We start from the raw sequence: 56,860 nt of genomic DNA, 5'->3' as shown, positions 1-56,860 counted from the left end.
GCCCACCCGTGCCTTTTTCCTGGGGGCCCCGGTGTTCAATTTCCCCTCTTTTAAAACCCCCCCCTCGGGGGGGCCCCTACCCCCTGTGTTGGGGCCCGCCGTTCTCGTGTCGGGAGGCCGCAGCCTCGGGCCGGGACCGCCTACCAGAAATTGCGGGAAAATGTTTTCAGGGAAACGGTAACGAACTGATCTCTATTGACCGATAACTGGGTAACGCATGGATCTGGCCGGGGCCCCCACGCCGCGGACACCTAGTGATCGGAGCTGCCGGTGCGCGGTCTGAGGATGAGGTCAATTGCAGCGGTGTGCTCCGCCGTGACGTCGGCGGTCGGCGCGCTTCTTCTGGCGACGCCGGCCGTACCGGCCGCCGCCGCACCGGTTCTGGTGCACCCGGGCATGGAGATTCGGCATGCCGCCAATGTCTGCACGCTCGGTTACGTCGACCCTGTCCTGCGGGTGGCCTTCACTGCCGGGCACTGCCGCGGCGAGGGACCTGTGACGGATGCGAGCGGCGTGGCGATCGGCAGTCTCGCGGCGTACCGCGACAACACGCCCAACGGCGCCACCGTGCGCACCGAGGATCTGATCGCCGACTACGGCGCCATCGTGTTGAACGACGATGTCGCCGTCAACAACATTCTTCCCGGGGGGCGCGCCCTGGAGTCCGAGCCGGGCCGGGTGCCTGCGCAGGGACAGCCGATCTGCCACTTCGGCATCATCACGGGTGAGAGCTGCGGGACCGTCGAGCGGGTCAACAACGGCTGGTTCACCATGGCCAACGGTGTCGTGAGTCAGAAGGGTGACTCCGGAGGCCCGGTCTATGTCCTCGACGGCGACCGCGCGGTGTTGGTCGGAATCTTCAACAGCACGTGGGGCGGCTTCCCGGCGGCCGTGTCGTGGGAGGCCACGTCCGGTCAGGTCAGCGAAGACGTCGGCGTCGTGAACACCGCGTCGTTCATCCGCCCGGTCGCCTGAGGGCTGCTGGTCCGGCGGGTCAGTCCGCGAGCGCGAAAACCGGGATGTCCGGGGCCGCGGCGCGCAACTGCCCATCGTCGGAATCCGGTGTCAGGCCCGCGATGTGGCCCTTGACCTCCCAGAACCACCGCTGCAGGTAGCGTCGCAGCACCTCGGACTTCGCGTCGTCGTCGAGCTCGACGATCGTTCGGGTGCGCCGACGCCAGCGGGGTCCGATCTCGACCGCTCCCGCGGCTCGCGCGTTGCGGACCCACTGGGTGTGGCCCCGCGGGGAGACGACGTAGTCGATGCCGTCGATCGACAGCAGATTCACCACGACGCTGCGCATCCTGCCCGTCTTGCGGCCGCGGATCCGCAGCGCGCAGGTGCCGGCGATGCTGACGCCGGACTCGGCGAGCCAGCGCAGGACGCTGTTGGCCGTTCGCGCCGCCAACCCGGGTGCTTCGTATCGAGTGGCCATCCAATCCTCCTTTGTGAACACTGCTCTCGTTTCAGGGTGTCACGGCGCGGTGCTGAATTCAAGAGCGGTGCTCTCTATTTGTGCCAGAATGGCGTCCGTGGGTAAGCGAGCCGAGACGCGGGAACGGATCGAGGCGCAGGTCATCGAGATCGGGCGGCGGCACCTGGCGACCGACGGGGCGGCCGGACTGTCACTGCGCGCGGTGGCGCGCGAGTTGGGGATGGTGTCCTCGGCGGTCTACCGGTACGTCGCGAGTCGCGACGAACTGTTGACCCTGTTGCTCGTCGACGCCTACACCGAGCTCGCCGATGCGGTGGACGAGGCCCGCACCCGGGTCGGTGCGGGTGCGTGGGACCGGCAGGTGATGGAGATCGCGCATGCCGTGCGCCGGTGGGCGGTGCAGCATCCGGCCCGCTGGGCGCTGCTGTACGGCAGTCCCGTGCCCGGCTACCACGCGCCGCGCGACGTCACCGTCGCGCCCGGCACCCGGGTCGTCCGCGCACTGTTCGAGGCGATCGGGTCCGGGGTGGCCAGCGGCGCCATTCCCGACGCCGACATCGTTGTCGCGCAGACCGTTTCGGCAGACTTCCGCCGACTCTGCGACGAGTTCGACTTCGCCGGCGGAGACGGTGCGGTGGCGCGGGGGTTCGTGCTGTGGGCCGCCCTGATCGGCGCCGTCAGCCTTGAGGTGTTCGGGCAGTACGGGGCCGACACGATCACCGACGCCGCCGAGGTCTTCGACCTTCAGCTGCGTCTGGTTCTGGCCTCGTTCGCCACCGAATAGAACGTGTTCTGATCGTGCAGGCGAGCCCCGATCGTCGCAGTTGTCAGGTTGTTTCCACGTGCCCCGAGGGCACTGGGCTATCCTTCGACATGATGAGCACTAGTGTCCGGACGCCTGTCCAGATCGCGTGGGTGACGCGTGACCTCGACGCGACCGAGACCGCGCTGACCGCGCTCCTGGGCGCCCGGAAATGGATCCGCATGCCCGAGGTGCATTTCGGCCCCGAGTCCTGCACGTACCGCGGCGTCCCAGCCGACTACGTCGCCGACATCTCGCTCAGCTACGCCGGCGACATGCAGGTCGAACTCATCCGGCCGGTGCGCGGCGACAACATCTACGATGACTTCCTGCGTGCCGGCGGCACCGGACTGCACCATGTCTGCGTCACGGCAGACGACACCGCGGCGTTCGCCGTGGCCGTGGCCGAGGCGCAGGCCGACGGCGCCGAGGTCGTCACCCGTGGCGTCATGCCCGGTGGCATGGAGTTCGCCTACGTCAGTGCGCCGGAGGCAGGCGTGCCGTACATCGAGATCGCCTACATCCCAGACGAGATCAAGACCTTCTTCGACTACATCAAGCAGGAGCAAGTGTGAGCACCGAGATCCCGGCAACCCGTAACGCCAGCACCGTCGAACAGTGGTCCGACGACGTCGATGTCGTGGTGATCGGCTTCGGAATCGCCGGGGGTTGCGCGGCGGTCAGTGCGGCGGCGGCCGGGGCCAACGTCCTGGTGCTCGAACGCGCCGCGGCGGCGGGCGGGACCACGTCGATGGCGGGTGGACACTTCTACCTCGGCGGCGGCACCGCCGTGCAGCAGGCCACCGGGCATGACGACACCGCCGAGGAGATGTACAAGTACCTGGTCGCCGTCGCCCATGAACCCGACCACGAGAAGATCCGCGCCTACTGCGAGGGCAGCGTCGAGCATTTCAACTGGTTGGAGGACTTGGGCTTTCAGTTCGAACGCAGCTTCTACCCCGGCAAGGTCGTCGTGCCGCCGGGAACCGAGGGGTTGTCCTACACGGGCAATGAGAAGGTGTGGCCCTTCGACGAGCAGGCCAAGCCGGCGCCACGCGGACACTCCGTGCCCGTCCCCGGTGAACTCGGCGGCGCGGCGATGGTGATCGAGCTTCTGCTCAAGCGGGCCGACTCGCTCGGTGTGCAACTGCGCTACGAAACCGGTGTCACGGGCCTCATCGTCGACGACGACGGTGCGGTCGTGGGGGTCAGCTGGAAGCACTTCGGCGAGACCGGTGCGGTCAAGGCCAAGTCGGTCGTCATCGCCGCGGGCGGGTTCGCGATGAATGCCGAGATGGTCGCCGAGCACACGCCGGCGTTGGGGCAGGAGCGAAAGACCAAGCACCACGGCACCGTTGCGCCCTACATCCTGGGCAACCCCAACGATGACGGCCTCGGCATCCGCATGGGTGTGTCGGCCGGCGGCGTGGCCAAGAACCTCGACCACCTGTTCATCACCGCCGCGGCATACCCCCCGGAGATCCTGCTCACGGGCGTGATCGTCAACAAGGACGGTCAGCGGTTCGTCGCTGAGGACTCCTACCACTCACGGACATCGGCCTTCGTCCTCGAACAACCCGATCAGATCGCCTACCTGATCGTCGACGAGGCACACATGCAGATGCCCGAGATGCCGTTGATCAAGTTCATCGACGGTTGGGAGACGGTTGCGGAAATGGAAGAGGCCCTTGGCATTCCGAAGGGCAACCTGGCGGCGACACTCGACCGCTACAACCAGTTCGCCGCCGAAGGGCACGATCCCGACTTCCACAAGAAGCCCGACTACGTCGCGGTCCAGGACCAGGGTCCGTGGGCGGCGTTCGACCTGTCGCTGGGGCGCGCCATGTACTCGGGTTTCACCATGGGCGGCCTGGCGGTGTCGCTCGACGGCGAAGTGCTGCGCGCGGACGGAACGCCCATCCCGGGCCTGTACGCCGCGGGGGCGTGCGCGTCGAACATCGCCGAGGACGGCAAGAACTACTCGAGCGGCACCCAGCTGGGTGAGGGCTCGTTCTTCGGTCGCCGCGCCGGAGCGCACGCGGCGACCCACGCCCGCTAGACCGGTGCCGTCGCCTCCTCGCACGGGATGAGCCGCCACTGGCCGTCTCCGAGCAGTTCGAGGCGCTGCTCGTGGTGCTGGCCCACGGTCGACCGGTGCGCGACGCTGACCAGGATCGTGTCGGGCAGTTCGGTGCGCACGAGGCTGTAGAGCATGTGCTCGAGTCCCTCGTCGAGCGCCGAGCTGGCCTCGTCGAGGAACACCGCCTTGGGCCGCGTGAGCAGGATGCGGGCGAACGCGATGCGCTGCTGCTCGCCGGGGGAGAGCCGTTTGGCCCAGTCGTCCACCTCGTCGAGGCGTTGTGCGCACTGCGGCAACGCGACCTTCTCCAGCACCGCGATGAGGTCGGCGTCGGGGATGTCGCCGGGCTGCTGCGGGTAGGACACCACGGCGCGCAGATCACCCAGCGGCACATAGGGCAGCTGTGACAGAAACATCGTCTCGTGCTCGCCGGCCGGACAGTGCAGGGTGCCGCTGGTGAACGGCCACAGCTGCGCGAGACTGCGGAGCAGTGTCGTCTTCCCGGTGCCGGACTGGCCCGAGATGATCAGCGTGTCACCGGAGTTCAGGCTCAGGTCGAGGTCGTCGATCAGCCGTTCGCCGGCCGGGGTGCGGACCTCGACGTCGGTGAGCTCCACGACGTCACCGCGGCTGGGTTCGACGTTGAGCGTCGGCAGCGCGCGGCCCTCCTCGTTGGCCACCACGAGTCCGTGCAGACGGATGATCGACGCCCGCCAGCCGGCGAAGTTGTCGTAGGCGTTGCGGAAGAACGACACGCCGGTGGTGACGGAACTGAACGCCGACGCGGTCTGGGTGACGTCACCGAGCTTGATCTCTCCGGCGAACATCCGGGGGGCCTGGATGAGCCAGGGCAGCGGCACGATGGACTGGCTGATCGACAGGTTCCATCCCAAAAAGCCCGCCATCCGGTTGATGTAGCGGCGGTAGTTCGCCACCACCGGGTCGAAGCGCTTGCGCAGTTGCAGGCGTTCGGCCAGTTCGCCGCGGTAGAACGCGACCGCCTCGGCCGCATCACGCAGGCGCACCAGCGCATAACGGAACGCCGCGTTGTACTTCTCGTTGTCGAATGCGCGCCGGATGATCGGGCGACCGATCCAGAAGGCGATGATCGTGGCGATCACCACGTACAGCAGGCCCACCCAGAACATCGCGCGGGGCATTGTGAAGCCGAACAGATTGAGCTCGCCCGACAGGTTCCACAGGATCGCGGTGAACGAGACCACCGACAGGATGGCCTCGATCGCACCGAACAGCAGCGTGCTGGTGGTGAGCTTGTTGGGCGTGTTCGGCAGCGAGTCGACACCCGTGGTGAAGATGTCGATGTCGGCCTGGATGCGCTGATCGGGGTTGTCGATCGTGTGATCGATGAAACGCGTCCGGTAGTAGGCGTGCCCGTCGAGCCAGTCTCCGGTCATCCGATCGGTCAGCCAGGCCCGCCAGGCGAGCATGAACCGCTGCATGAACCACAGGTCGACCATGGTGCGGACCACATGCAGGGTCGCCAGGGCCGCGAAGACGATCCACGACGTCCAGAAGCCGTGCACACCGGAATCGCGGACCTCCGGGTTCTCACCGGTGACGCCCATCTGTGCGGCCGAGTACATGTCGTTGTTCCAGTAGCTCAGCAGCACGTCGATCCGCACGCCCGCGACCACCAGCAGCAGGATCAGTGACAGCCACAGCCACACCTTCACCCGGGTTTCTCGCCCGGTGAAGTAGGCGCCCGTGATGCGCCAGTACTGGCGGCCCCAGCTGGTGAACCGGCCGATCAGGAACAGGACGACCAGGGTGGCGGCGGCGGTGTAGGCCCACCACCGCGCGATCCACCACAACGAGACGACCAGCTCGTTGCCCCAGTCGAGTGACGTCGTGAACAATTCCACCCCGGCAACCTACCCCGACATGCTGGGTGCAGCCGCGCAGACGAGCGCAGCGACTGCTCAGCCGACGATCAAAGCCAACTGTGCGGTGAGGCTTTCGTGGTCCAGGTGATCGGCGACATGACTGAGGTACCCGTCCGGGCGCACCAGATATACGGCTGTCCCGCGGGCGCCGTAGGCCGCCGCGAACCCCTGGCCCGTGTCACGCAACACCGGCAGCGTGGTGTCGCCGACGTCGGCATTCGGCGCGGCCACCAGATACGTGGCCAACCGGCCATGGGCGGCCCGCGACGCGGCGTCGGCCAGGGCCTCGACGCCCTCGACGTCCGCTGTCCCGTCGACGTGGATCAGCAGGGTGTGCTGCAGACCGGTGAGCACCGAGAACAACCGGACCGGTCCGGTCACCAGATCCCTGGTGAGGCCGCGCACGTCGGGTGCACGTCTGCCCGGCGCCACCGCGCGCCAGTCGACCGGATCCTGCGTGCGGTTCACGATGGGGCTCGCGCCGTAGTCGATCAGCAGCTGCGCCTCCCGCGCCATGACGAATTCGGGGTCGTCCGAGTCGGCGCCGATGCCCCGGCGGGCGCTCTGCACCGTGCGGCCCACCACCTCCTCGCCGACGAGGCGGCGTTCGGCGTCGTAACTGTCCAGCAGGCCCGGGGCCGCCGCGCCGTCCACCGCGAGAGCGAGCTTCCACGCCAGATTGTGGGCGTCCTGGATTCCGGTGTTCATGCCCTGCCCGCCGGTCGGCGGGTGGATGTGCGCCGCATCGCCGGCGACGAAGACCCGGCCTCGGCCGTATGCGTCGGCGATGCGGTGGCTGATGCGAAACACCGAGGACCACCGCAGATTTCGGGCCGTGGTCGGTTCGGGGGAGAGTCGGTCGAGCACCGCCTGGATGTGCCCGAGGTCAGGTGTGCGGTCGCCTTCGAAACCATGCGCGACGCCGTCGCCGTCGGCACTGGCCAGCGCGAGGTCGCGCGGCACCGTCATCGTCATGCGGTAACGCTTGCGACCCGGCAGGGGGACGCAGACCAGCAGATCGTCGGTCCGGCCATCGGTCTGATGCATCGAACGCACCACGAACCCCGTCGGCACCGACCAGTCCACCTCGACGTCGCCGAGCAGGTACTGCTCCTCGAACGCGCCGCCGTCGAACGTCAGGCCCAGGGCTTTGCGCACGGTGCTGTGTGCCCCGTCGGCGCCGATGAGATAGCCCGCCCGCACCGAGCTCCCGTCCGACATCTGCACGGTCACCCCGGTGTCGTCCTGCTCGAAGGCCGACACCGCGAGGCCGCGTTCGATGACCACGCCCCGCCGGGACAACTCGTCGCGCAGGATCCGCTCGGTCTCGTACTGCGGGAGGTTGGCGAACCAGTACGGCGCGCCGTCGGGAAGCGACAGCACGGCCTCACCGGCCTTCTCCCCGTTGACGTACACGACCTGGCCGCGCATCGGGATGGCCGCGTCGAGGATCTCCGGCAGCACGCCCATCGCCTCGAAGACCTCGAGGGTTCGGGGCTGGACCCCGACGGCCTTGGCGTACTGGGGTGGTGTGGTCAGCGGGTCGACGACGCGGCAGGTCACGCCGCGGCGGGACAGTTCGATGGCTGCTGTGAGGCCGACGGGGCCTGCTCCGGCGATCAGGACGGGGGTATGGGACACGGCAGAGAGTATGGCGGCAACCCTGGATTCAGGTGGCCGAATCTCGCGGTGAATCCTCTTTCGCTGACAGAGGACACCGCAGGCCGCGGGGGTGCACCGCGTACCGTAAACCTGTGGCACGTAGCTCCAAGACAGAGAACAGGTCCAAGGCCGAGTCCAAAGGCGGCAACTCCGGTGTGAAGCCCGGGCGCTTCAGTGGGCGATTCTGGAAGCTGTTGGGCGCCAGCACCGACAAGAACCAGGCGCGTTCGATGGCGGAGGTGGAGGCGTCGGCGCAGTTCGACGCCAAGGCCGCCGACCTCGACGACGAGCAGTTGCGCAAGGCCGCCCAGCTTCTGGTCCTCGAGGACCTCGCCGACGCGTCGGACATCCCGCAGTTCCTCGCGATCGCCCGAGAGGCCGCCGACCGCTCGACCGGCCTGCGCCCGTTCGACGTCCAATTGCAGGGCGCGCTGCGGATGCTGGCCGGAGACGTCGTGGAGATGGCCACCGGCGAGGGCAAGACCCTGGCCGGTGCGATCGCCGCGGCGGGCTACGCGTTGGCCGGGCGGCACGTGCACGTCATCTCGGTCAACGACTACCTCGCCCGCCGTGACGCCGAATGGATGGCGCCGCTGTTCGAGGCGATGGGCCTGACGGTCGGCTGGATCACCGAGGAGTCGACGGCGGCCGAACGCCGAGACGCCTACGGCCGCGATGTGACCTATGCGTCGGTCAACGAGATCGGTTTCGACGTCCTGCGCGATCAGTTGGTGACCGATGTCGAGGACCTGGTGTCGCCGAACCCCGACGTTGCGCTGATCGACGAGGCCGACTCGGTGCTCGTCGACGAGGCCCTGGTCCCGCTGGTGCTCGCGGGTACGACCCACCGGGAGACACCGCGACTCGAGATCGTCGAGCTCGTCGGCTCGCTGACGCCCAACGTCGATTACGAGACCGACGCCGACAAGCGCAACATCCACCTCACCGAGGTGGGTGCGCAGAAGGTCGAAAAGGCCCTGGGCGGAATCGATCTCTACTCCGAGACACACGTCGGCACCACGCTGACCGAGATCAACGTGGCCCTGCACGCCCACGTGCTCCTGCAGCGCGACGTGCACTACATCGTGCGCGACGGCGCCGTTCAGCTGATCAACGCCTCCCGGGGCCGGATCGCACAGCTGCAGCGCTGGCCCGACGGCCTGCAGGCCGCGGTGGAGGCCAAGGAGGGGATCGAGACCACCGAGACCGGTGAGGTGCTCGACACCATCACGGTTCAGGCCGTGATCAACCGGTATCCCACGGTGTGCGGGATGACCGGCACCGCGCTGGCCGCCGGTGAACAGCTGCGCCAGTTCTACAAGCTCGGCGTGTCACCGATTCCGCCGAACACCCCCAACATCCGCGAGGACGAGGTCGACCGCGTCTACATCACGGCCGCGGCCAAGACCGATGCGATCATCGACCACATCATCGAGGTGCACGAGACGGGCCGACCCGTCCTGGTCGGCACCCACGACGTCGCCGAATCCGAGGAACTGCACGAACGCCTGGTCAAGCGCGGTGTGCCGGCGGTGCTGCTCAACGCGAAGAACGACGCCGAGGAGGCCGCCGTGATCGCCGAGGCGGGCAAGCTGGGGGCGGTCACGGTCTCCACGCAGATGGCCGGCCGCGGCACCGACATCAGGCTCGGCGGCTCGGAGGAGGAGAACCACGACAAGATCGTCGAACTCGGCGGTCTGCACGTGATCGGCACCGGCCGCCACAACACCGAACGCCTCGACAACCAGTTGCGCGGCCGCGCGGGCCGCCAGGGTGACCCGGGCTCGTCGGTGTTCTTCGCGAGCTGGCAGGACGAGGTCGTGGTCTCGCACCTCGATCCCGGCAAGCTGCCCACCGACACCGACGACGAGGGACGGATCCTGAGTCCCAAGGCCGCGGACCTGATCGACCATGCCCAGCGCATCGCCGAGGGTGGCCTGCTGGAGGTGCACGCCAACACCTGGCGCTACAACCAGCTGATCGCGCAGCAGCGCGCCATCATCGTCGAGCGCCGCAACACGCTGCTGTCGACGACGGCCGCGCGCGACGAACTCAAGGAGCTGTCGCCGCAACGGTACGAGGAGCTGGCCGAGACGCTGTCCGAGGACGAGCTGGAGCGGATCTGCCGACTGATCATGCTGTACCACCTCGACCGCGGCTGGGCCGATCACCAGGCCTACCTCGCCGACATCCGGGAGAGCATCCACCTGCGTGCCCTGGGCAGGCAGAACCCGCTCGACGAGTTCCACCGGATGGCCGTCGACGCGTTCGCCTCCCTGGCCGCCGACGCGATCGAGGCCGGCCAGCAGACGTTCGAGACCGCCAACCTGCTCGACGAGGAGCCCGGGCTGGACCTGTCGAAGCTGGCGCGGCCCACCTCGACGTGGACGTACATGGTGCACGACAACCCGCTCAAGGACGACACGCTCTCGGCGCTGAGCCTGCCCGGGGTCTTCCGGTAGCCCAACCGGATTAATCTAGGCGGCATGGACGCCGAGCTGCCCGATCAGCGCGATCGGGTGCTGACCGTGCCGAATGTGCTCAGCGTCGTTCGGCTCGTCCTGATCGGCGTGTTCGTCCACCTTCTGCTCAACGAGCACGCCTACGGGCCCGCCGTGGCCGTGCTGATGATCAGCGGAGCGTCGGACTGGGCCGACGGCAAGATCGCCCGCGTGATGAATCAGTCGTCACGGCTGGGTGAACTGCTGGACCCGGCCGTGGACCGGCTGTACATGGTCGTCATCCCGGTGTCCTTCGCGATCGCGGGGATCATCCCGTGGTGGGTGATCGGCGTGCTGATCGTGCGCGACGCCGCGCTGGCGGCCATGCTGCCGGTGCTGCGCAGCCGCGGACTGTCCGCCCTGCCGGTGACCTACATCGGCAAGGCCGCCACCTTCGCGCTCATGTCGGGATTCCCCCTGATCCTGCTCGGACAGTGGGATGCGTTGTGGAGCCACGTGATCGGCGCCGTCGGCTGGGGCTTCCTGATCTGGGGCATCGGCATGTACCTGTGGTCGTTCGTGCTCTACGTGGCCCAGCTGGGCCTGGTGGTCCGGCGGCTGCCCAAGGTGTCGAAGGCGGGGCTGTGAGCACCCCCGACCGGGCGCTGGGCGGCTACGAACCGGCCGCCGGACTGTCGGCCAATCAGGCTCAACAGGTAAAGAAGCTGCCCGTTCCGTCGCTGCTGCGTTCGCTGCTGTCCGAACATCTCGACCCCGGCTACGCCGCCGCGGCGGCCGAACGCGAACGCACCGGTGCGCGCCGTCGCGTCGACTGGGTGTGGCAGGCGCTTGCGGCACTGCTGATCGCCGCGGTCTTCGCCGCAGCGATGGCGCAGGCTCGGTCCACCGCACCCGGCGTGTCGGCGACCCAGCGTGGTCTGGCGAATTCGGTGAAGGCCGCCGCGGCGACAACCCACGACCTGGCGCACCGCCGCGACGCCCTGGCGGCCGAGGTCGACGACCTGGCCCGCCGCAAGCTCACCGACGGCGCCGAGGGCCAGAAGCTGCTCGACGACCTCGACGGCGTCAGTCTGGCCGCCGGCAGCACCGCGCTGATCGGCCCGGGCCTGACGGTCACCGTCACCGAACCGGGTATGGGGCGCGACCTGACCGATGTCTCCAAGCAGCGACTGCCGGGCAGCCAGCAGGTCATCCTCGACCGCGATCTGCAGCTCACCGTGAACTCGTTGTGGGCCGACGGTGCCGAGGCGATCAGTGTCGGTGGGGTCAGGGTGGGCCCACACGTCACGATCCGGCAGGCCGGCGGCGCGATCCTGGTCGACAACAGCCCGATCAGCAGCCCGTACACGATCGCCGCGATCGGCCCGCCGAACACCATGCGGGAGAATTTCGAGCGCAGCACGGGTCTGCAGCGTCTGCGGCTGCTGGAGACGTCCTACGGGGTGGGAGTGACAGTCAGTTCCGGCGACGGAATCTCGGTGCCCGCGGGTGTGAGTCGCGACGTCGTGTTCGCCAGACAGAAGGGATGATGATGGTCGGGGTGCAGGGGGAGCGATATTGATCGGCATCGCCGCATTGGTGGTCGGCATCGTGCTCGGGTTGGTGTTCCAACCGAGCGTGCCGGAGTTCGTCGAGCCCTATCTGCCGATCGCCGTCGTCGCGGCCCTCGACGCGGTCTTCGGCGGGCTGCGGGCCTATCTGGAGCACATCTTCGACGCGAAGGTCTTCGTCGTCTCGTTCGTCTTCAACGTGCTGGTCGCGGCCCTGATCGTCTATGTCGGCGATCAACTCGGGGTGGGCACCCAGCTGTCCACCGCGATCATCGTGGTGCTCGGCATCCGCATCTTCGGCAACGCCGCGGCGCTGCGCCGCCGCCTGTTCGGAGCCTGACATGACCGACGAGACGCCGATCACCGCCGAGCCGCCGGATCCACCGCCGGAGCCCGAGCACGGCCGGCACGAGATGCCCGACGCTGCGGTCGGCACGTCGTCGTCGCGGCGGCAGCTGCTGTTCGGCGCGCTCGCGGTGCTGCTGTGCGTCGTGCTCGGTGTGGCGATCGCCACCCAGGTCCGGCGCACCGACTCCGGTGACTCCCTGGAGTCCGCACGCCCCGCAGATCTGCTGGTGCTGCTCGACTCGCTGCAGCAGCGGGAGGCGGCGCTGAACACCGAGGTCGTCGAGCTTCAGCGCACCCTGGCATCGCTGCAGGCCTCAGGCAGCTCGGATCAGGCCGCGATCGACAACGCGCGGGCCCGGCTGGCCGCCCTGTCGATCCTGGCCGGAACGGTCGGTGCGACGGGTCCCGGCGTGGTCATCCGGATCGACGACCCGGTCCGGGGCGTGGCGCCCGAGCCGATGCTCGACGTCGTCAACGAACTGCGCGCCGCCGGCGCCGAAGCGATAGAGATCACATCGTCCGACCGGGGTGTCCGTGTGGGCGTCGACACCTGGATCACCGGGTCGCCCGGCGCGCTGCAGGTCGACGGTGTCACCCTTGGACCGCCGTATACCGTTGCGGCCATTGGTGATCCGCCGACTCTGGCGGCGGCGATGAACATCCCGGGCGGGGCGGTCGACAGCATCGAACGGGTCGGCGGGACGATGACGGTCGAGCAGTCCGACCACGTCGACATCACGTTGTTGCGACAACCGAAACCGCGCCAATACGCTCAGCCCGTCAAGTGAGCAGTCGTGGCGGCCACACCGCCACCCAACCGTCAGTCGATTCAACGTCAGGAGCGTCGTGAGCGAGGTCCCCTCTGATCTGCAGTACACCACCGAGCATGAGTGGGTCCGCCGCACCGGCGACGGCACCGTGCGGGTGGGCATCACCGACTACGCCCAGTCGGCCCTCGGCGATGTGGTCTTCGTCCAGCTCCCCGATGTCGGTGCGCAGCTGACCGCTGGTGACACCTTCGGTGAAGTCGAGTCCACGAAATCGGTGTCCGACCTGTACGCGCCGGTGTCGGCCAAAGTGATTGCCGTCAACGGTGATCTGGAGGCGAGCCCGGACTTGGTCAACTCCGATCCGTACGGCGCCGGATGGCTGCTGGACCTGCAGGTCGAGCAGGCGGACCTCGACGCCGCGGCAGGGAATCTGCTCGACGATGAGGCCTACCGCGCCACACTCACCGAGTGACTGTTGTTAGGGTGCCTGCCAGCATCCTTTCTGGCGTGCCGGGCACATCGACGCCCGTCGCACGGTAACGTCGAAGTGCGCGACGGCACGAGACGTGAGGGTGGATCAAGTTTCACCGGCGATATCGCCACAAGCAGCCTGTGAGGAGCAGCGTGTGACGGAAAAAGACAGCGGTTCGGGCGCGGACAAGTCATCTGAGGAACTCACCGTGGAGACGACGTCAGTCTTCCGGGCGGACTTCCTCAACGAACTGGACGCACCGGCCGCGACCGGCGGCGAGGGCACCGTGTCCGGAGTCGAAGGACTCCCGGCCGGCTCGGCGCTGCTGGTCGTCAAGCGGGGCCCCAACGCCGGTTCGCGGTTCCTGCTGGATCAGGCCACCACGTCGGCGGGGCGCCACCCCGACAGCGACATCTTCCTCGATGACGTCACCGTGAGCCGGCGGCATGCCGAGTTCCGCCTGGAGGGCAACGAGTTCCAGGTGGTGGATGTGGGCAGCCTCAACGGCACCTACGTCAACCGCGAACCGGTCGACTCAGCCGTGCTCGCCAACGGCGATGAGGTCCAGATCGGCAAGTTCCGTCTGGTGTTCCTCACCGGCCCGAAGGCCGACGACGGGGGACCAGAGGGCTAGTGACCGCACCCGATACTCCCGCGCTCGCCGGGATGTCGATCGGAGCGGTACTGGATCTGCTGCGACCCGATTTCCCGGACGTCACCATCTCCAAGATTCGATTCTTGGAAGCCGAGGGGCTGGTCACGCCACAGCGCTCGGCGTCGGGATATCGGCGGTTCACGGCCTACGACTGCGCGCGTCTGCGTTTCATCCTGACCGCGCAGCGCGATCACTACCTGCCGTTGAAGGTCATCAAGGCCCAGTTGGACGCCCAACCCGACGGCGAGCTGCCGAGCACCGGGTCACCGTATGTGGTGCCTCGACTCGTCGCCGACGGGCCGGAGGCACCCGAATCCGGCGTCGGCCACCGGGTGCGGTTGACCCGGGAGGACGTCCTCGAGCAGGCGGGCGGCGACGGAGCCGAGACCGACGAACTGCTCGGCGCGCTGCTCAAGGCCGGCGTGGTCACACCGATCTTCAGGAGCGCCACCGCGGTGTTCTTCGACGAACACGCGGTGGTGATCCTGCAGTGTGCGCGCGCGCTGGCCGACTACGGCGTCGAACCTCGACACCTGCGGGCATTCCGGTCGGCAGCCGACCGGCAGTCGGACCTCATCGCCCAGATCGCGGGCCCGCTGGTCAAGGCCGACAAGGCCGGCGCCCGGGACCGTGCCGACGATCTGGCGCGGGAGGTGGCTGCACTGGCGATCACTCTGCACACGTCGTTGATCAAGTCGGCGGTGCGCGACGTACTGCAGCGGTGAGGACTAGAGTTGACCGTGGCATTGCGGTCATGCGGAGGGCAGACGCTGATGGGTGAAGTTCGTGTGGTCGGCATTCGTGTTGAGCAGCCGCAGAACCAGCCGGTACTGCTGCTGAGGGAGACCACGGGGGATCGGTACCTGCCGATCTGGATCGGGCAGCCGGAGGCTGCGGCGATCGCCCTGGAACAGCAGGGCGTGGAGCCGGCGCGGCCGATGACGCACGACCTGATCAAGGATCTCATTGCCGCGCTGGGGCATTCGCTCAAGGAAGTGCGCATCGTCGATCTTCAGGAGGGCACCTTCTACGCCGACCTGGTCTTCGATCGCGACATCACGGTCTCGGCGCGGCCCTCGGATTCGGTGGCGATCGCGCTGCGGGTCGGGGTGCCGATCTACGTCGAGGAGGCGGTGCTGGCGGAGGCCGGTCTGCTGATCCCCGATGAGACCGACGAGGAGTCCTCGGGGCCCGTTCGCGAGGACGAGGTGGAGAAGTTCAAGGAGTTCCTCGACAGTGTGTCGCCCGACGATTTCAAGGCCACCTGAGCCGCTTGGTCACGGATCAGTCTCGTGACGCTCGACACGCCGACCGCAACATCGGGCGAGTCGAACGCAACGTCCATACTTGGGGACATCTGAACGGGTCGCGGACCCGCTGCGGTGGGTGCAGCGGGCCTGAGAATCCGTTGGGAAGACGTTGAGGAGCGTATGCTCTCTACAAGCCTGATCGGCGAGAGGAAGCACGGTGAGCGAGCAGCCACGTCAAGGACAGTTGGACCTCGACGACTCGGTGCCGGCCCCGGTGTCTGAGCCGGTGCAGGCCGGTCTGTTTCCCGACGACTCGGTGCCCGACGAGCTGGTCGGTTACCGCGGGCCCAGCGCATGCCAGATCGCGGGCATCACCTACCGTCAGCTCGACTACTGGGCACGCACGTCGCTGGTGGTCCCGTCGATCCGCGGCGCCGCCGGATCCGGCAGCCAGCGGCTGTACTCCTTCAAGGACATCCTGGTCCTCAAGATCGTCAAGCGTCTTCTCGACACCGGCATCTCGCTGCACAACATCCGCGTCGCGGTCGACCATCTGCGTCAGCGCGGCGTGCAGGACCTCGCCAACATCACGCTGTTCTCCGACGGCACCACGGTCTATGAGTGCACGTCGGCCGAAGAGGTCGTCGACCTGCTCCAGGGTGGGCAGGGTGTGTTCGGCATCGCGGTCAGCGGCGCGATGCGCGAACTGACCGGCGCCATCGCCGACTTCCCCGGTGAGCGCGCCGACGGTGGCGAGTCCATCGCCACACCCGAGGATGAACTGGCGTCGCGGCGCAAGCATCGCGACCGCAAGATCGGCTGACCGACACCGCGGCGCCGGCGCCGGGTAAACTACTCAACGCATCGCTCAGCGCGGGAGAGTTCCGTGGTCGCCAGCCGCGGACGCCGAAGGAGCAACACCTCTCCGTCAACCTCTCAGGCCCCAGGACCGCGCCTGGCCACGATGCCTCTGGAAAGCGGCGAGTCCCCGATGTCGGGGCCGCGCCCGCCCATGGGGAAAGGCGCACAGCCGAATCTCTCAGGCGCCCGATCGGGTGGACGACAGAGGGGGAGGGTGAGCTTTCGCCTGCCCGAGGAGCCCGCTGTGACCGTCCACGATCTGTTCTCCGACCGCCATATCGGTCCTGATGCCGACGCCCTCGCGACCATGCTCGACGTCATCGGCGTCGCATCGCTGGACGAGCTGGCCGCCAAGGCGCTGCCCGCCGGAATCCTCGACGCACTCGATGCAGGCGTCGCCCCCGGTCTCGACCGCCTGCCCGCACCGGCCGCCGAGCACGAGGCGCTGGCCGAACTGCGCGCGATGGCCGACTCCAACACCGTCGCGGTGTCGATGATCGGCCAGGGCTACTACGACACCCTGACCCCGCCGGTGCTGCTGCGCAACATCATGGAGAACCCAGCCTGGTACACGGCCTACACGCCGTACCAGCCCGAGATCAGCCAGGGACGCCTCGAGGCCCTGCTCAACTTCCAGACCATGGTCGGCGACCTGACCGGCCTCGAGGTGGCCAACGCGTCGATGCTCGACGAGGGCACCGCGGCGGCCGAGGCCATGACACTCATGCAGCGCGCGGTGCGTGGATCGTCGAACAGGCTCGCGGTCGACGTCGACGTGTTCGCCCAGACCGCCGCGATCCTGGCGACGCGCGCCGAACCGCTGGGCATCGAGATCGTCACCGCCGACCTGCGCGACGGCCTGCCCGCCGGGGACTTCTTCGGCGTCGTCGTGCAGCTGCCGGGGGCCAGTGGCCGCGTCACGGATTGGTCGGCGCTGGTCACCGAGGCGCATGAGCGCGGCGCCCTGGTCGCGGTGGGCGCCGACCTGCTCGCGGCCACGGTCATCAGTCCGCCCGGGGACTTCGGTGCCGACGTCGCCTTCGGCACCACGCAGCGGTTCGGGGTGCCGATGGGCTTCGGCGGCCCGCACGCGGGATACCTGGCAGTGCACGCCAAACACGCCCGCCAACTGCCCGGCCGGCTGGTCGGGGTGTCGGTGGACGCTGATGGTTCGCCGGCCTACCGCCTGTCGCTGCAGACCCGCGAGCAGCACATCCGCCGCGACAAGGCGACCTCGAACATCTGCACCGCTCAGGTGCTTCTGGCCGTCATGGCCGCGATGTACGCCAGCTACCACGGGGCCGAGGGCCTGGTGGCGATCGCACGCCGCGTGCACGGTCACGCCGAAGCGATCGCGGCCGGCCTCGGAGATGCGTTGGTGCACGACGAGTTCTTCGACACCGTGCTCGCGCATGTTCCCGGACGGGCCGACGAGGTGATCGCGGCCGCAAAGGCCCACGGCATCAACCTGTGGCGGGTCGACGCCGACCATGTGTCGGTGGCCTGTGACGAGGCGACCACCGACGCCCACGTCGCCGCGGTGCTGGCCGCCTTCGGGGTGTCCGCCGCCGGACCGCGCTGCGCCGGTGTCGTCACCCGCACCTCGGCGTTCCTGACGCACCCGGCGTTCACCAGCCACCGCACTGAGACCGCGATGATGCGCTACCTGCGGGCGTTGTCCGACAAGGACATCGCGCTGGACCGCAGCATGATCCCGCTGGGTTCGTGCACCATGAAGCTCAACGCGGCCGCCGAGATGGAGTCCATCACCTGGCCCGAATTCGCCCGCCAGCACCCGTTCGCGCCGGCCTCGGACACGCCCGGCCTGCGCCGCCTGATCGCCGACCTGGAGTCGTGGCTGACGGGCATCACGGGATACGACGCGATCTCCCTGCAGCCGAATGCCGGGTCGCAGGGGGAGTACGCCGGGCTGCTGGCCATCGCCGACTACCACCGCGCGCGCGGCCAGGTCCACCGCGACGTCTGTCTGATCCCGTCGAGCGCACACGGCACCAATGCGGCGTCGGCCGCGCTGGCCGGCATGCGTGTCGTGGTCGTGGCCTGCCGCGAGAACGGCGACGTCGATCTCGACGATCTGCGGGCCAAGGTCACCGAGCACGCCGAGGACCTGTCTGCCCTGATGATCACGTATCCGTCCACGCACGGTGTCTACGAGCACGACATCGCCGAGATCTGCGCGGCCGTCCATGACGCGGGCGGTCAGGTGTACGTCGACGGCGCCAACCTCAACGCCCTGGTCGGGCTGGCCCGGCCCGGGAAGTTCGGCGGCGACGTCAGCCACCTCAATCTGCACAAGACGTTCTGCATTCCGCACGGCGGCGGTGGCCCCGGCGTGGGCCCGGTCGCGGTGCGATCCCACCTGGCGCCGTTCCTGCCCGGCCATCCGCTGGCCGACGAGCTGCCCAAGGGGCACCCGGTCTCGGCCGCGCCGTACGGGTCGGCCTCGATTCTGCCGATCACATGGGCCTACATCCGGCTGATGGGTGCCGAAGGTCTGCGGCGGGCGACGCTGACCGCGATCGCCTCGGCCAACTACATCGCCCGCCGTCTCGACGAGTTCTACCCGGTGCTCTACACGGGTGAGAACGGGATGGTGGCCCACGAGTGCATTCTCGATCTGCGCGGGATCACCAAGTCCACCGGCGTCACGGTCGACGACGTGGCAAAGCGTTTGGCGGACTACGGTTTCCACGCGCCGACGATGAGTTTCCCGGTGGCGGGCACGCTGATGGTGGAGCCCACCGAGAGCGAGAGCCTGGCCGAGGTGGACGCGTTCTGCGAGGCGATGATCGCCATCCGCGCCGAGATCGACAAGGTCGGTTCCGGTCACTGGCCCGTCGACGACAACCCGCTGCGTGGTGCACCCCACACCGCGGAGAGCCTGCTGGTCGAGGAGTGGGACCACCCGTACACCCGGGAGGAGGCGGCCTACCCGCTGGGCAAGGCCTTCCGGCCCAAGGTGTGGCCGCCGGTGCGTCGCATCGACGGCGCCTACGGCGACCGCAACCTGGTGTGCTCGTGCCCGCCGATCGAGGCCTTCACCTGAGCGTCGGCTGACCCTGTGCGGGCCCCCGGCCTGCCCGGAGATCAGCCGTGCGCGGCGTCGAAGTCCGCACGCGCCGCCACGATGTCGGCCTGGTGTCGTTCGGTCCACCGGACCAGTGATTGCACGGTTTCGTGCAGCGTGCGACCGAGATCGGTCAATTCGTAGTCAACCCGGGGCGGGACGACCGGGTGAACGGTGCGACGCACGAGCCCGTCGCGTTCGAGTTGGCGCAGTGTGACCGTCAGCATCCGTTGGCTGACGCCGTCGATCATGCGCTTGAGTTCGGTGAATCGCATGGAGCCGTCATCGAGCAGGGCGATGATGAGCAGCGACCACTTGTCCGCGATCCGGTCGAGGATCTGGCGGACCTCACAGTCCTCGCGCCGATCCCACTGAAACGCGTCTGGGCAGTCGGTTACCTCAGGGGTACTGGCTGACTTCAAAGTGCCTTCTTCCGCCACCCAACCATGGTGACTGATGATGTGGTCAGTTACCAATAGGTACCGAGAGGGTGGGGTATATGGATGCAGATGCAGTTGCCGCGCGTCCCACGACGGCGACGTCTCGAACACGCGCGGCGCTCCTGTTGATGGCGCTCTGCGGAGCGGCGTTCCTGGAGGGCATCGACATCGCGATGTTCAACGTCGCCCTGCCGGTCATCCGGGAGGCACTCGCACTGCCGACCCTCGAACTGCAGTGGGTCATCAGTGGGTACGTGATCGGGTACGGCGGATTCATGTTGCTCGGCGGGCGCACCGCCGACGTTTTCGGAAGACGACGGGTCTTCCTGATCGCATTGGCGGTGTTCATCGTGGTGTCGGCGGCGGGTGGCATCGCGTCGACCGGCGCGCTGATCGTCGTGGTGCGGGTGGTCACCGGAATCGCTGCGGCATTCCTGATGCCGGCCGGACTTGCGATCATCACCACCAGTTTTCCCGAAGGGCCGCAACGGGATCGCGCAGTCCTCGTCTACGCGGGCATCGGCGCCGCCGGGTTCTCGCTCGGGCTCGTGGCTGGCGGGGTGCTGACGGCCGTCGGCTGGCGGTGGGTCTTCTTCGCGCCCGTCGTTCTGGCGCTCGCCGTGCTGGCACTGGCACTGCCGCTGGTTCCACGTGACCACCCCGACGCGACGACCAACCGGCGATCCCTGGACGTGCCCGGCGCGGTGCTCGCCACCGGAGCGGTGGTCCTGACCGTTACCGCGATCGAGAACGTCGCTCACGGTTCCACGCTTCCGGCCGGCCTGCTCGGGGTCGCGGCCGTGGTCGTGTTCGTGCTGTTCACCGTCCGTCAGCGCCGCTCCGCCGACCCCCTCGTTCCGCTTGGACTGCTTCGGGACGGCAACCTCGTCACCGCCTATATCGGTGCCGGCTGCCTGGCGGCCGGGTTCATGGGGTTCCAGTTCATAGTCGTGCTCTACCTTCAGGAACTCCGCGGCTGGTCGGCGTTGGCCACCGCGTTGGCGCTGCTGGTCGTCGCGATCGACGCGATCCTCGCACCCACGGTGACGCCGATGCTGGTGCGTCGATTCGGGCTCTGGCGGGTGATCTCAGCCGGGATGGCATTCTCGGCGCTGTCCTTCGCGCTGTTCATCGGCGTGGAGAGGGATTGGGTTTACCTGAGCATGCTGCCCAGCTTCCTGGCTCTCGGGATCGCATTCACCCTCGCCTACGGTCCGCTGACCATCGCCGCCACCGACGGCGTCGAGGAGGCATCCCAGGGGCTCACCGGTGGGCTGCTCTACACGACGTTCCAGTTCGGTGCCGCAATCGGACTCTCCGCCACCATTTCGGTCCAGGTCGCTGTATTGGCTTCGGGTGCCGTCGAACTCGAGTCATACCGGGCCGCCCTGCTGGTTCCGCTCGGGGTGGGACTCATCGGGATCGCGGTGACCCTGCCACGGGCCGTGCGGCGTCCGCGTCACTGTGCCGCTGCACCGGCGTAGTTCCGGGAGCGCGCCACCGCAGTGCCGTGATGGTCTGCGGCAGCGGCAGCGGCCGCGGTCGAGGTCACTTCAGCATCGCGGAGATGGCGGCGGCCATCTCGGGCGAATCCGACGCCGGCACATGCGTGTACGTGCCGCCGCTGATCTGAGCCACCGACTCCCACGTGGGCCCGTCGGGGTCGTTGCCGACGTTGATGACGTCGACGGCCACCGGACGTGCCGGGTCCGCGCTGCTGCGGATCAGGTCCTGAAGGCCCGCCGCGTCCAACGACTGATCGGTGTGCGGCCCGGAGGTGATGACCAGCACGCGGTTGGCGTGCCCGGGTGCGAACCTCTCCAGCGCGTCGGCGTAGACGTTGCGCAGCGTCGTGAACGACACCGCGCCGCCCGTCGGCGTCAATCCCGACAGGGCCGAGGTGATCGCCGCACGGCGAGGCTGTCCGTCGATGTCGTCGGAGAGCGCACCGAGATTGACCACCGTGGTGCCCGCTGCGCCGTCGAAGGTGGTCAGACCCACTGCGGCCGACGGCGGCAGCGCATCGACAGCCGCGGTCAGACCGGCGACCACGGGTGCCAGATTCAGCGACCGGTCCAGCATGATCGACACCGCGGCATCCGAGGCCGACGCGGGCGCCGCGACCGGCTCGCCGATGGTGTTGGCCAGCGCCACCCGGACCGTGTCGTCACCCACCGACAGGGTCTGCTCGACGGCCGCACCGTCGGTGACATCGCTGGTCGGCGCATCGGCACCCTCGACCCGGAAACCGGCCTCGGCCAGTGTGGCCGTCTGCTCCGGTTCGCGCAGGAAGTTCTCGAACGCACTGGCGGCAGCCACCTGCGGCTGCTCGAGCCAGTCGGCTTCGAGCAGGATCGCGGGGAAGTCCGCGACCGCGGCGGGGCCAGGCGGAATCCAGGACGCCAAAGCATCTTTCGCGTCAGCGATGCCACGGGCTCGGTGGATCAGCTGCTGTTCGGTGGTGACCACCGCGTGCACGGAACGGGCGGCCGGGTCATCACCGTCGAGCAGGGCCGCCATGGCTGTGTCCGTGCTGTCGTCGGCCAGTTTGGGCGCTCCCGACAGCAGCGCCGACACCGCGCCCGCACCTGAGTCCGCCGGCGCGCCGGGGGCCGCCGAGGCCGCGGCGACAGCCTCCGCGGCGAGGTAGGACGCATCGCTGTCATCGGTCTTGGGCAGCGCCATCCGCAGCGATCCCCAGCCGGGCAGGTCGAGCTTGTTGAGCGACTCCGGGTCGTTCTGCAGGCCGGGCAGCGTGGCCCAGGTCTGCTGCTCGAGAACGGGTTTCAACTGCGGTGCCACGGCCACCAGCACGGGGGAGGTGACCAGGGAGTTGCTGGATGCGATCTTCGGTCCACCGGCCGCCTGCAGTCGGGCCTGCGACACCGAACTGCCCGGAATCCACAGGGCCGGTTTGTCGCCGAGGTTCTCCGGCCACTGTCCGGTCAGACCTGCGACCACGGCGTCGGAGTCGGCCGCGGTGACGTTCACGACGGGGCAGTGGTCGCCCACCGGACCCGTGGTCTCGTTGAATGTCTTGGCGATCTCGCCGAGAGTCCCGGCGATCGCCGGGTCGGCCAGGACCGCGACCGTGGCGTCGCCCTGAAGGCAGCGGTCCGCGGCGACGCCGGAGCGATCGGAGAGGGCGTCGCCGAAGAAATTCCAGATGATGAACCCGGCGACGACGACCACCACGGTGACCAGTGCCGCGATGACGCCGAACGACACCCCGCGCCGGCCCTGCGTGACGATGCGGTGGCTTCCGGTCCACTCGCCCTCGTTCCGGTGCCCACCCGAGGTCTGCGGCGAGTCGGGCGCACCGGCGGCCACCAGGGCGCGCGTGTCGCTGTCGTCGTAGTCGTCCTCGTCGTAGTCGGTGTCATAGCCGGCGTGGTCGCTGTCGTAGTCGGTGTAGTCGCCGGCGTAGTCCGAGGAGCCGCCGGCCCGACGGTCGTCGAACTGGTCAGTGCCGAACTCGTCAGCGTCGTAACGGCGGTCGTCGTACTGGTCGGCGCCGTATCGATCAGCCGGGTACTGGTCAGCCCGGTCAGCGCGGCCCGAGTCGTATTCGCCGGAGCCGTATTGGCCAGCGTCGTACTCCCTTGAGCCGTATTGGCCGGCGCCGTAGTCACCCGTGTCGTAGTCGGCGCTGGAGTCTCCGGCGACGAAACCGTCGTCGGAGTCGTAATCGTCGTAGTCGCCGCCCTCGTACGTGTCGGCGGCTGCTCCCTCGGCGGCGTACCCCCCGGCGGCGTACCCGTGGTCCGCATAGCCGTAGTCGGCGGCGTCCTCGGGTTCCGCGGCACGGTGGTGGTGGCCGGTCTGCGGCTCCGACGACGACGGACTCTGCTCGAAGGCGGACTCGTCGGTGACCTCATCGGGCTCGTCGGGGTCGGGAATGCTGTGTCTACCCATGCCGATTCACCCCTGACTCACTCCCGCTCTGTGTCGCCGTCCCGCCGTCCGAGCTGAGTGTAGTCACTGGCCGAGACTGGCCTTGAACTCCCGACGACGCCGGTGCAGGATCGGCTCGGTGTAGCCGTTGGGCTGCGCACCGCCCTCCAGGATGAGCTCCTCGGCCGCCTTGAACGCGATGCTGGCGTCGAAATCCGGGGCCATCGGCCGGTACGCCGCGTCGCCCTCGTTCTGCCGATCCACCACGGGCGCCATGCGTTCGAGGCTTGCGCGGACGTCCTCGGCGGTGATCACGCCGTGCCGCAGCCAGTTCGCCAGAAGCTGGCTGGAGATGCGCAGCGTGGCGCGGTCCTCCATGAGTGCGACGTCGTGGATGTCGGGCACCTTCGAACAGCCGACACCCTGGTCGATCCAGCGCACCACATAACCCAGGATCGACTGGCAGTTGTTGTCGACCTCCTGGTGGATCTCCTCGGGAGCCCAGGTCAGGCCCGAATCGGCGAGCGGAATGGTCAGCAGCTGGTCGATCGTCGTGCGCTTCTTGCCCGCCAGTTCCTTCTGGACGGCGAAGACGTCGACCTGGTGGTAGTGCAGCGCGTGCAGCGTCGCCGCGGTCGGCGAGGGCACCCAGGCCGTGGTGGCGCCGGCGCGCGGCTGGCCGATCTTCTGCTCGACCATGTCCGCCATCAGATCGGGCATGGCCCACATGCCCTTGCCGATCTGAGCGCGGCCCGACAGACCGGCGGCCAGGCCGGTGTCGACGTTGGCGTCCTCATAGGCCAGGATCCACGGCTGGCTCTTCATGGTGCCCTTGCGCACCATGGGACCGGCCTCCATCGAGGTGTGGATCTCGTCGCCGGTGCGGTCCAGGAACCCGGTGTTGATGAACACCACGCGGTCGGCCGCGGCCTTGATGCAGGCCTTCAGGTTGGCCGAGGTGCGGCGCTCCTCGTCCATGATGCCGACCTTGAGGGTGCCCTGCGGCACGCCGAGAACGTCCTCGACGCGGCTGAACAGTTCGCAGGTGAAGGCGACCTCGTCGGGGCCGTGCATCTTGGGCTTCACGATGTAGATGGAACCGGTCCGGCTGTTGGTCAGCGGGCCGTTCTCGTCGGAGGCTTTGAGTCCGTGCAGCGCGATCAGGCTGGTGAACAGCGCGTCCTGGATGCCTTCGGGAACCTCTGGGCCGTCCTCGCCCTCAGCATTGAACACGATCGCGTCGTTGGTCATCAGATGGCCCACGTTGCGCACGAACAGCAGGCTGCGGCCGGGCAGCGTGAACTCGCTGCCGTCGCCCGCGGTGTAGGTGCGGTCGGGGTTGAGGACGCGGGTGAACGTCTTGCCGCCCTTGCTGACCTCTTCGGACAGGTCACCCCTGTTGAGGCCCAGCCAGTTGCGGTAGCCGAGCACCTTGTCCTCGGCGTCGACCGCGGCGACCGAGTCCTCGAAATCCATGATCGTGGTGATCGCGGACTCCAGGACGACGTCCTTGATGCCCGCGGAGTCGGTGGAGCCGATCGGCGAGGAGGGATCGATCACGATCTCGATGTGCAGGCCGTGGTTGACCAGCAGCACCGACGTGGGCGCTTCCGCGTCACCGGTGTAGCCCGCGAACTGCTCCGGGTTGGCCAGGGCGCTGGACTGGTCCTCGCCGAGGGTCGCGGAGAGCTGTCCGTCGATGATCTTCAGGCCGGTGATGTCCGCCCACGAACCGGACTCCAGCGGGGTGGACTCGTCGAGGAACGTGCGGGCGTAGGCGATGACCTTGTCACCGCGCACCCGGTTGTAGCCCGAACCCTTCTCGGCGCCGTCGGACTCGGGGATGACGTCGGTGCCGTACAGCGCGTCATACAGGGAACCCCAGCGCGCATTGGAGGCGTTCAGCGCGAATCGCGCGTTGAGGACCGGCACCACCAGCTGCGGGCCCGCCGTCGAGGCGATCTCCGGGTCCACGCCCGCGGTCGTGATCGTGAAGTCCTCGGGTTCGGGAAGCAGGTAACCGATCTCGGTGAGGAAGACCTTGTACGCCTCGGCGTCGTGAGGCTCGATGACGCGGTGCCGGTGCCACTTGTCGATCTGCGCCTGCAGTTCGTCGCGGCGGGCCAGCAGGTCCTGGTTCTGCGGGGTCAGGTCGGTGACGACCTTGTCCACCCCCGCCCAGAAACTGTCAGGGTCCAGACCGGTGCCGGGCAAGGCCTCATTGGTGATGAAGTCGTGCAGCTCCTTGGCAACCCGCAGGTTGCCGACATTCACGCGGTCACTCATTGGTCCTCCTCGCCTGGCAATCCCATCCATCCTATCCGTCGTCCCGCTGTGGCCCCGGACACGTCGCAGGTCACAACGACGCCACCGGCGCGGCAGCCGGCGCCGGCGCGACAGCCCCTGGCAACCTGTCTCAGGCGGTGTCCGCCGCGGCGACCAGTCGTTCGCACCGCCGGATGAGCGCATCGCGAAGCGGTGCGGCGCGTCGGGTGATCTCGGCCTGCGCGCGGACGTACTCGGCGCGTCCCGCGGCGTCCTCGATGCGGATCGGCTCGAAGCCGTACTCGGAGAGGTCATACGGGCTGGCCCGCATGTCGAGCGCGCGGGCGTCGGCGGCGAGTTCGAGACAGTCCAGGAGCAGGTCGGAATCGGTCAGCGGCAACAGCTTGAAGCACCACTTGTAGGTGTCCATCGCCGCATGAAGGCAGCCCGGCTGTTCGTGGGCGGCCTGCGTCTCGCGCGACAGTTCGGCGGCGTTCTTCGGGCGCGCGCCGGGGGTGAAGAAACGGAACGCGTCGTAATGCGTGCACCGCAACGGCATGGACTCGACCACCGCATCCGTGCCGTCCTGTCCGAGGCGCAGGGGCACACCGGAATGCCGAATGGTGGTGTCGGGGCGATACACCATGGCCCACTCGTGCAGACCGAAGCAGTTGTGCGCCGCGGGGCGCTGCGCTGTGCGGCGCAGCAGGTCGAGGACGAAACGCACGGTGGCCATGCGGGAGTGCAGCCACTGCCCGCTGACGGTTGTGCCCGCGGGGTGCCGCGTGTATCCCGTGCGCTCGACGTAGTCGCGGGCGCCGGCCCCGGCGAGCACGACACCGTAGCCCGGATGCCACCGAAGCAGCTGGCGCGGCCGCAGGCTGTAGTAGGTGAACAGGAAATCCCACACCGGGTGCGGTTCGGAGCCGGTGTGCGCGGCCAGGAACCGTTCGGCGCGATCGCGGTGCCGCTGCGCCGCCGCAGTCCAATCCTGTTCTGGCAGGACGATTTCGGTTGCGGTGGGCAACATGTCAGACCCGGTGGGTGCCGTCGCGGACAGTTCCGACCAGGTCCTCGACGAGGTCCTCGAGCGCCACCATCGCCACCACCTGGTCGCCTTCGTCGGTGACCAGAGCCAGGTGGCTGTTGATGCGGCGCATGCGGGACAACGCGTCGGGCAGGGGCAGCGTGGCCGCGACCCGCGGCAGCGGTCGGACGGCCTGCGGGTCGACCACCGCGTCGGGATCGTCACCGAGCGCGAGCACGTCTTTGATGTGCAGGTACCCGATGAAGACTCCCGCCGAATCGGCGACCGGGAACCGGGAGTAGCCCGTCTCGGCGAGGGCGCGTTCCACCGCGGCGACCGTGGGGCCCGAACCGGAATCGGCCACCGGCACTGCCCGGATCTCCCGCAGCGGAACCGCCACATCGGCGACGTTTCGATTGCGGATCTGCAGAGCACGGGTCAATCGCGTGTGCTCTTCGGGATCGAGCAGGCCTTCGGACACCGATTCGGCGATCATCTCGGACAGTTCCACGGTCGACACCGTGACGTCGAGTTCGTCCTTCGGCTCGACCCGCACCAGGCGCAGCGTGACGTTGGCACACCAGTTGTAGAACGCGATGAACGGACGGGCGGCCTTGATGTACACCAGGTAGATCGGGATCAGCAGCATCGCCGTGGACTCGGGTCCCGCGATCGCGATGTTCTTCGGCACCATCTCGCCCAAAAGCACGTGCAGGAGCACCACCAGGCCCAACGCCACCACGAAGGACACCGTGTGCAGCACGGCGTCGGGCACGCCCAGCAGACCGAAGGGCTTCTCCAGCAGATGGGCCACCGCCGGTTCGCCCACCCGGCCCAACAGGATCGAACAGACCGTGATGCCCAACTGGGCACCGGCCAGCATCAGCGACAGGCGCTCGCCGGCCCGGATCACCGTCACCGCACTGCGCTTGCCCTGTTCGGCCAGGGCCTCGAGGCGGTCGCGTCGCGCCGAGATCAGCGCGAACTCCGAACCCACGAAGAACGCGTTGGCCGCCAGCAGCACCACGGTCAGCAGCACACCGAACAGATCGCCACCCATCAGAGCGCCTTCCCTTCGGTGTCGTGCTCATGTCCTCGGCCCAGTTCGGTGAGCTCCAGCTGGTCTATGCGGCGCCCGTCCATCGCGACGACGGTGGCCCGCCAGCGCACGGGATCGTCGTAGCCGCCGTCAGGGTCGAACGCACGCAGCACGACCGACTCGCCCGTCTCCGGAATGTGGCCGAGTTCGTCGAGCACCAGGCCGCCGATGGTCTCGTAGTCGCCTTCGGGTGCGCGGAACCCCGTCGCGCTGGCCACCTCGTCGATGCGCAGCAGACCAGACACCTGCCAGCCGTTGCCGGCCTCGACGACGTCGGGCGTCGCGTCGTCGTGCTCGTCACGCACGTCACCGACGATCTCCTCGATCAGGTCCTCCACGGTGACCATGCCCGCGGTGCCGCCGTACTCGTCGACCACGAGCGCGGTCTGCATGCCGTTGGCGCGGATCTGGCTCATGACGGCGTCGCCGTCCAGGGTCGACGGCACCACCGCCACGGGCTGGGCCAGGACCGCCAGCCGGGTTTCGGTGCGGCGAGCGGGAGCGATTTCGAAGACCTGCTTGACGTGCACGATGCCGATGGTCTCGTCGAGGTCGCCTTCGATGATCGGGAAGCGCGAGAAGCCGGTCTCGGTCGCTGCCCGTACCAGGTCGGCCACGGTGTCGTCGGCCTGCAGGGCCTCGATCTTCGAGCGCGGTGTCATGAGCTCCTCGGCCGTGCGGTCACCGAACTGCAGTGACCGGTCGACCAGGGTGGCGGTCACGGCGTCCAGAGATCCGCTGCGGGCCGAGTTGCGTACGAGCGACACCAGTTCCTGCGGCGAGCGTGCGGACCGGAGCTCCTCGGCCGGCTCGATGCCGAGGCGGCGCAGGATCCAGTTGGCCGTTCCGTTGGTGGCCTTGATCGCGGGCGTGAACAACGCCGAGAACAGCAGCTGCGGTCCGGCCGAGGCGCGCGCCGTCGGGACCGGCTTGGACACCGCCAGATTCTTGGGCACCAACTCGCCGAACACCATCGACAGCGAGGTCGCGATGAGCAGCGCCAGGGCCAGTGCCAATCCGCTGGACAGGTTGGGAGGCAGACCCGCGGCGTCGAGCAGCGGGTGCAGCAGCCGGGCGACCACCGGTTCGGCCAGGAAACCCGTGGCCAGGGTCGTGATCGAGATGCCCAGCTGGGCGCCGGACAGCTGGAACGACAGCGTGCGGTGCGCTCGCTGGACGAACCTGTCGCGGCGATCACCGGTGCGCGCGTTCGCGTCGACCGTGCTTCGCTCCAGGGCGGTCAAGGAGAACTCGGCGGCGACGAACAACGCCGTCCCCGCCGTCAGAACCAGGATTGCCAGCACACTCAGTGCCATGAACCAGCCGCTCACGCGACGGCCTCCAATCGGGCGCCGGGCACATGGCCCGGCCTACTAGAGGAGGGTTCGTCGGATTCGGCGGAGGCGGATGCATGCCGCGCCTCCTGGAGGTCACGCTCAGTCGAAACGACCTCGACGGGTGCCTGCGGCACGTGGTCCCTTTCCATGTCGACAGTGCGCAAGTGTGCGCTGTGTGACCACATATCGTAGCGGGATCCGCCACGGTGCAGGTGCACCCCGCCACCCCGAATCGATCACGGTAAGGCAAGCCTTAGCACATGATAGGTTGCGGGGCGCGGCACCATACTGCGGTAATCCCGGATCGGACAGAGGTGGAATTGCATGGCGACAATCATGTCGAAGCTCACGGCGGGGCTGGGTTCGCTCGCCTTCGTGGCAGCGTTGACCGCATGTTCCGGTGGCGAATCCGGCCCGCAGTCCGCCGACGCAGACAACGCGGAGAAGGCCGAGAAGGTCGTCGTGTACTCCGGCCGCAGCGAGGACCTGGTGGCGCCGCTGCTCGAACAGTTCACGGCCGACACCGGCATCGAAGTCGAGGCCCGCTACGCCGGATCGGGCGAGCTCGCGGCGCAGTTGATCACCGAAGGCGACAAGTCACCGGCGGACGTCTTCCTGTCCCAGGACGCCGGCGCGCTCGGGGCGGTCTCCAACGCCGGACTGTTCGCACCGGTGGCGGCCGAGACCCTGGCCGCGGTGCCCACGCAGTACTCGGCCGCCGACGGCACCTGGGTCGGAGTCTCGGGTCGGGCGCGGGTGATCGTCTACAACCCGGAGTTGGCGCCGACTCCGCCCGACACCATCGACGGGCTCCTGGCCCCGGAGTGGAAGGGCAAGATCGGTTTCGCGCCCAGCAACGCATCCTGGCAGTCGTTCGTCACCGGTCTGCGGCTGCTGCGCGGGGATGACGGGGCGAAGCAGTGGCTGACGGCCTTCAAGGCCCAGGACCCCAAGCCGTATGAGGGCAACGGCGCGGTGCGCGACGCGGTGAACGAGGGCCAGATCGCGCTCGGCCTGGTCAACCACTACTACCTCTACGAGCTGATCGACAGCAAGGGCGCCGACAACGTGGTGGCCCGCAACCAGTTCCTGGCCGCGGGCGATCCCGGCGGTCTGGTCAACGTCGCGGGCGTGGGTGTGCTGGCCGCTGCGCCGCATCCCGAGGCCGCGCAGCGCCTGGCGGCCTATCTGGTCGGGGAGTCCGCCCAGAAGTACTTCGCCACCGAGACTGCGGAGTACCCGCTGATCGCCGGCGTGCAGCCGGACGGCGACATGCCGGCACTGGAGACCCTCAACCCGCCCGCCGTCGATCTGTCGGCCCTCGACGATCTCGAGGCCACCCAGCAGTTGCTGGTGGAGACCGGACTGCTGACCAACTGAGCGGGTTGGGGTTCGTTCGGCGCGCGCGTTCCGGCGCGGGCCTTCGTCCGCCGCTGGCACTGACGATCGCCGCGGCCGCGGTGGTCGCGGGCACCCTGGTGCCGCTGGTCTACCTGTTCGAACGCGCGCTGGAACGCGGTGCCGGATTCGTCCTCGACGAACTGCTGCAACCCCGCACGGCGCTGTTGATCGGGCGGTCGGCGGCGCTGGTGCTGCTCGTGACCGTGGCCTGTGTCGTGCTCGGCGTGGGATTCGCGGTGTTGGTGTCGCGCACCGATGTGCCGGGTCGTCGCCTCCTCGCGGTGGCGCTGACTCTGCCCATGGCGATGCCGAGTTATCTGGTTGCCTTCCTGTGGATTTCGTTGTTCCCGTCGCTGCAGGGCCTGTGGGGCTCGGTTCTGGTGCTGACGTTGGTGAGCTATCCGCTGGTGTTTCTGACCACGATGGCGGCACTGGCCCGCTCCGATCCTGCGCAGGAGGAGGTCGCACGGTCGCTCGGCCACAACGGGTGGTCGGTCCTGTTCAGGGTCACGCTGCGGTCCGCCCGGCCGGCGATCACCGCGGGCGCCCTGCTGGTGGCGCTGTACGTGCTCAGCGATTTCGGCGCCGTCGCGGCGATGCGTTATGAGGCGTTCACCTGGGTGATCTACGGCGCCTACCGATCCGGGTTCAACCCGTCGCGCGCCGCGGTGCTGGCGCTGCTGCTGTTGGTGTTCGCGGTCGCCCTGGTGGTCGCGGAACGGCTTGTCCGCGGGCGGGCCGGTGCCCGCGTGGGGTCGGGCAGTCCGCGTCCTGTGGTGGTGATCCCGCTGGGTCGGTGGCGTCCGGTGGCGGCCGCTGTGGCGGTGGTGGTGGTGCTCGCGGCCATCGCGGTGCCGCTGTTCGCGTTGTCGGACTGGCTCGTCTCCGGCGGCCTGCGGTGGGACGCCGAGCAGTGGTGGGACGCTCTGGTGGCGACGCTGTGGCTGTCGACGACTGCTGCTGTGGTCAGCACGGTGGCCGCGCTGCCGCTGGGCGTGCTGGCGGCCCGTCACCGCACCCGGGGGACCAGGCTCCTCGAGAGCGCCTCCTACGTCAGCCACGGTCTGCCGGGCATCGTGGTCGCGATCGCGATGGTGTCGCTGGGTGTGCTGCTCCTGCACCCGATCTATCAGCGCGCACCGCTGCTGATCCTGGCCTACGCGGTGCTGTTGATCCCGCTGGCGGTGGGTTCGGTGCGTGCGGCGGTGGAGGCCAGCCCAGTGCGCCTCGACGAGGTCGCTCAATCCCTCGGGCGCTCACCGGTGCGGGCGTTCGCGTCCGTCACGGTCCGCAACGCCGCACCCGGGATCGCCGCCGCGGCGGCCCTGGTGCTGCTGACGTGTATGAAGGAACTCCCGGTGACTCTGCTCCTGCATCCGACCGGCACTGACACGCTGGCCACCCGACTGTGGGGGCACAGTTTCGTCAGCGACTACTCCAGTGCCGCGCCGTATGCCGCGGCGCTGGTCGTGTTCGCGGCGATACCGACTGCGGCACTTGGTGTCTGGACAGCCGGAGTGAGAGGGGTGCGTGGTGGCTGAGACGCCCGCCGAGGTGACGTTGACCGGAATCAGCAGAGCGTTCGGCGCACTGCGAGTGCTCGACGGCGTCGACCTGCGGGTGCCCCCGGGCACCATGACCGCGGTGCTGGGGCCGTCGGGATGCGGTAAGACCACCCTGCTGCGGATCGTCGCGGGTTTCGAGACTCCAGACGCCGGCACCGTCCGGATCGCGGGGGATGTCGTCGCCGGACCCCGCGTCGCTGTGCCCGCCCACCGGCGCCGCGTGGGTCTGATGCCGCAGGAGGGCGCGCTGTTCCCGCACCGCACCGTCGCGGGCAACATCACCTTCGGTCTGCGCGCGGCGCACCGCCGGGATGCGGCCGCGACGGTGGCGCGCTGGCTTGACGTGGTGGGTCTGGCCGGGCTGGCCGACGCCCGACCGGGGCAGCTGTCCGGTGGTCAGCAGCAGCGCGTCGCACTGGCCCGCGCCTTGGCGGCCGGTCCCCGGGTCCTGCTGCTCGATGAGCCGTTCGCGGCCCTGGACGCGGGCCTGAGAGTGCGGGTGCGCGAGGACATCACGGCCATTCTGCGGGAGTCCGAGACGACGGCGATCCTGGTCACCCACGATCAGGATGAGGCGTTGTCCCTGGCCGACACCGTGGCCGTGCTGTTCGACGGGACCATCGCCCAGCACGGTGCGCCGGCGGACCTGTACGACCGTCCCGCAACGCTGCAGGTCGCGCGATTCATCGGGGGCACAGTCGAATTGGACGGAGACTGCCGCAGGGGCGTGGTGCGCACCGCGCGCGGTGCGCACCCGGTCCGGATTCCGGTTCCCGACGGTCCTGTCACGATGGTGGCGCGGCCCGAACAGCTGTGCCTCGGCACGGTCGACGACCCGCCCGGCACCGTGGTCGACAGGCGCTACTTCGGCTCCCGGGCCGTGCTGCGCGTTCGGCTCGACGGCGGCGCCCAGGTCAGCGTCCACACGCCGGCCGAAGCCGCCGCGGCCTCGGGTGACCGGATCACCGTCGGGGTTCGCGGCACGGTGTTGGCGTTCGCGTCACCACCCGGTGGGCAGGGGATGACCCTCAGCGAACCCCGAGGCTGACTGCACGCCGAGCACGACCTTCTCATGCAGTTCGGCCAGCGTCGCGGCCCCGACATAGGTGCAGGTGCTGCGCACGCCGGAGGTGATGTGGTCCAGCAGATCCTCGACACCACCGCGTTCGGGATCCAACGCCATGCGCGAGGTCGAGATCCCCTCCTCGAACAGGCCCTTGCGGGCGCGCTCGAACGCGTCGTCACCCGACGTGCGGGCCGCGACCGCACGCTTGGAGGCCATACCGTAGCTCTCCTTGTACGGATTGCCGTCGCGATCGCGCATCAGGTCGCCGGGCGATTCGTAGGTACCGGCGAACCATGACCCGATCATGACGTTCGACGCGCCCGCGGCCAACGCCAGCGCGACATCCCGGGGGTGCCGGACACCGCCGTCGGCCCAGACATGTGCGCCGAGTTCCTTTGCCGCCTGCGAACATTCGAGCACCGCCGAGAACTGGGGACGGCCCACGCCGGTCATCATGCGGGTCGTGCACATGGCGCCGGGGCCGACACCGACCTTGACGATCGAGGCGCCGGCGTTGACCAGATCGCGTGCACCGTCAGCCGAGACGACGTTGCCCGCGGCCAGCGGTAGACCCAGGTCCAGCGAGGCCACCGATTTGATCGCGTCGAGCATCTTCAGCTGATGGCCGTGCGCGGTGTCGACCACCAGGACGTCGACACCGACCTCGGCCAGTGCCGCCGCCTTCGCCGCGACGTCGCCGTTGATGCCGATCGCGGCCGCGATGCGCAGCCGGTTCCGGGCGTCGACCGCCGGGGTGTAGATCCCAGCCCTGACCGCGCCGGTCCGGGTCAGCACACCGGCCAGGGTGCCGTCGGCCGCGGTCAGCACCGCGACGTCGATCGGCGCGTGGTCGAGCATGTCGAAGATGGTGCGCGGGTCGGTTCCGACTGGGGCGCTGACGAAGTCCGGCGCGGCGATGTCACGCACCCGCGCGAACCGGTCGACGCCGACACAGGCCGCCTCGGTCACCAGGCCGATGGCGCGATTCTCGAAGACCACGACGGCCGCGCCGTGCGCGCGCTTGTGGATCAGCGCCGTGGCATCGGACACCGAGTCGTCGGGGGAGAGCGTCACCGGGGTGTCGGCGATCAGGTCCCGGCTCTTGACGAAGTCCACGGTCTGTTTGACGGCGCTGATCGGCAGGTCCTGAGGCAGCACCACGATGCCGCCGCGGCGGGCCACGGTCTCGGCCATCCGGCGCCCGGCCACTGCCGTCATGTTGGCCACCACGACGGGGATCGTGGTGCCGGTGCCGTCCGATGTCGACAGGTCCACGTCGAACCGGGAGGTGACGTCACTGCGGTTGGGCACGACGAACACGTCGTTGTAGGTCAGGTCGTAGGCCGGCTGGTGGCCGTGAAGGAACTGCACGCCGCCGAGTCTAGTTTTTTCCCGCGAGGTGCGGGTGCGGGAGCGGGGAGCTCAGGCCTCGACTTCGGTGCGGTCGCCACTCCACAGCGTGTGGAACCGCCGGGCCGGATCGGTGTCGATGCGGCCGTAGGTGTGCGCGCCGAAGAAGTCGCGCAGGCCCTGGGTCAGCGCCGCGGGCAGACGCTCGGTGCGCAGGCCGTCGTAGTACGACAGTGCCGAGGAGAAGCCCGGGATCGGGATGCCCAGTTCGGTGGCCTTGACCACGACGCGCCGCCAGCTGTCGATGGCGTTCTCGATGGCGCTGCGGAAGTACGGGTCGACGATCAGGGTGGGCAGATCGGGGTCGGTGTCGAAGGCGTCCTTGATCCGGTTGAGGAACTTGGCGCGGATGATGCAGCCACCGCGCCAGATGGTCGCCATGTCGCCCGGCGTGATGCCCCAGTTGTATTCGGCCGAGCCGGCCTGGATCTGGTTGAAGCCCTGCGCATAGGCGATGATCTTCGACGCGTACAGCGCCTGACGGATGTCCTCGGTGAACTGTTCTGCGTCTGCGGGTTTGGCGCCGAGGTCGCCCGAGGCCAGCCCTGTGGTGGCCTTGCGCTGGGCCACCGAACCCGACAGCGCACGGGCGAACACGGCCTCCGCGATGCCGGTGACCGGCACCCCGAGATCCAGCGCGGACTTCACGGTCCAGCGCCCGGTGCCCTTCTGCTCGGCCTCGTCGAGGATCAGGTCGACCAGAGGCTTGCCGGTCTTCGCGTCGACCTGCTTGAGCACCTCGGCGGTGATCTCGACCAGGAAGCTGTCGAGGTCGCCGGAGTTCCACTCCTCGAAGACCGCGGCGATCTCCGGGGCGGACTTGCCCAGGCCGTCGCGCAGCAGCTGGTAGGCCTCGCCGATCAGCTGCATGTCGGAGTACTCGATGCCGTTGTGCACCATCTTCACGAAGTGTCCGGCGCCGTCGGGGCCGATGTGGGTGCAGCACGGCACGCCGTCGACGTGGGCGGAGATCTCCTCGAGCAGCGGTCCCAGGCTCTCGTAGGACTCGGCGGGGCCGCCGGGCATGATCGACGGGCCGAGCAGCGCGCCCTCCTCGCCCCCGGAGATGCCCGCGCCGACGAAGTGCAGGCCGCGTGCGCGGATCGCCTTCTCCCGGCGGATGGTGTCCGTGTAGAGCGCATTGCCGCCGTCGATGATGATGTCGCCGGGCTCCATGGCGTCGGCGAGTTCGTTGATCACGGCATCCGTCGGGTCGCCGGCCTTGACCATGATCAACACGCGGCGTGGCTTCTCAAGGGCGGCAAGGAATTCCGGGATGGTCTCACTGCGTACGAAGTTGCCCTCGGACCCGTGCTCGGCGAGCAGGGCATCGGTCTTGGCGATCGAGCGGTTGTGGAGTGCGACCGTGTAGCCGTGCCGGGCGAAGTTTCGCGCGATGTTGGAGCCCATGACCGCGAGGCCGGTGACTCCGATCTGCGCGGTGCCGTTGGTGGATTCGGAGCCGGGGGAGGTCATGGAGCACCTTTCGTTCAGTTGTGGGGACGTTCAGTTGTGCGGCGGCTTGTCGAACAGGCTATCGGCGCTGCTCAGCCGGAGAAGAGTCGCTTCAGTTCGGTCAGCCAGGGGACGGCGACGGCGATCGTGGGCACGACCAGCACTGCGATCGCGCTCAGGTACGCCGCGGCGGCGAACACCGGGCTGTTGGGTCGGCCCGCGAGCCTGCGGATGCGGACGACGGTGGTGGGCCCGCCCGCGGCGAGAGCCCCGGAGGGTGGGCGCGTCGCGGCGCACGCCACCAGGGCGCGCGCCAGCGGCCTGGGTCCGGCGGCACGCACCGCGGCATCGTCGGCCAGGAGTTCGATCAGCAGTCGCACGGCATCCAGCGCGCTGGCGCTGCGGACGAACCGGGGGAACGCGGCGTGCACCGCGGTGAAGGCCTCGAGCACCAGGTCATGCCGGGCCCGCAGGTGTGCGCGCTCATGCGTGAGAATGGCCGTGACCTCGGAATCGTCGAATGCGGACAGCGCGCCCTCGCTGACCACCACCCGGCTGCGGACACCGGGCAGGCAGTAGGCCAGCGGCTGTTCGACGTCGAGGATGCGAAGCTCGCCGGCCCGCGTACACGCCTGCGCGGCGGGGGAGCCGTGGTTGACGCCCACCAGGTCGACGATCATGCGGTGCCGTGCTCGGCGGCGGCGGGTGGCGACCGCGACTTCGATGATGGCGAGCATCAACCGGACGCCGACGAGGATCGTGACCGCGAACGCGACGACATAAAGAGTCCACAGTGCCCAACCGAGTTGATCGATCGCGCCGATCACCGAGCGCGTGGGGTGGCCGTCGGGGCCGGGCACCAGCAGCCTGCTGGCGATCGCGATCCCCGCACTGAATGTCGAGAGAACTGCCGCGACCGCGACGGCCTGCCACAGCACCAGGGCGGCCCTGGGCGCTCGAAGCGGCCACTGCGCCCTCGCCAACACCGCCGGAACGGGACCCACCAACACCACGGCTAGGAGGGCGAAGGCCAGCGCGGACACGCTGACAGTGTCTCTCAGCCGACGGCGGTTTCGCCAGCGGGCCCTGTCAGGCTGTGTTTCGCCTCGAGTTCGGCCAGTGCCCGGCGCAGTGCCTGGGCCTCGTCGGCGCCCACGCGCTCGACGAAGTGGACCAGTGCCGCGCGGCGGATGCCGCTGTCGGAGGCCTGCTCGAGTGCGTCGACCATGAGGCCCGCGACCAACTCGTCACGCCCATGTGTGGGCGCATAGCGATGCGCCCTGTCGTCGCGGTGTTGCACCACCAGATGCTTCTTGGCCAGTCGCTGGAGCACCGTCATCACCGTCGTGTACGCCAGGTCCCGCCGTTCACACAGCGCTTCGTGGACCTGTCGCACCGTTTGGGGCTCGGGCGCCGACCACAGGTGGTCCATGACCGCCTGTTCCAATTCCCCTAGACGCGCCATTTTCGCCATGATCCGTTCATCTCCGTACGCAATGTGCTCAGACTACTCGGCTTTACTACCCAGCGTCGTACCCAAGTTTGTTCGGCGTCGGCCCGCTGACCGGCTCCAGGCCTGCCTACAGGTGCGAATCACCTGGGCAGAGACCATCACAGGGACTCCTTTGTGTGAGAGCGGTCACAAGATGCCGTCGAATTCGGCGGCGTGCTTTTATGGTTAGGCTTACCTAATCATAACTGGGAGGTGTCCGGTGACCGCTGTAGTCGACGACCCGTTGATCGCGGGGATGGCGATCCGCCGCATGCTGCCGCTGCATGAGTCGAGTCGGCGGCTTCGGTCGCTGTATCCCGAGTGCCCGCGGGTGTACGGCGTGGCCGTCATGGAGGACGTGTCCAAACGGCGGTGGTGGCCTCTGGCGACTGCGCTGAGCGGTGACAGGTTCGAGCAGATGTATCTCGATGCGGCGCTCGAGATGGACAGTCGCACGGCGGCCGCGCACCAGTTGGCTGCGACGCTGGCGCATGCGGTGATCGGCCGCGTGGTCGCGCTCGTGGTTCTCGAGGGCCGGGCCTGGGACACCGGTCTGGAGAACCTGTGGGTGCATGTCGACTCCGAGGGTGCCATCGACTGGCTCGGCGTGGTCGACCCCACGCTGCGCGTCCTGCCCGACGACCCGTGCCGTTCTGCCGAGGGGGTCGTCGAGCTTCCGAGTGAGGCCGCGCTCGCGACGTGGATCGCGCACCGCTGCCACCGCTCACTGACGCCGTTGTTCCGCAGGCTTCACGAGGTCAGCGACGGGGCGGTCAGCATCGCGTCGATGTGGCACACCGTCGGGACGGCCATCGTGGTCGCGGCCACTCAGGTGCCGCAGTTGGCCGGTTCGAGCGAGGTCGTCGGGATGCGTCGTGGGCAGGCGGTTCTGGACGCGCTGGTCGGCTTCGGGCTGCCGGTTCGAGGCCAGGCACCGCTTCATGGCCGGGTCGCCGCGCAGCGACCGAGGTTTCTGCGGACGGGTCGACACGAAGCCCTTGCTAAATTAGGGCAGCCTTGCCTATCATGATCATGTTGCTCGGATGAGCTGACGGACCGCGCCGGAGTCCTGAGGGCTGCAGAGACCCCCGGTCCATCGAAGGTGAGCCCCGTGCCATTGGCACGGGGCTCACCGCCATTTCGGGCGCGCCCCGCGGTCCGTCCCGCCTCGACGGGCGTGTAGACAGGAGCGGTGCAAGAAACACATCCGGCCTTTCCCGAAGGTGCCCAGGCGCCCTTCGACAACGAAATCGGTCTGCAGATCACCGAGGTCACCTCGGATGGCGTGAAGGCCCAGCTGGAGGTCAAGCCCCACCTGCATCAGCCCATGGGCATCGTGCACGGCGGTGTGTACTGCTCCGTCGTCGAATCCGTCGCGAGCATCTCGGCGCACGTCTGGCTGTCGGAGCACGGCGGCGGCGATGTCGTCGGCGTCAACAACAACACCGACTTCCTGCGCGCCATCTCGGCCGGCACGGTGTACGCCTCCTCCGAACCTCTGCACCGCGGACGGCGTCAGCAGCTGTGGCTCGTGACCATTCGCGACGAGAAGGACCGCGTCGTGGCCCGGGGCCAGGTGCGCCTCCAGAATCTCGAGGCCTGACCGCCGCCCCCTGCGGCCCAGACCTTTTCGCGTCCTGCCGAATCCGGTCCGGCATGGCAGGATCGCTCGAATGCGACTGACACCGCATGAACAGGACCGACTGCTGCTGTCGTACGCGGCTGAACTCGCGCGCCGTCGACAGGCCCGTGGCCTCAAGCTGAACCATCCCGAGGCGGTGGCGGTGATCACCGATCATCTTCTCGAAGGTGCTCGGGACGGCCGGACTGTCGCCGAGTTGATGGTCAGCGGTCGCACGGTGCTGTCCCGCGACGACGTGATGGAGGGGATTCCCGAGATGCTGCACGATGTCCAGGTCGAGGCGACATTCCCCGACGGCACCAAGCTGGTCACCGTCCACCACCCGATCGCATGAGTGCCGCCGACGCGACGCCGCGACGGATCGTGCCCGGCGAGACCCTGTTCGCCGACGGCGTCATCGAGCTCAACCCCGGCGCCGATCGCCTGGAGATGGAGATCGTCAACACCGGTGACCGGCCGGTGCAGGTCGGCAGCCATGTGCACCTGCCGCAGGCCAACAGTGCGCTTGAGTTCGACCGCGCCGCCGCGCATGGGCATCGGTTCGACATCCCGGCGGGCACCGCGGTTCGATTCGAACCCGGTGTGCCGCAGCGCGTGAGCCTCGTACCGCTGGCAGGCACCCGTGAAGTGCACGGCCTGAGCGTCACCCCACCGGGAAAGCTGGACGCCTGATGACGCAACTGTCCCGGCCGCGATACGCCGCACTGTTCGGCCCGACCACGGGTGATCGCATCCGGCTGGCCGACACCGACCTGCTCATCGAGATCACCGAGGACCGCAGCGGTGGTCCGGGCCTGGCCGGAAACGAGGCCGTGTTCGGTGGCGGCAAGGTGCTCCGCGAATCGATGGGCCAGAGCCGGGCCACCCGGGCCGACGGTGCGCCGGACACCGTCATCACCGGTGCCGTGATCCTCGATCACTGGGGAATCATCAAGGCCGACATCGGCATCCGCGACGGCAGGATCGTCGGCATCGGCAAGGCCGGCAACCCCGACATCATGTCGGGGGTGCACCCGAATCTCGTGGTCGGCCCGTCCACCGAGATCATCGCGGGTAACGGCAGGATTCTGACCGCGGGAGCCATCGACTGCCACGTGCACCTGATCTGCCCGCAGATCATGGCCGAGGCGCTCGGCGGCGGGATCACGACGATCATCGCCGGTGGCACCGGCCCCGCCGAAGGAAGTAAGGCGACGACCGTCACGCCGGGCGCCTGGCATCTGGCCCGCATGCTGGAGTCCTTGGATGACTGGCCGCTCAACGTCGCGCTGCTCGGCAAGGGCAACACCGTCAGCGCCGAGGCCATGTGGGAACAGTTGCGCGGTGGCGCAGCGGGTTTCAAGCTCCACGAGGATTGGGGCACCACGCCGGCCGCGATCGACGCCTGTCTCACTGTGGCCGAGGCGGCGGGCGTGCAGGTCAACATCCACACCGACACGCTCAACGAGATGGGATTCGTCGAGGACACCCTGGCCGCGATCAGGGGACGCTCGATCCACGCGTATCACACCGAGGGGGCCGGCGGCGGCCACGCGCCCGACATCATCACCGTCGCCGGCCATCCCAACGTGCTGCCGAGTTCGACCAACCCCACCCGCCCGCACACCGTCAACACCCTCGACGAGCATCTGGACATGTTGATGGTCTGCCATCACCTCAATCCCAGCGTCCCCGAGGATCTGGCGTTCGCGGAGAGCCGGATCCGGCCGTCGACGATCGCCGCCGAAGACCTGCTGCACGACATCGGTGCGATCTCGATGATCGGCAGCGACGCGCAGGCGATGGGCCGCATCGGCGAGGTCGTGATGCGGACCTGGCAGACCGCGCACGTGATGAAGCGCCGCCGGGGAGCCCTGCCGGGAGACGGTGCCGCGGACAACCTTCGGGCGCGGCGCTACGTGGCCAAGTACACGATCTGCCCGGCTGCCGCCCACGGCCTCGACGACGAGATCGGCTCCGTCGAGGTGGGCAAGCTGGCCGACCTGGTGCTGTGGGAGCCCGCCTTCTTCGGCGTGCGTCCGCACGCGGTCCTCAAGGGCGGCATGATCGCCTGGGCGGCCATGGGTGATGCCAACGCGTCGATCCCAACCCCGCAACCGGTGCTGCCACGGCCGATGTTCGGTGCGGCCCCGGCCGCCGCTGCGGCCACCTCGGTGCATTTCGTCGCGCCGCAGGCGATCGAGGACGGGCTGGCGGATCGGATCGATGTCCGTCGAAAGCTGGTGGCGGTCAAGGATGTTCGAAAGGTCGTCAAGGCGCACATGCCGCTCAACGACGCAACGCCGGTGATCGAGGTCGAACCCGACACCTTCACCGTCCGCATCGACGGGGAGGTGTGGCAGGAGCAGCCCGCCGCGCAACTGCCCATGGCGCAGCGCTATTTCCTGTTCTGAGCAGCCCGGACGATGAGCAATCTGACCACCCTCCTGACGCTGGCGGACTCGCGGTTGCCCACCGGCGGCCACGTCCACTCCGGTGGCGTCGAGGAGGCCATCGCCAGTGCGCTGGTCGTCGACCTCGGCAGCCTCGATGCCTTCCTGCGCCGCCGAATCCGCACGCAGGGCCTGGTCAGCGCCTCGATCGCGGCGGCCGTGCACGCCGAACGTCTCGACATACACGACGCCGAGGCCGAGACCGACGCCCGCACCCCGTCGGCGCCCGCCCGGGCGGCGTCGCGCAGCCAGGGCCGCGGCCTGCTTCGGTTGGCACGGCGCGTGTGGCCGGCCGGGAAGTGGGCCGACCTGCGCCGGGATCCGCATCTGCCGGTTGTGGCCGGAATGGTCGGTCGCATCACCGAACTGACGCCCACCCACACCGCGATGGTCCTCGTCTACACCACCATGACGGGCACCGCGACCGCCGCACAGCGACTGCTTGCGCTGGACCCGGCCGATGTCGCGGCGTTGACGTTCGACCTCGCCGACCTGTGCGAGGACACCGCGGCCGAGGCCGTCACCGGTCTGTCGGACCTGTCCGACCCGCTGCTCGACGTCCTGGCGGAACGGCACATCCGTCGCGACCGTCCGCTGTTCGTGTCCTGAAGAGAAGGAGAATCCATGCCTCCACATTTCATCGACGGGAAGCCACACGACCACGTCGAGCGGCCGCGCCGCGCGCGCCGCCCCGGGGAACCACTGCGGATCGGCATCGGTGGACCCGTCGGGTCGGGCAAGACCGCGCTGGTCGCCGCGCTGTGCCGCACGCTGCGCGACGAGTTGTCACTGGCGGTGCTCACCAACGACATCTACACCACCGAGGATGCCGACTTCCTGCGCCGCCACGCCGTGCTTCCCGACGACCGCATCGCGGCCGTGCAGACCGGCGGATGCCCGCACACCGCCATCCGCGACGACATCACCGCCAACCTCGATGCCATCGATGACCTGATCGCGGCGCATTCCGGCGCGGATGACCGCCTCGATCTGATCCTCGTCGAATCCGGTGGGGACAACCTGACCGCCACGTTCTCCTCGGGCCTGGTCGACGTCCAGATCTTCGTGATCGATGTCGCTGGGGGAGACAAGGTCCCGCGCAAAGGCGGGCCCGGTGTGACGTTCTCCGACCTGCTGGTGGTCAACAAGACCGACCTGGCCCCGCTTGTGGGCGCCGACCTCGAGGTGATGCGCCGAGACGCGGGTGCGGTGCGGGACGGGCGGCCCACGGTGCTGATCAGCCTCACCGAGGAACCGACCGCCGCGCCCGTCCGGGCCTGGGTGCATGAACAGCTGAGCGTCCCGGTACCGTGATCGACTCCCGCGTCCTTGTGGTGGCCCGACGAAATCTGTTGCCACACCTGGAATCTCACGGAGGCATCGTCGGCCGGATCACGGCCGAGGACACCGTGCACCTGGTGTCGGCGACCGCGACGCCGCTGGGCGGCGACACGATCGAGATCCGGGTCGTCGTCGAACCGGGTGCGAGGCTGTCCCTGCGCAGCGTCGCGGCCACCATCGCGCTGCCCGGTCGCACCACGGACACGTCCCGCTCGCGGATGGACATCGAGGCCGAGGGCGACCTCGACGTGGACCTGCAGCCGACCGTGGTCGCGGCCGCCGCGGTGCATCACGCGGACGTCGAGGTGGCGCTCGGGGAGACCGGGACGATCCGCCTGCGTGAGCGGGTCCAGGTGGGCCGGACCGGAGAAAGGCAGGGGTTCTGGAGCGGTGGCCTGCGCGTCGACGCGACGGGACCGGTGCTGCGGCACCGCGTGCAGATCGGTGCAGGGTCCGTGGCCGACGACGCGCTGGCGTCACCTCGCGCGTCGATCAGCGAACTGCACTATCCGGGCGCCCCAGCACACCCCGACCCGCGGGCCACCGTGCTCGAACTCGCGGCCGGGGGAGTGCTGACCACCTGGCAGGGGGACGTGCTGCCGGCTTAGCTGGCGGCCTTCTCGTCTTCGACCGCGGCCGCGATCTCCTCGAGCTGCTCGATGCGCGTGCGCGCATACGCCTGCTGCTCGGTGATGGTCAGCTGGCCGCGCTGACGGGCTAGGAACGTGGTGGCCCACGACAACAGCGTCGCGATCTTGGTCTTGAAGCCGACCAGGTAGATCAGGTGCAGGAACAGCCAGGCCAGCCACGCGATGTAACCGCCGAACTCGAGCTTGCCGATCTGGGCCACCGCGGAATGCTTCGACACCGTGGCCATCGAGCCCTTGTCGAAGTACTTGAACGGCTGCCGTGACGCCGGATCGGCGCCCTTGAGTTCGGCCTTGATCAGGTCGGCCGCGTACTTGCCGCCCTGGATCGCGCCCTGCGCCTGACCGGGCACGCCCTCGACGGCGGCCATGTCACCCACCACGAACACGTTCGGGTGGCCCGGAATGCTCAGGTCGGGCAGCACTTTCACCCGTCCGGCGCGGTCGAGTTCGACACCGGACTGCGCGGCCAGGTCCTTGCCCAGCGGGCTGGCCGCCACGCCGGCGGACCACACCTTGCACGCCGACTCGATGCGCTTGGTGGAGCCGTCCTTGTACTTCACCGTCAGGCCGTTGCGGTCGACATCGGTGACCATGGCGCCCAGCTGGACTTCGACGCCCATCTTCTCCAACCGGTTCTGCGCCTTCTTGCCCAGCTTCGGGCCCATCGGCGGCAGCACCGCGTCGGCGCCCTCGACCAGGATCACGTGCGCCTCAGTGGGGTCGATGTGGCGGAACGCGCCGCGCAGGGTGTCGTCGGCGAGTTCAGCGATCTGCCCGGCCATCTCGACACCGGTCGGGCCCGCGCCGACCACCACGAACGTCAGCAGCTTCTGCCGGCGCACCGGATCGCTGGATCGCTCGGCCTGCTCGAACGCCCCGAGGATGCGGCCACGCAGTTCCAGCGCGTCGTCAATGGTCTTCATCCCCGGCGCCCACTCGGCGAAATGGTCGTTGCCGAAGTACGACTGGCCAGCGCCCGCGGCCACGATGAGCGTGTCGTAGGGCGTGCGGTAGGTGTGGCCCAGCAGCACCGAGTCGACGGTCTGATTCTCGAGGTTGATGTGGGTGACCTCGCCGAGCAGGACCTGTGCGTTGCGCTGCTTACGCAGGATCAGCCGGGTCGGTGGCGCGATCTCACCCTCGGAGATGATGCCCGTCGCCACCTGGTAGAGCAGCGGCTGGAAGAGGTGATGCGTGGTCTTGGCGATCATCTTGATGTCGACATCGGCCCGCTTCAGCTTCTTGGTCGCGGTCAGACCACCGAAACCGGACCCGATGACGACGACCTTATGCCGATCGGAGGGGGTTGCTCCGGGATGGCTCACTGTTTGCTCCTCGACGGGGACATCGGTACAACCTCTACCGTAGTCGCCCGATTTCGCTTCGGCGCGACGGCGTCGGTGAATTCCGCCGACGGACTGGGCTCAGCCCGGCAGCACGGGCTTCAACGCTGTGGCGAGGTCGGTCAGGACGCCGGGCGTGTAGGCGCTCAGGTTGAAGATCACACCGGTGGCGCCCGCGTCGAACACCTTGGTTCTGACCTGCTCGGCGACCGCATCCGGGCTGCCGACGACGGTGTTGCCGCGCATCCCCTCGGGAAGGTGATCGACGGACAGTTTCTCGTCGGGGACCACCGTGATCAGCATGCTGGTCTCCAGTGTGGCCGGATCGCGGTCGATCTCCTCGCACCGCTGCCGGACCACACCGAGCTTGTGCGGCAGCTGGTCGAACGACGTGATCACGTTGAGGTGGTCGAAGTGCCGGGCCGCCAGGGGGATGGTCTTCTTCTCGCCGCTGCCGCCGATCATCAGCGGAATGTGGTCGCGGTAGCGCGGATTCGCCACCGCCTCCTTGGCCCGGTAGTACCGGCCCTTGAAGGTGGGACGCTCACCGGCCAGCATCGGCAGGATGATCTGCAGCGCCTCACCGAGTCGCTCGAACCGGTCGGTGAAGGTGCCGAACTCGAAGCCCAACTGCTCGTGCTCGAGTTCGAACCACCCGGTGCCGATGCCCAGGATGGCCCGCCCGGCGCTGACCACGTCCAGCGTGGTGATGATCTTGGCCAACAGGGCCGGACTGCGGTAGGTGTTGCCGGTGACCAGCGTGCCCAACTGCAGGTGCTCGGTGGCGGTGGCCAGGGCACCCAGCGCGGTGTAGGCCTCCAGCATGGGCTGGTAGGGATCACCGAGCATGGGCAGCTGATAGAAGTGGTCCATCAGGAAGAGCGAGTCGAAACCCGCGGCGTCGGCCTCCTGGGCCTGCGCGATGACCGTCGGGAAGAGGTTCTCGACCCCGGTGCCGTAGGAGAAGTTGGGGATCTGATAGCCGAGTTTGATCGTCACCACTCGACGGTATCCGGGCGGGACCGTTCGTCGTCGGCGAATTCGCTTCTCGCAGAAGGTGTGCGGTGCGGGAATAAATCCCGCAGGTCAGCCGAAGTGTGCCGGGGTGCCGCTGCTGACGTGCAGCGTCTGGCCCGTGATGTGGCGTGCGGACGGAGTCGTCAGGAACAGCGCCAGGCGCGCGATCTCAGCGGCCACCGACGGCGACGGTGTGGACAACCCCTCGTAGGTGGCGTCGGCGCCGCGTCCGGTGGCCACGACGTTGACGGTGACGCCGCGAGTGCCCCAGTGCTCGGCCTGGCCCTGGGTCCAGTCCGCCAGCGCGGCCTTGATGGCCGATTCGGCGCTGCCGGCGCGCGGTGTCTCGGCGACGACGCTGATGATGGCGCCGCCCGAGCGCAGGTGGTCGCCGATGGTCTGCAGGGTCAACACCGGCGCCAGCACGGCGGCATCCACGGCGTTGTGCCACGCCGAAGCCTGCTCGGCCAGTGAAAACGTGCGCGGATCGCCGCTCTGGTAGCGCGGGGCCGGGACGTTGACGATGGTGTCGAGGTGGTGCGGGAACTGTGTGCGGGCCTCAGCCATGCTGACCGGATCGGTCGGATCGCACACGACTGACTTGACCTCGAGTTCCTTGGCGGCGATCTCGAGCTCGTCGCGCCGCGCCCCGGAGATCACCACATTGTGGCCAGCGTCGCGGAATCCCTCCGCCACCGCACGACCCAGTTCGGTGTCTCCGCCGGTGACCAGCACCTCCATCGTCATGACCTCTCCTCGAGTGTTCGCCGTTGAACCCCGCGCGGGACGGCGTCGACCGGGGTCGATGTTACTGGACAGTAGCTATGCGGCGAAACTCGACGCGGGCACACTTCGGCCACGATCCGGGTGCTCGGCGGGCCACGTCCCCGATGCGGGCGAAAAAACTGCTGGTCGGGGCGATGTCGCGGACGGGTGATCGGAGGCGACGAGACACTGGGCACGTCGACCGCACACGGGTGTGTCCGCCGCGGTGCGGCGCGTCTCGGTCGACACGCATCGTGAGCTGTACACACTTGCGTCACGGCGGTAACACGGTAGGTTCGTCGCCATGAGTGAGCCGGACTTCACCCCGACGCGGCGCACCCGCCTGCAGCGGTCGCTGGCGGTCGCAGCGGCCTCCAGCGTGGGCGTCGTGACACTGGTACTTCCCGCCGCTGTGGCGCACGCCGAGCCCGTGCCGGCCCCCGCGCCTGTCGATCCGGCCGCTCCCGCGGCGCCGCCGGCCGACGCGGGCGCTCCGGCGCCGGCACCCGCCGACCCGAACGCGCCGGCCCCGGCCCCCGCGCCTGAACCGGGCCGAGTCGACAACGCCGCCGGTGGTTTCAGCTACGTCGTGCCCGCAGGCTGGGTCGTCGGTGACGCCAGCCGGCTGAACTACGGCCAGGCGCTGCTGACCAAGGAGACCGGACCGGCGCAGCCGGGCCAGCCCGCGCCCACCTCGACCGACACCAGCATCCTGCTGGGCCGGTTGGACCTGAAGCTGTTCGCCGGTGCTGAGCCGGACAACGCCAAGGCCGCCGTGCGACTTGCCTCGGACATGGGCGAGTTCTTCATGCCGTTCGCGGGCACCCGCATCAACCAGCAGACCGGGACGCTGAACGCCAACGGCCTCCCCGGCTCCTTCTCGTCGTACGACGTGAAGTTCACCGACAGCACCAAGCCCAACGGCCAGATCTGGGCCGGTGTCGTGGGCACGGCCGCGGCCAACGCGCCACGCGGTCAGCGCAATGAGCGCTGGTTCGTGGTGTGGCTGGGCACCGACAAGGACCCGATCGACAAGGCCGCCGCCGAGGCGCTGGCCAACTCCATCCGTCCGTGGTCGCCGCCCCCGCCGCCTCCGCCGGCCGCGGTCGATCCGAACGCGCCCGCGGCACCCGCGGACCCCAACGCGCCGGCGCCGGTGCCCGGCCGCAACCCGGTGGGCGTCCCGGTTCCAGTGGAGACACCGGTCCCCGAGATGATGCCGCCGGCCTGATCCGCGCCACCGTCGAACCAGTGAGCCCCGACCCGCCGAGGTCGGGGCTCACTGCTGTCTTCGTTCCCGTATTGCTGGCCGAATCGTTACTTGCAGGCGGTATATGTGAGGAGTGGCCGCCGCTGGAGCGGCGGATATGACGACGAGGAGATCCTGATGGACACAGTGCTCGTTTCACACCTGGCGTCGAACGTCGAGGTCCTGGCCCGGTCGACGACGCTGACGAGTGTGGGTTGGATCGGCTACATCATCATCGGTGCGATCGCGGGCTGGATCGCGAGCAAGATCGTCAAGGGCGCCGGGTCCGGCATCCTGCTCAACATCGTGATCGGCATCGTGGGCGCGCTCATCGGCGGGTTCCTGCTCAGCTTCTTCCTCGACACCGCCAGCGGCGGGTGGTGGTTCACGCTGTTCACCGCGATCCTGGGCTCGGTGATCCTGCTCTGGATCGTCGGCAAGGTCCGCACCAAGGCCTAGCTGAGGACGATCGGCGACCCGTCGACCCGGCTGACCACATCGGTCAGCGGCCGACGGGGTGTCGCCGGCAGTGGATCGGCGTTCAACGGCGCCCACCCGACCCGCAGCAGCATCTGCGGTATGCAGTCCCGGTCCAGGACGGTGGTGCGCACCAGATCGCGGGTCTCGGCGATCTCCAGCGGCTCGGTGATCGGGCAGCTCGACAGGCCGAGCGCGGTGGCGGTCAGCAGCACCACGCCCGTCGCCTCACCGGCCCGCAGGACCGCCAGCGGGTCGTCGGTCGCGGTGCCCAGGGCCAGCACCACACCCGCGTCGGTTTCCGGCGCCGCACCCTCGGGCTGCGGCAGCACGGGATTGGCGAACGCGCGGGGCGGCAGCGCCGAATGTGGGGGAGCCGGAGGCGTATTGCGCGCCGGCACCCCGGCCAGTGCGCCGTAGCGACCGCTCCACTCCGACAGTTCGATGAGGTATTCGGTGTCCTCGGCGTGGCGGTGCATGGCCTGCGAGATGACGGCGGCCAGCCGCTCCGGCGCCGCGACCCTGCGCAGCATGACGCCGCTGCGCGCCGCTCGCGAGGACATCAGCGCGATGTCGCCCGCGGGCACGGGCCAGGGGCTGTAGAGCCGCCGGTCGGTGCGCCTCCGGGGTATCGCGGCGGCCAGCGCGATGTCCTGCTCGCTCGCGGTGCTCGCGGAGATCTCAATGCTGGCCAGGTGATCCGGGTTTGCCGAGTTCGGCATCCGGTGCACATGGGCCTGCCAACCGAGGGCCGCCAGGGCGACGGTGAAGTGCTGCAGGGCCACACCGCAGCTGAGGATCAGGTCGCGCCGCTGCGGATCGATGTGCGGCAGATGGCGCGTCGAATCGGCGTAGAGGTGCACGCCCTCGTCGCCGAGGCGCCACACCCATGGCTGCGAGTTGTGGACCGACGGCGCACGCTGAGCCAGTGCGAGGGCAGCCAGGACAGTGGGTTCGTCTGGCAGGTTCATACCTCCACGATGGCACCGGCGACTCGATGCGCGGCACCGCACAATGGCCCGAACCGGGTGGCCATTGGTCCCTTCGGGCCCCGAGGGCGCACGTCCCCGTCCACTATGGATGGATGGTCGCAGCGATGATGGCGTGGCAGGTGCACAGTCCCGGTCCGATCGCCGGAGAGCCGCTGCGCCGGGTGCGCGTACCGATACCGGAGCCTGCACCCGGTGAGCTGTTGGTGAGGGTGCTGGTCTGCGGCGTGTGCCGCACCGACCTGCACGTCGCCGAAGGCGATCTGGCGGTGCACCGCAGGGATGTGGTGCCCGGCCACGAGGTGGTCGCCGAGGTGGTCGACGTGTCCTCGGCCGGCCCCGACTGCGGTGTGGCGGTGGGGGACCGGGTCGGGATCGCCTGGTTGCGGCACACCTGCGGGGTCTGCCGGTTCTGCCGCTGCGGCCGGGAGAACCTGTGCCCGGAATCGGCCTACACCGGCTGGGACGCAGACGGCGGTTACGCCGAATTCACCACGGTGCCGGCAGAGTTCGCCTATCGACTGCCTGACGGCTATTCCGACGCCGAACTGGCGCCGCTGCTGTGTGCCGGCATCATCGGCTACCGCTCCCTGCGCTGTGCCGACGTGCCGCCCGGCGGGCGGCTGGGGATCTATGGATTCGGCGGCAGCGCGCACCTGACCGCGCAGGTCGCCATCGCGCAGGGTGCGGAGGTGCATGTGATGACCCGCGGAGCCGCGGCGCGGGAGTTGGCGTTGTCGCTGGGCGCGGCCTCAGCGCAGGGGGCCGCCGATCCGCCACCTGTGCCGCTGGACTCGGCGATCCTGTTCGCGCCCGTCGGCACGTTGGTGCCGCCGGCGCTGGCTGCCCTGGATCGCGGCGGCACGCTGGCGGTCGCGGGCATCCACCTCAGCGACATCCCCGAACTCAACTACCAGCGGCACCTGTTCCAGGAGCGTGTCCTGCGCTCGGTGACCTCAAATACGCGGGCAGACGGGCGGGACTTCCTCGATTTCGTCGCACGCCACCGCATCGAGGTGAGTGCCCGCGAGTACCCGCTGGCCGAGGCCGACCGCGCGCTCGCGGACCTGGCCGGAGGTCGTTTCTCGGGTGCGGCCGTGCTGACGGCCTAGGTCGTGGCGTGCCAGACCAGGGCGGCCGCCAGCGCGCCCATGCCGTTGAGTGACCAGTGCAGCGCGATCGGCGCGATGATGCTGCCGCTGCGCCGGCGCAACCAGGTGAACACGAAACCGGCGGCCGCGGTGGCCAACACCGCGCCGAGAACGCCGACCAGCATGCCGAACACACCGCCGCCGAACAGTCGGGAGAATCCGACATTGCTGGCCGTCAGTCCCATCGAGGTGGCGATGTGCCACAGGCCGAAGAGCAGGGAACCGGCCGCCGCCACGCCCCGGAACCCCCACGCTCGGTCCAGCGCGCCGTGCAGAACGCCGCGGAACGCCAACTCCTCGGGAATGACGGTCTGCAACGGGATGATCACCATGGACGCGATCAGGGCGCCCGACAGCGTCGCGTAGTTGTCGTTGAGGAACATCGGCCGGGTCCACGGCAGCAGCACGCCGACAGCGATGACGGTGGCCACGAGCGCCACGGCGGCTGCGGCGTATCTGGCGCCGGATCGCCAGTGGTCACGGCCGAGCCCGAGCTCGGCCCAGCCGAGCCCGCGGGCCCGGACCAGCACCAGCAGGCCGATCGCGGCGGCCGGGACGGTCGCGACATTGGCCCACGGCGTGGTGAAGTGCGCGATCAGGTTGGTCAGCGCGAGCACCACGACGACCACGGCGATGTCGACGTAGATCCGGAAGTGATGCAGCGCCGACAGCTGTGCCAGAGCAGGATGCGGGGCGTCCAGGGCAGGGGCGGCGGCGTCAGACATAACCGGGCCAGCGTACATTATCTGCTCATCTGCGCAGGTCAATGCGATTATTCGTTGTCGCCTCCGGTCCCGGACATCGCGCTCGGCGCGCCGTCGCGGCCGACGCTCGCGCGGGCTTCGGGCCAGACCCAGTCGCGCACCTCGGGGATGTCGTCGCCGTGCTCCCGGGTGTACTCGCGCGCCTCGATCCGCTTGTCTCCCATCTGCTGACGCAGTCCGGCGCACGTCGACCGCAACCCCGGCACCCGGTCGATGACGTCCATCACCAGGTGGTAGCGGTCGAGATCGTTGAGCATCACCATGTCGAACGGTGTGGTGGTGGTGCCCTCCTCCTTGTAGCCCCGCACGTGCAGGTTGGGGTGGTTGGTCCGGCGGTAGGTCAGGCGATGGATCAGCCACGGATAGCCGTGGTAGGCGAAGATGATCGGCCGGTCCCGCGTGAAGATCGTGTCGAAGTCGCGACTCGAGAGCCCGTGCGGGTGCTCGGTGTCGTCCTGCAGCCGCATCAGGTCCACGACGTTGACGAACCGCACCTTCAGATCGGGCAGATGCACCCGGAGCAGGTCGGCCGCGGCGAGGGCCTCGAGGGTCGGGACGTCGCCCGCCGCGGCCAGCACCACGTCCGGGTCAGTGCCCAACTCCTCGCTGCTGGCCCAATCCCAGATGCCCAACCCCCGGGTGCAGTGCGCGATCGCCTCATCCATCGTCAGGAAGTTCGGTGCAGGCTGCTTGCCGGACACCACGACGTTGATGTACTGCCGCGACCGCAGGCAGTGGTCGTAGGTGGAGAGCAGCGTGTTGGCGTCCGGCGGCAGGTAGATGCGCACCACGTCGGCGCTCTTGTTCACCACATGGTCGATGAACCCGGGGTCCTGATGGGAGAACCCGTTGTGGTCCTGGCGCCAGACATGGCTGGACAGAAGGTAATTCAGACTGGAGATGGGCCTTCGCCACGGGATGTGGTTGGTGACCTTGAGCCACTTCGCGTGCTGGTTCAGCATCGAATCGACGATGTGGACGAAGGCTTCGTAGGTGTTGAACAGACCGTGCCGGCCGGTCAGCAGGTAACCCTCGAGCCACCCCTGGCACTGGTGCTCCGAGAGCATCTCGACCACCTGGCCGGCGCGGGCGAGGTGCTCGTCGACCTCGGGCGAGAGGTACTCGGCGTTCCACTGTTTGTCGGTGGCCTCATACACGGCCTGCAGTCGGTTCGACGCCGTCTCGTCGGGGCCGAAGATGCGGAAGTTGGTCGGATTGCGACGCACCACCTCGGTCAGCCACTGACCCAGCACGCGGGTCGCCTCAGCGACCGTCGCCCCCGGGGCCGGCACGTCGACCGCGAAGTCCCGGAAGTCGGGCAGGCGCAGGTCCTTGAGCAGCAGGCCGCCGTTGGTGTGCGGGTTGGCGCTCATCCTCAGCTCGCCGGTCGGGGCCAGAGCGGCGATCTCGGGATCGATGCGGCCGTCGGCGTCGAAGAGCTCGTCGGCCCGATACGACGCCAGCCAGTCGCCGAGCACCCGCAGGTGCTCCTCGGTGTCGCGAGCGTTGGCCAGCGGGACCTGGTGCGCGCGCCAGGATCCGGTGGTCTTCTTACCGTCGATGCGGGCGGGGCCGGTCCAGCCCTTCGGGGTGCGGAACACGATCATGGGCCAGCACGGCCGGGACTCGTCGCCGGCGGCCGCGGCGGCCTTGAGCGCGGCGATCTCGTTGAGCACCTCGTCGAGCAGGGTCGCGAACCGGCGGTGGGCGTCGGCGTGATCGTCTGCGGATCCGTCCTCGTCGTCGGGGACCTCGAAGAAGTACGGGCGGTGCCCGTAGCCCTGCATCAGGCTGCTCAGCTCGTCGGACGGGATGCGGGCCAACACTGTCGGATTGGCGATCTTGTAGCCGTTGAGATGCAGGATGGGCAGCACCACGCCGTCCTTGGCGGGGTGCAGGAACTTGTTGGAGTGCCAGCTGGTGGCCAGCGGGCCCGTCTCGGCCTCGCCGTCGCCCACCACAGCCGCCACCAGGAGATCCGGGTTGTCGAACGCCGCGCCGTAGGCGTGCGAGAGCGCGTACCCGAGTTCGCCGCCCTCATGGATCGATCCGGGGGTCTCCGGGGCGACGTGGGAGGGGATTCCGCCGGGGAAGGAGAACTGCCGGAACAGCCGGGTCAGGCCCTCCTCGTCCTGGGTGATGTCGGGGTAGACCTCGGTGTAGGTGCCGTCGAGGTAGGCCGAGGCCACCAGCCCGGGGCCGCCGTGGCCGGGGCCGGTCACGTAGATCGTGGATTGGCCGCGGTCGGCGATCACCCGATTGAGGTGGGCGTAGAGGAAGTTCAGGCCCGGCGTCGTGCCCCAGTGGCCGAGGAGTCGCGGTTTCACGTCGTCACGGGTCAGCGGGGTGCGCAGCAGTGGGTTGCGCAGCAGGTAGATCTGGCCGACCGACAGGTAGTTGGCCGCCCGCCACCACCTGTCGAGTCGCGTGAGCGTGTCGTCGGACAGGGGGGCGGCGTCGCGGTGCGTCCAAGAGGTCATGCTCGTGGTCATTCCCTCATCCAACGCCCCCAACACGGTTGCAGCTCGGTTCGAGACGAGGAATTAACGACTTGTTCTACGAAACACCCCACCGGTTGGTTGGTCGGCCGTGTTCGACGCTATCGTGGCAGCGCTGGCGATGCGAAAGCGAGGGACGATGGCTGACGGCGCGGAGTTGTTGGCGGGGTTGCGGGTTCTTGACATGTCCTGCGGTTCCGGTGACGCGGTGGGACGCATTCTGGGCGATCTCGGCGCCGACGTGATCAAGGTGGAACCGCCCGGCGGCAGTCCGGCGCGGGCCGAACTTCCCCGCCTCGGAGACACCAGCATCGCGTTCGCGCTGCACAACGCCAACAAGAGCAGCCTGGTCCTGGACCCCGACGAGGCCGGTGACCGCGAGCGACTGCTGGACCTGGTCGCCGACACCGACATCCTGATCGACTCCGGCATCCCGGGCCTGACGGCCGCCTTCGGCACATCGTGCGCCGCCCTGGCCGACCGTTTCGAGCACCTCGTGGCGCTGTCGGTCACCGACTTCGGCACCGAGGGGCCACGCTCCTCGTGGCAGGCCACCGACGCCGTGCTCTACGCGCTGTCCTCGGCGCTGTCCAAGTCCGGCCCGCCGACCGGCACGCCGGTGCTGCCGCCCAATGGGATCGCGTCCGCGACCGCCGCGGTGCAGGCGGCGTGGGCCGCCCTGGTGGCCTACTACCACCGCCTGCGCACCGGCCTCGGCGACTACATCGACTTCTCCCGCTACGAGGCCGTCCTGCTGGCGCTCGATCCGCCGTTCGGTTCGCACGGTCAGGCCGCGTCCGCGGCGGGCGGCCAGTCGAAGTGGCGGGGCCGGCCGCGCATGCAGGACTCGTACCCGATCCTCCCGTGCGCCGACGGGTGGGTGCGCATGGTGGTGATGGCGCCGCGACAGTGGCACGGGCTGCGCGCCTGGCTCGGTGAACCCGAGCAGTTCCAGGACCCCAAGTACGACACCATCATCGAACGCTTCCTGGCGTGGAATGAGATCGGGGCGCTGCTGACCGAGAAGTTCTCGACCATGACCATGGCCGAGATCTCCGATGCCGGGGAGTCCTACGGCGTGCCGATCGCCCCCGTGCTCGAACCCTCCGACGTCGGGGACTGCGAGCATTTCGAGGCCGTCGGCGCCTTCACCGAGACCGACGTGGCGCCGGGCGTGCGGACGCGCGTGCCCGTCGGGTACTACACCGTCGACGGGCAGCGGTTCGGATTCCGGACCGCCGCGCCTGCCCTCGGCGCCGGACCGGGTCGGTTCGCCGACCGCGCCGCCCGGGCCACCCGTGCCGAGGACCTCGGCGGAAAGCCGTTCGCCGGACTGCGGATCGTGGATCTGGGCATCATCGTCGCGGGCGGTGAACTGAGCCGGTTGTTCGGCGACCTGGGCGCCGAGATCATCAAGGTCGAAAGCAGGCAGTTCCCGGATGGGCTGCGTCAGGGCCGCCCCGGGCAGATCATCACCGAATCGTTCGCGTGGACCCACCGCAACAACCGCAGCCTGGGGCTGGAGCTGCGGTCCGAGGGCGGCTCCGAGGTGCTGGCCGAACTGGTGCGCCGCTCAGATGCCGTGTTCGCCAACTTCAAGCCGGGAACGCTGACGGGACTGGGCTTTCCGTACCAGAAGCTCAAGGAGATCAACCCGTCGATCGTGCTTGCCGAGAGCAGCGCCTTCGGTGACACCGGACCGTGGAGCTCCCGGCTGGGCTACGGTCCGCTGGTACGGGCCTGCACCGGCGTGACCGCACTCTGGACGGCCCCGGACCGCGCAGCCGAGCCCGGCCGGCACCCGTTCTACGACGCCACGACGGTCTTCCCCGACCACGTGGTGGGGCGCATCACCGCCATCGGCGCGCTGGCCGCGCTGATCCATCGCGATCTCACCGGCGAGGGCGCCCGCATCCACGTGTCGCAGGCCGAGGCCGGCATCAACCAACTCGACACGATGTTCGTCGCGCAGCGGGCCCAGCAGGACGCCCCCGAGGCCGTCGTGCCCAGCGCGGCCACCGACACCGTCCACCCCTGCCTGGGGGACGACGAGTGGGCCGTCATCTCGCTGCGTGACGAGGCGGACCGCGAAGCCGCGATCAAGGTCATGGGTGACCCCGGCGGCTGGTCGGACTGGACCAGCACCCGCACCCCGGCCGAGGTCGCTGAACTGCTGCAGGCCGCGGGCGTGCCGGCGGCACCCATGAACCGGCGCCCCGAGGTGATGACCGACCCGCAGCTGGCCGTGCGAGGGCTCTACGAGGAGATGACACATCCGCTGATCGAGGCGCCGATGCCCGCCGAGACCGGTCCCGCGCCGTTCCGTCGCATCGCCAAGGCGGACACCCGGCCGGCGCCGCTGGCCGGAGACCACACCCGCGAGATCGCCCACGACGTCCTGGGTCTCGACGACGAGGCCGTCGACAGGCTGGTGGCCGATGGAGTGCTGTATGTGGGTGCGAACGCCGAGGAGAAGGCACAGGCATGACGATCACCGGACAGGTCTTCATCGGCGGCCGGTTCCGGCCCAGTGCCGAGACCACCCCGGTCCTGGAGGCCGCGACGGGTCAACCGCTGGGTGACGGCGCCAATGCCGGCACCGTCGACGTCGACGCCGCGGTCGCCGCCGCGCGCGCCGCACTGCCGGCCTGGAGCGCCACGTCAGCGCAGGACCGCGCCGCGGGGCCGGGCGCCATGGCGGCCGCACTGAAGTCGCGCGCCGCCACCACCGCCGAACTGGTGACCCGCGAGA

51 protein-coding genes and 2 riboswitches are annotated in these 56,860 nt (G+C 68.9%); of the genes, 32 read left to right on the top strand and 19 right to left on the bottom strand.

The window, feature by feature from the left end; genetic code table 11:
- Positions 1 to 285 precede the first annotated feature (285 nt).
- The gene (locus A5727_RS13915) at positions 286 to 975 is read left to right on the top strand and encodes an Rv1815 family serine proteinase (RefSeq protein WP_068250012.1); all 690 of its coding nucleotides are present in this window, start codon (positions 286 to 288) and stop codon (positions 973 to 975) included.
- A gap of 19 nt (positions 976 to 994) precedes the next feature.
- Here the strand turns inward: A5727_RS13915 and A5727_RS13910 are convergent, their stop codons facing one another.
- Complete coding sequence (locus A5727_RS13910) at positions 995 to 1,435, bottom strand: nitroreductase/quinone reductase family protein (RefSeq protein ID WP_068250010.1); 441 nt, start codon at positions 1,433 to 1,435, stop codon at positions 995 to 997.
- Positions 1,436 to 1,532: 97 nt separating this feature from the next.
- Between A5727_RS13910 and A5727_RS13905 the strand changes: the two genes are divergently transcribed.
- From A5727_RS13905 to A5727_RS13895, 3 genes are all read left to right on the top strand, one after another.
- Entirely contained in the window at positions 1,533 to 2,219 is a 687-nt protein-coding gene (locus tag A5727_RS13905; RefSeq protein ID WP_068250031.1) for a TetR/AcrR family transcriptional regulator, read from the top strand.
- A 92-nt stretch (positions 2,220 to 2,311) separates the two neighbouring features.
- The gene (locus A5727_RS13900; protein ID WP_068250006.1) at positions 2,312 to 2,812 is read left to right on the top strand and encodes a VOC family protein; all 501 of its coding nucleotides are present in this window, start codon (positions 2,312 to 2,314) and stop codon (positions 2,810 to 2,812) included.
- On the top strand, positions 2,809 to 4,296 hold the full coding sequence (locus A5727_RS13895) for an FAD-binding protein (RefSeq protein ID WP_068250004.1): 1,488 nt from the start codon (positions 2,809 to 2,811) through the stop codon (positions 4,294 to 4,296). The genes A5727_RS13900 and A5727_RS13895 overlap by 4 nt, the downstream gene beginning before the upstream one ends.
- On the opposite strand, the gene A5727_RS13890 is transcribed toward A5727_RS13895, so the two are convergent.
- Together A5727_RS13890 and A5727_RS13885 are read right to left on the bottom strand one after the other, a co-directional pair.
- Positions 4,293 to 6,200, bottom strand: a complete 1,908-nt coding sequence (locus tag A5727_RS13890; RefSeq protein ID WP_068250002.1) for an ABC transporter ATP-binding protein/permease — start codon at positions 6,198 to 6,200, stop codon at positions 4,293 to 4,295. The two genes, A5727_RS13895 and A5727_RS13890, sit on opposite strands and share 4 nt — an antisense overlap.
- 57 nt (positions 6,201 to 6,257) lie before the next feature.
- The gene (locus A5727_RS13885) at positions 6,258 to 7,862 is read right to left on the bottom strand and encodes an FAD-dependent monooxygenase (protein WP_068250000.1); all 1,605 of its coding nucleotides are present in this window, start codon (positions 7,860 to 7,862) and stop codon (positions 6,258 to 6,260) included.
- Between the two features lie 176 nt (positions 7,863 to 8,038).
- Between A5727_RS13885 and secA2 the strand changes: the two genes are divergently transcribed.
- The 11 genes from secA2 to gcvP all read left to right on the top strand — a co-directional run bounded on the left by secA2 (position 8,039) and on the right by gcvP (position 19,318).
- Positions 8,039 to 10,345: an accessory Sec system translocase SecA2 gene (secA2, locus tag A5727_RS13880; protein WP_068249998.1), complete on the top strand. Its 2,307-nt coding sequence runs from the start codon at positions 8,039 to 8,041 to the stop codon at positions 10,343 to 10,345.
- Between the two features lie 24 nt (positions 10,346 to 10,369).
- Positions 10,370 to 10,972, top strand: a complete 603-nt coding sequence (locus tag A5727_RS13875; RefSeq protein WP_068249996.1) for a CDP-alcohol phosphatidyltransferase family protein — start codon at positions 10,370 to 10,372, stop codon at positions 10,970 to 10,972.
- Complete coding sequence (locus tag A5727_RS13870) at positions 10,969 to 11,874, top strand: DUF881 domain-containing protein (RefSeq protein ID WP_068249994.1); 906 nt, start codon at positions 10,969 to 10,971, stop codon at positions 11,872 to 11,874. Before A5727_RS13875 ends, A5727_RS13870 begins: the two co-directional genes overlap by 4 nt.
- Before the next feature lie 28 nt (positions 11,875 to 11,902).
- Positions 11,903 to 12,235, top strand: a complete 333-nt coding sequence (locus A5727_RS13865) for a small basic family protein (protein WP_068249993.1) — start codon at positions 11,903 to 11,905, stop codon at positions 12,233 to 12,235.
- A gap of 1 nt (position 12,236) precedes the next feature.
- On the top strand, positions 12,237 to 13,031 hold the full coding sequence (locus A5727_RS13860) for a DUF881 domain-containing protein (RefSeq protein ID WP_068249992.1): 795 nt from the start codon (positions 12,237 to 12,239) through the stop codon (positions 13,029 to 13,031).
- Positions 13,032 to 13,089: 58 nt separating this feature from the next.
- The gene (gcvH, locus tag A5727_RS13855) at positions 13,090 to 13,485 is read left to right on the top strand and encodes a glycine cleavage system protein GcvH (RefSeq protein WP_068249991.1); all 396 of its coding nucleotides are present in this window, start codon (positions 13,090 to 13,092) and stop codon (positions 13,483 to 13,485) included.
- Positions 13,486 to 13,639: 154 nt separating this feature from the next.
- Complete coding sequence (garA, locus tag A5727_RS13850) at positions 13,640 to 14,119, top strand: glycogen accumulation regulator GarA (RefSeq protein WP_068249990.1); 480 nt, start codon at positions 13,640 to 13,642, stop codon at positions 14,117 to 14,119.
- Positions 14,119 to 14,865, top strand: a complete 747-nt coding sequence (ftsR, locus tag A5727_RS13845) for a transcriptional regulator FtsR (RefSeq protein ID WP_068249989.1) — start codon at positions 14,119 to 14,121, stop codon at positions 14,863 to 14,865. Before garA ends, ftsR begins: the two co-directional genes overlap by 1 nt.
- A 48-nt stretch (positions 14,866 to 14,913) precedes the next feature.
- Positions 14,914 to 15,408: a bifunctional nuclease family protein gene (locus A5727_RS13840; RefSeq protein WP_068249988.1), complete on the top strand. Its 495-nt coding sequence runs from the start codon at positions 14,914 to 14,916 to the stop codon at positions 15,406 to 15,408.
- A 199-nt stretch (positions 15,409 to 15,607) separates the two neighbouring features.
- Positions 15,608 to 16,213, top strand: a complete 606-nt coding sequence (locus A5727_RS13835) for a MerR family transcriptional regulator (protein WP_068249986.1) — start codon at positions 15,608 to 15,610, stop codon at positions 16,211 to 16,213.
- A 41-nt stretch (positions 16,214 to 16,254) separates the two neighbouring features.
- A riboswitch (glycine riboswitch) is annotated at positions 16,255 to 16,352 on the top strand.
- Positions 16,353 to 16,466: riboswitch (glycine riboswitch) on the top strand.
- 29 nt (positions 16,467 to 16,495) lie between these two features.
- A complete protein-coding gene (gene gcvP, locus A5727_RS13830; protein WP_068250029.1) occupies positions 16,496 to 19,318 on the top strand; it encodes an aminomethyl-transferring glycine dehydrogenase in 2,823 nt (940 codons plus the stop codon).
- 41 nt (positions 19,319 to 19,359) lie between these two features.
- On the opposite strand, the gene A5727_RS13825 is transcribed toward gcvP, so the two are convergent.
- Entirely contained in the window at positions 19,360 to 19,761 is a 402-nt protein-coding gene (locus A5727_RS13825) for a winged helix-turn-helix transcriptional regulator (protein ID WP_068249984.1), read from the bottom strand.
- A 77-nt stretch (positions 19,762 to 19,838) separates the two neighbouring features.
- On the opposite strand from A5727_RS13825, the gene A5727_RS13820 reads away from it, so the two are divergent.
- Positions 19,839 to 21,263, top strand: coding sequence for an MFS transporter (locus tag A5727_RS13820; protein WP_068249981.1), 1,425 nt, complete (start codon positions 19,839 to 19,841; stop codon positions 21,261 to 21,263).
- Positions 21,264 to 21,327: 64 nt separating this feature from the next.
- On the opposite strand, the gene A5727_RS13815 is transcribed toward A5727_RS13820, so the two are convergent.
- The 5 genes from A5727_RS13815 to A5727_RS13795 form a co-directional block, all read right to left on the bottom strand.
- Entirely contained in the window at positions 21,328 to 23,694 is a 2,367-nt protein-coding gene (locus A5727_RS13815; protein ID WP_068249979.1) for a substrate-binding domain-containing protein, read from the bottom strand.
- Positions 23,695 to 23,757: 63 nt separating this feature from the next.
- The gene (locus tag A5727_RS13810) at positions 23,758 to 25,959 is read right to left on the bottom strand and encodes a malate synthase G (RefSeq protein ID WP_068249976.1); all 2,202 of its coding nucleotides are present in this window, start codon (positions 25,957 to 25,959) and stop codon (positions 23,758 to 23,760) included.
- Between the two features lie 130 nt (positions 25,960 to 26,089).
- Positions 26,090 to 26,968, bottom strand: a complete 879-nt coding sequence (locus A5727_RS13805) for a 3-methyladenine DNA glycosylase (protein ID WP_068249974.1) — start codon at positions 26,966 to 26,968, stop codon at positions 26,090 to 26,092.
- 1 nt (position 26,969) lies between these two features.
- Positions 26,970 to 28,025: a hemolysin family protein gene (locus A5727_RS13800; RefSeq protein ID WP_068249972.1), complete on the bottom strand. Its 1,056-nt coding sequence runs from the start codon at positions 28,023 to 28,025 to the stop codon at positions 26,970 to 26,972.
- A complete protein-coding gene (locus tag A5727_RS13795) occupies positions 28,025 to 29,380 on the bottom strand; it encodes a hemolysin family protein (RefSeq protein WP_068250028.1) in 1,356 nt (451 codons plus the stop codon). The genes A5727_RS13800 and A5727_RS13795 overlap by 1 nt, the downstream gene beginning before the upstream one ends.
- A 345-nt stretch (positions 29,381 to 29,725) precedes the next feature.
- Here A5727_RS13795 and A5727_RS13790 point away from each other — a divergent pair, with 345 nt between their 5' ends.
- Genes A5727_RS13790 through A5727_RS13780 form a run of 3 tightly spaced genes read left to right on the top strand, consistent with a single transcriptional unit; the run spans position 29,726 to position 33,415 of the window.
- Complete coding sequence (locus A5727_RS13790; protein ID WP_068249970.1) at positions 29,726 to 30,781, top strand: iron ABC transporter substrate-binding protein; 1,056 nt, start codon at positions 29,726 to 29,728, stop codon at positions 30,779 to 30,781.
- 5 nt (positions 30,782 to 30,786) lie between these two features.
- Complete coding sequence (locus A5727_RS13785) at positions 30,787 to 32,343, top strand: ABC transporter permease (protein WP_068249967.1); 1,557 nt, start codon at positions 30,787 to 30,789, stop codon at positions 32,341 to 32,343.
- On the top strand, positions 32,336 to 33,415 hold the full coding sequence (locus A5727_RS13780) for an ABC transporter ATP-binding protein (protein WP_231992069.1): 1,080 nt from the start codon (positions 32,336 to 32,338) through the stop codon (positions 33,413 to 33,415). Before A5727_RS13785 ends, A5727_RS13780 begins: the two co-directional genes overlap by 8 nt.
- Here the strand turns inward: A5727_RS13780 and A5727_RS13775 are convergent.
- The 4 genes from A5727_RS13775 to A5727_RS13760 all read right to left on the bottom strand — a co-directional run bounded on the left by A5727_RS13775 (position 33,368) and on the right by A5727_RS13760 (position 37,772).
- Positions 33,368 to 34,804, bottom strand: a complete 1,437-nt coding sequence (locus A5727_RS13775) for a GuaB1 family IMP dehydrogenase-related protein (RefSeq protein WP_068249963.1) — start codon at positions 34,802 to 34,804, stop codon at positions 33,368 to 33,370. The two genes, A5727_RS13780 and A5727_RS13775, sit on opposite strands and share 48 nt — an antisense overlap.
- Positions 34,805 to 34,855: 51 nt before the next feature.
- Positions 34,856 to 36,319: an NADP-dependent phosphogluconate dehydrogenase gene (gnd, locus tag A5727_RS13770; protein WP_068249961.1), complete on the bottom strand. Its 1,464-nt coding sequence runs from the start codon at positions 36,317 to 36,319 to the stop codon at positions 34,856 to 34,858.
- Between the two features lie 71 nt (positions 36,320 to 36,390).
- Positions 36,391 to 37,341 carry a M56 family metallopeptidase gene (locus A5727_RS13765; RefSeq protein ID WP_068249959.1) on the bottom strand — a complete coding sequence of 317 codons (951 nt, stop codon included), beginning with the start codon at positions 37,339 to 37,341 and terminating at the stop codon, positions 36,391 to 36,393.
- A gap of 14 nt (positions 37,342 to 37,355) precedes the next feature.
- Positions 37,356 to 37,772, bottom strand: a complete 417-nt coding sequence (locus A5727_RS13760; RefSeq protein ID WP_068249958.1) for a BlaI/MecI/CopY family transcriptional regulator — start codon at positions 37,770 to 37,772, stop codon at positions 37,356 to 37,358.
- Between the two features lie 238 nt (positions 37,773 to 38,010).
- Here A5727_RS13760 and A5727_RS13755 point away from each other — a divergent pair, with 238 nt between their 5' ends.
- From A5727_RS13755 to A5727_RS13720, 8 genes are all read left to right on the top strand, one after another.
- Positions 38,011 to 38,820: an iron reductase gene (locus tag A5727_RS13755; protein ID WP_231992068.1), complete on the top strand. Its 810-nt coding sequence runs from the start codon at positions 38,011 to 38,013 to the stop codon at positions 38,818 to 38,820.
- Positions 38,821 to 38,982: 162 nt separating this feature from the next.
- The gene (locus A5727_RS13750) at positions 38,983 to 39,393 is read left to right on the top strand and encodes a PaaI family thioesterase (protein ID WP_068249956.1); all 411 of its coding nucleotides are present in this window, start codon (positions 38,983 to 38,985) and stop codon (positions 39,391 to 39,393) included.
- A 70-nt stretch (positions 39,394 to 39,463) separates the two neighbouring features.
- Positions 39,464 to 39,766, top strand: coding sequence for an urease subunit gamma (locus A5727_RS13745; protein WP_068249954.1), 303 nt, complete (start codon positions 39,464 to 39,466; stop codon positions 39,764 to 39,766).
- 26 nt (positions 39,767 to 39,792) lie between these two features.
- Positions 39,793 to 40,104 carry an urease subunit beta gene (locus A5727_RS13740; RefSeq protein WP_068250026.1) on the top strand — a complete coding sequence of 104 codons (312 nt, stop codon included), beginning with the start codon at positions 39,793 to 39,795 and terminating at the stop codon, positions 40,102 to 40,104.
- Entirely contained in the window at positions 40,104 to 41,825 is a 1,722-nt protein-coding gene (locus A5727_RS13735) for an urease subunit alpha (RefSeq protein ID WP_068249952.1), read from the top strand. Before A5727_RS13740 ends, A5727_RS13735 begins: the two co-directional genes overlap by 1 nt.
- A gap of 12 nt (positions 41,826 to 41,837) precedes the next feature.
- Complete coding sequence (locus A5727_RS13730) at positions 41,838 to 42,473, top strand: urease accessory protein UreF (RefSeq protein ID WP_068249950.1); 636 nt, start codon at positions 41,838 to 41,840, stop codon at positions 42,471 to 42,473.
- Positions 42,474 to 42,488: 15 nt separating this feature from the next.
- Positions 42,489 to 43,178, top strand: a complete 690-nt coding sequence (gene ureG, locus A5727_RS13725; protein WP_068249947.1) for an urease accessory protein UreG — start codon at positions 42,489 to 42,491, stop codon at positions 43,176 to 43,178.
- Positions 43,178 to 43,813, top strand: coding sequence for an urease accessory protein UreD (locus A5727_RS13720; RefSeq protein ID WP_068250024.1), 636 nt, complete (start codon positions 43,178 to 43,180; stop codon positions 43,811 to 43,813). Before ureG ends, A5727_RS13720 begins: the two co-directional genes overlap by 1 nt.
- Here A5727_RS13720 and A5727_RS13715 read toward each other — a convergent pair.
- The 3 genes from A5727_RS13715 to A5727_RS13705 all read right to left on the bottom strand — a co-directional run bounded on the left by A5727_RS13715 (position 43,810) and on the right by A5727_RS13705 (position 46,962).
- Positions 43,810 to 45,180: an NAD(P)/FAD-dependent oxidoreductase gene (locus A5727_RS13715; protein WP_068249945.1), complete on the bottom strand. Its 1,371-nt coding sequence runs from the start codon at positions 45,178 to 45,180 to the stop codon at positions 43,810 to 43,812. The genes A5727_RS13720 and A5727_RS13715 overlap by 4 nt on opposite strands.
- A 99-nt stretch (positions 45,181 to 45,279) precedes the next feature.
- Complete coding sequence (locus A5727_RS13710) at positions 45,280 to 46,197, bottom strand: LLM class F420-dependent oxidoreductase (protein ID WP_068250021.1); 918 nt, start codon at positions 46,195 to 46,197, stop codon at positions 45,280 to 45,282.
- A gap of 87 nt (positions 46,198 to 46,284) precedes the next feature.
- Positions 46,285 to 46,962, bottom strand: a complete 678-nt coding sequence (locus A5727_RS13705; RefSeq protein ID WP_197507657.1) for an SDR family oxidoreductase — start codon at positions 46,960 to 46,962, stop codon at positions 46,285 to 46,287.
- Between the two features lie 322 nt (positions 46,963 to 47,284).
- Here A5727_RS13705 and A5727_RS13700 point away from each other — a divergent pair, with 322 nt between their 5' ends.
- Both A5727_RS13700 and A5727_RS13695 read left to right on the top strand, forming a co-directional pair.
- Entirely contained in the window at positions 47,285 to 48,211 is a 927-nt protein-coding gene (locus A5727_RS13700) for an alanine and proline-rich secreted protein Apa (RefSeq protein ID WP_068249943.1), read from the top strand.
- A gap of 156 nt (positions 48,212 to 48,367) precedes the next feature.
- A complete protein-coding gene (locus A5727_RS13695; protein ID WP_068250018.1) occupies positions 48,368 to 48,688 on the top strand; it encodes a GlsB/YeaQ/YmgE family stress response membrane protein in 321 nt (106 codons plus the stop codon).
- Here A5727_RS13695 and A5727_RS13690 read toward each other — a convergent pair.
- Complete coding sequence (locus A5727_RS13690; protein ID WP_068249941.1) at positions 48,685 to 49,677, bottom strand: Acg family FMN-binding oxidoreductase; 993 nt, start codon at positions 49,675 to 49,677, stop codon at positions 48,685 to 48,687. The two genes, A5727_RS13695 and A5727_RS13690, sit on opposite strands and share 4 nt — an antisense overlap.
- A 125-nt stretch (positions 49,678 to 49,802) precedes the next feature.
- Between A5727_RS13690 and A5727_RS13685 the strand changes: the two genes are divergently transcribed.
- Entirely contained in the window at positions 49,803 to 50,807 is a 1,005-nt protein-coding gene (locus A5727_RS13685) for a zinc-binding alcohol dehydrogenase family protein (RefSeq protein WP_068250016.1), read from the top strand.
- Here the strand turns inward: A5727_RS13685 and A5727_RS13680 are convergent.
- Both A5727_RS13680 and A5727_RS13675 read right to left on the bottom strand, forming a co-directional pair.
- Positions 50,804 to 51,571 carry a CPBP family intramembrane glutamic endopeptidase gene (locus A5727_RS13680; RefSeq protein ID WP_068249939.1) on the bottom strand — a complete coding sequence of 256 codons (768 nt, stop codon included), beginning with the start codon at positions 51,569 to 51,571 and terminating at the stop codon, positions 50,804 to 50,806. The two genes, A5727_RS13685 and A5727_RS13680, sit on opposite strands and share 4 nt — an antisense overlap.
- Before the next feature lie 47 nt (positions 51,572 to 51,618).
- Positions 51,619 to 54,090 carry a phosphoketolase family protein gene (locus A5727_RS13675; RefSeq protein WP_068250014.1) on the bottom strand — a complete coding sequence of 824 codons (2,472 nt, stop codon included), beginning with the start codon at positions 54,088 to 54,090 and terminating at the stop codon, positions 51,619 to 51,621.
- Positions 54,091 to 54,247: 157 nt separating this feature from the next.
- On the opposite strand from A5727_RS13675, the gene A5727_RS13670 reads away from it, so the two are divergent.
- Positions 54,248 to 56,596 (top strand): CaiB/BaiF CoA-transferase family protein, encoded by a 2,349-nt coding sequence (locus A5727_RS13670; RefSeq protein ID WP_068249937.1) that lies wholly within the window; start codon positions 54,248 to 54,250, stop codon positions 56,594 to 56,596.
- On the top strand, positions 56,593 to 56,860 hold a 268-nt coding region (locus tag A5727_RS13665), incomplete at its 3' end, for an aldehyde dehydrogenase family protein (protein ID WP_157521375.1). The genes A5727_RS13670 and A5727_RS13665, both read left to right, overlap by 4 nt.

It is taken from the genome of Mycobacterium sp. ACS4331 (genome assembly GCF_001667265.1).
In the GTDB taxonomy this organism is placed as follows: domain Bacteria; phylum Actinomycetota; class Actinomycetes; order Mycobacteriales; family Mycobacteriaceae; genus Mycobacterium.
This window is presented reverse-complemented; position numbering and strand designations above follow the sequence as displayed.

Excerpts from the sequence above, each read along its gene's own strand:
- A5727_RS13915 (WP_068250012.1), top strand. The coding sequence starts at position 286 with ATGAGGTCAATTGCAGCGGTGTGCTCCGCCGTGACGTCGGCGGTCGGC.
- A5727_RS13910 (WP_068250010.1), bottom strand. The coding sequence starts at position 1,435 with ATGGCCACTCGATACGAAGCACCCGGGTTGGCGGCGCGAACGGCCAAC.
- A5727_RS13900 (WP_068250006.1), top strand. The coding sequence starts at position 2,312 with ATGAGCACTAGTGTCCGGACGCCTGTCCAGATCGCGTGGGTGACGCGT.
- A5727_RS13875 (WP_068249996.1), top strand. The coding sequence starts at position 10,370 with ATGGACGCCGAGCTGCCCGATCAGCGCGATCGGGTGCTGACCGTGCCG.
- A5727_RS13860 (WP_068249992.1), top strand. The coding sequence starts at position 12,237 with ATGACCGACGAGACGCCGATCACCGCCGAGCCGCCGGATCCACCGCCG.
- A5727_RS13840 (WP_068249988.1), top strand. The coding sequence starts at position 14,914 with ATGGGTGAAGTTCGTGTGGTCGGCATTCGTGTTGAGCAGCCGCAGAAC.
- A5727_RS13820 (WP_068249981.1), top strand. The coding sequence starts at position 19,839 with ATGGATGCAGATGCAGTTGCCGCGCGTCCCACGACGGCGACGTCTCGA.
- A5727_RS13815 (WP_068249979.1), bottom strand. The coding sequence starts at position 23,694 with ATGGGTAGACACAGCATTCCCGACCCCGACGAGCCCGATGAGGTCACC.
- A5727_RS13810 (WP_068249976.1), bottom strand. The coding sequence starts at position 25,959 with ATGAGTGACCGCGTGAATGTCGGCAACCTGCGGGTTGCCAAGGAGCTG.
- A5727_RS13805 (WP_068249974.1), bottom strand. The coding sequence starts at position 26,968 with ATGTTGCCCACCGCAACCGAAATCGTCCTGCCAGAACAGGATTGGACT.
- A5727_RS13800 (WP_068249972.1), bottom strand. The coding sequence starts at position 28,025 with ATGGGTGGCGATCTGTTCGGTGTGCTGCTGACCGTGGTGCTGCTGGCG.
- A5727_RS13795 (WP_068250028.1), bottom strand. The coding sequence starts at position 29,380 with ATGGCACTGAGTGTGCTGGCAATCCTGGTTCTGACGGCGGGGACGGCG.
- A5727_RS13790 (WP_068249970.1), top strand. The coding sequence starts at position 29,726 with ATGGCGACAATCATGTCGAAGCTCACGGCGGGGCTGGGTTCGCTCGCC.
- gnd (WP_068249961.1), bottom strand. The coding sequence starts at position 36,319 with ATGACCTCCCCCGGCTCCGAATCCACCAACGGCACCGCGCAGATCGGA.
- A5727_RS13760 (WP_068249958.1), bottom strand. The coding sequence starts at position 37,772 with ATGGCGAAAATGGCGCGTCTAGGGGAATTGGAACAGGCGGTCATGGAC.
- A5727_RS13745 (WP_068249954.1), top strand. The coding sequence starts at position 39,464 with ATGCGACTGACACCGCATGAACAGGACCGACTGCTGCTGTCGTACGCG.
- A5727_RS13735 (WP_068249952.1), top strand. The coding sequence starts at position 40,104 with ATGACGCAACTGTCCCGGCCGCGATACGCCGCACTGTTCGGCCCGACC.
- A5727_RS13730 (WP_068249950.1), top strand. The coding sequence starts at position 41,838 with ATGAGCAATCTGACCACCCTCCTGACGCTGGCGGACTCGCGGTTGCCC.
- ureG (WP_068249947.1), top strand. The coding sequence starts at position 42,489 with ATGCCTCCACATTTCATCGACGGGAAGCCACACGACCACGTCGAGCGG.
- A5727_RS13705 (WP_197507657.1), bottom strand. The coding sequence starts at position 46,962 with ATGACGATGGAGGTGCTGGTCACCGGCGGAGACACCGAACTGGGTCGT.
- A5727_RS13700 (WP_068249943.1), top strand. The coding sequence starts at position 47,285 with ATGAGTGAGCCGGACTTCACCCCGACGCGGCGCACCCGCCTGCAGCGG.
- A5727_RS13695 (WP_068250018.1), top strand. The coding sequence starts at position 48,368 with ATGGACACAGTGCTCGTTTCACACCTGGCGTCGAACGTCGAGGTCCTG.
- A5727_RS13690 (WP_068249941.1), bottom strand. The coding sequence starts at position 49,677 with ATGAACCTGCCAGACGAACCCACTGTCCTGGCTGCCCTCGCACTGGCT.
- A5727_RS13685 (WP_068250016.1), top strand. The coding sequence starts at position 49,803 with ATGATGGCGTGGCAGGTGCACAGTCCCGGTCCGATCGCCGGAGAGCCG.
- A5727_RS13680 (WP_068249939.1), bottom strand. The coding sequence starts at position 51,571 with ATGTCTGACGCCGCCGCCCCTGCCCTGGACGCCCCGCATCCTGCTCTG.
- A5727_RS13675 (WP_068250014.1), bottom strand. The coding sequence starts at position 54,090 with ATGACCTCTTGGACGCACCGCGACGCCGCCCCCCTGTCCGACGACACG.
- A5727_RS13670 (WP_068249937.1), top strand. The coding sequence starts at position 54,248 with ATGGCTGACGGCGCGGAGTTGTTGGCGGGGTTGCGGGTTCTTGACATG.